General features: G+C 64.2%; 34 protein-coding genes and 1 pseudogene (1 of these 35 cut by a window edge). 15 read left to right on the top strand and 20 right to left on the bottom strand.

The annotated features are described in order from the left end of the window. On the top strand, positions 1–757 hold a 757-nt coding region (locus ARTB_RS04940; protein ID WP_243177963.1), incomplete at its 5' end, for a transposase. 384 nt (positions 758–1141) lie between these two features. On the opposite strand, the gene ARTB_RS04935 is transcribed toward ARTB_RS04940, so the two are convergent. The 3 genes from ARTB_RS04935 to ARTB_RS04925 are packed head-to-tail and all read right to left on the bottom strand — an operon-like array spanning position 1142 to position 3149. Then, complete coding sequence (locus ARTB_RS04935; protein ID WP_243177962.1) at positions 1142–1918, bottom strand: IclR family transcriptional regulator; 777 nt, start codon at positions 1916–1918, stop codon at positions 1142–1144. A gap of 32 nt (positions 1919–1950) precedes the next feature. Continuing rightward, positions 1951–2703, bottom strand: a complete 753-nt coding sequence (locus ARTB_RS04930; RefSeq protein ID WP_028275200.1) for a cyclase family protein — start codon at positions 2701–2703, stop codon at positions 1951–1953. After that, entirely contained in the window at positions 2700–3149 is a 450-nt protein-coding gene (locus ARTB_RS04925; protein ID WP_243177961.1) for a hypothetical protein, read from the bottom strand. Before ARTB_RS04925 ends, ARTB_RS04930 begins: the two co-directional genes overlap by 4 nt. A gap of 322 nt (positions 3150–3471) precedes the next feature. Here ARTB_RS04925 and mmuM point away from each other — a divergent pair, with 322 nt between their 5' ends. After that, positions 3472–4479 carry a homocysteine S-methyltransferase gene (mmuM, locus tag ARTB_RS04920; protein ID WP_243177960.1) on the top strand — a complete coding sequence of 336 codons (1008 nt, stop codon included), beginning with the start codon at positions 3472–3474 and terminating at the stop codon, positions 4477–4479. 196 nt (positions 4480–4675) lie between these two features. Here mmuM and ARTB_RS04915 read toward each other — a convergent pair whose 3' ends face one another. From ARTB_RS04915 to ARTB_RS04900, 4 genes are all read right to left on the bottom strand, one after another. Then, a complete protein-coding gene (locus ARTB_RS04915) occupies positions 4676–5635 on the bottom strand; it encodes a carbohydrate kinase family protein (RefSeq protein WP_243177959.1) in 960 nt (319 codons plus the stop codon). A gap of 120 nt (positions 5636–5755) precedes the next feature. Beyond that, a complete protein-coding gene (locus ARTB_RS04910) occupies positions 5756–6550 on the bottom strand; it encodes an ATP-binding cassette domain-containing protein (protein ID WP_028275203.1) in 795 nt (264 codons plus the stop codon). After that, positions 6547–7593, bottom strand: coding sequence for an ABC transporter permease (locus ARTB_RS04905; RefSeq protein ID WP_028275204.1), 1047 nt, complete (start codon positions 7591–7593; stop codon positions 6547–6549). Before ARTB_RS04905 ends, ARTB_RS04910 begins: the two co-directional genes overlap by 4 nt. Before the next feature lie 115 nt (positions 7594–7708). Next, the gene (locus ARTB_RS04900) at positions 7709–8827 is read right to left on the bottom strand and encodes a substrate-binding domain-containing protein (protein ID WP_243177958.1); all 1119 of its coding nucleotides are present in this window, start codon (positions 8825–8827) and stop codon (positions 7709–7711) included. 165 nt (positions 8828–8992) lie between these two features. Between ARTB_RS04900 and ARTB_RS04895 the strand changes: the two genes are divergently transcribed. From ARTB_RS04895 to ARTB_RS21900, 5 genes and pseudogenes are all read left to right on the top strand, one after another. Continuing rightward, positions 8993–9991: a LacI family DNA-binding transcriptional regulator gene (locus tag ARTB_RS04895; RefSeq protein ID WP_243177957.1), complete on the top strand. Its 999-nt coding sequence runs from the start codon at positions 8993–8995 to the stop codon at positions 9989–9991. 54 nt (positions 9992–10045) lie between these two features. Next, a complete protein-coding gene (locus tag ARTB_RS04890) occupies positions 10046–10339 on the top strand; it encodes a putative quinol monooxygenase (RefSeq protein WP_243178003.1) in 294 nt (97 codons plus the stop codon). 286 nt (positions 10340–10625) lie between these two features. Next, positions 10626–13250 (top strand): GH32 C-terminal domain-containing protein, encoded by a 2625-nt coding sequence (locus tag ARTB_RS04885; RefSeq protein ID WP_243177956.1) that lies wholly within the window; start codon positions 10626–10628, stop codon positions 13248–13250. A 1195-nt stretch (positions 13251–14445) separates the two neighbouring features. Next, a complete protein-coding gene (locus ARTB_RS21915) occupies positions 14446–14703 on the top strand; it encodes a glycogen debranching N-terminal domain-containing protein (protein ID WP_439954079.1) in 258 nt (85 codons plus the stop codon). Positions 14704–14856: 153 nt separating this feature from the next. Beyond that, positions 14857–15302: pseudogene (locus ARTB_RS21900) on the top strand (glycogen debranching N-terminal domain-containing protein); the annotation flags it as partial. A 210-nt stretch (positions 15303–15512) separates the two neighbouring features. Here ARTB_RS21900 and ARTB_RS04875 read toward each other — a convergent pair. Further along, positions 15513–16877, bottom strand: a complete 1365-nt coding sequence (locus ARTB_RS04875; protein WP_243177955.1) for an MFS transporter — start codon at positions 16875–16877, stop codon at positions 15513–15515. Between the two features lie 116 nt (positions 16878–16993). Further along, positions 16994–20860: a hydantoinase B/oxoprolinase family protein gene (locus tag ARTB_RS04870; protein ID WP_243177954.1), complete on the bottom strand. Its 3867-nt coding sequence runs from the start codon at positions 20858–20860 to the stop codon at positions 16994–16996. Positions 20861–21358: 498 nt separating this feature from the next. Here ARTB_RS04870 and ARTB_RS04865 point away from each other — a divergent pair, with 498 nt between their 5' ends. After that, positions 21359–21556, top strand: a complete 198-nt coding sequence (locus ARTB_RS04865; protein WP_243177953.1) for a hypothetical protein — start codon at positions 21359–21361, stop codon at positions 21554–21556. 20 nt (positions 21557–21576) lie between these two features. Next, the gene (locus ARTB_RS04860; protein WP_028278268.1) at positions 21577–22404 is read left to right on the top strand and encodes an IclR family transcriptional regulator; all 828 of its coding nucleotides are present in this window, start codon (positions 21577–21579) and stop codon (positions 22402–22404) included. A gap of 214 nt (positions 22405–22618) precedes the next feature. Here the strand turns inward: ARTB_RS04860 and ARTB_RS04855 are convergent, their stop codons facing one another. Further along, entirely contained in the window at positions 22619–23365 is a 747-nt protein-coding gene (locus tag ARTB_RS04855; RefSeq protein WP_243177952.1) for an IclR family transcriptional regulator, read from the bottom strand. A 680-nt stretch (positions 23366–24045) separates the two neighbouring features. Here ARTB_RS04855 and ARTB_RS04850 point away from each other — a divergent pair. Continuing rightward, positions 24046–24825 carry an N-carbamoylsarcosine amidohydrolase gene (locus ARTB_RS04850; protein WP_243177951.1) on the top strand — a complete coding sequence of 260 codons (780 nt, stop codon included), beginning with the start codon at positions 24046–24048 and terminating at the stop codon, positions 24823–24825. Between the two features lie 428 nt (positions 24826–25253). Here the strand turns inward: ARTB_RS04850 and ARTB_RS04845 are convergent, their stop codons facing one another. Further along, complete coding sequence (locus ARTB_RS04845; RefSeq protein ID WP_243177950.1) at positions 25254–25946, bottom strand: DUF4386 family protein; 693 nt, start codon at positions 25944–25946, stop codon at positions 25254–25256. A gap of 948 nt (positions 25947–26894) precedes the next feature. Between ARTB_RS04845 and ARTB_RS04840 the strand changes: the two genes are divergently transcribed. Next, entirely contained in the window at positions 26895–29309 is a 2415-nt protein-coding gene (locus ARTB_RS04840) for an HAD-IC family P-type ATPase (protein WP_439954078.1), read from the top strand. 789 nt (positions 29310–30098) lie between these two features. Here ARTB_RS04840 and ARTB_RS04830 read toward each other — a convergent pair. The 9 genes from ARTB_RS04830 to ARTB_RS04795 all read right to left on the bottom strand — a co-directional run bounded on the left by ARTB_RS04830 (position 30099) and on the right by ARTB_RS04795 (position 41667). Further along, positions 30099–31505, bottom strand: coding sequence for an FAD-binding oxidoreductase (locus ARTB_RS04830; protein ID WP_243177948.1), 1407 nt, complete (start codon positions 31503–31505; stop codon positions 30099–30101). Between the two features lie 75 nt (positions 31506–31580). Then, on the bottom strand, positions 31581–34847 hold the full coding sequence (locus ARTB_RS04825; protein WP_243177947.1) for a BTAD domain-containing putative transcriptional regulator: 3267 nt from the start codon (positions 34845–34847) through the stop codon (positions 31581–31583). Between the two features lie 219 nt (positions 34848–35066). After that, positions 35067–35555, bottom strand: a complete 489-nt coding sequence (locus ARTB_RS04820; protein ID WP_439954077.1) for a DUF1003 domain-containing protein — start codon at positions 35553–35555, stop codon at positions 35067–35069. 201 nt (positions 35556–35756) lie between these two features. Next, entirely contained in the window at positions 35757–36020 is a 264-nt protein-coding gene (locus ARTB_RS21840) for a winged helix-turn-helix domain-containing protein (protein ID WP_368859391.1), read from the bottom strand. A 101-nt stretch (positions 36021–36121) separates the two neighbouring features. After that, complete coding sequence (locus tag ARTB_RS04815; RefSeq protein WP_243177946.1) at positions 36122–37423, bottom strand: dicarboxylate/amino acid:cation symporter; 1302 nt, start codon at positions 37421–37423, stop codon at positions 36122–36124. A gap of 207 nt (positions 37424–37630) precedes the next feature. Beyond that, positions 37631–39046, bottom strand: coding sequence for an aspartate ammonia-lyase (locus tag ARTB_RS04810; RefSeq protein ID WP_243177945.1), 1416 nt, complete (start codon positions 39044–39046; stop codon positions 37631–37633). Between the two features lie 173 nt (positions 39047–39219). Beyond that, positions 39220–39948 (bottom strand): FadR/GntR family transcriptional regulator, encoded by a 729-nt coding sequence (locus tag ARTB_RS04805; protein ID WP_243177944.1) that lies wholly within the window; start codon positions 39946–39948, stop codon positions 39220–39222. 311 nt (positions 39949–40259) lie between these two features. After that, entirely contained in the window at positions 40260–40445 is a 186-nt protein-coding gene (locus ARTB_RS04800; RefSeq protein WP_243177943.1) for a hypothetical protein, read from the bottom strand. Between the two features lie 16 nt (positions 40446–40461). Beyond that, positions 40462–41667 (bottom strand): glutamate--cysteine ligase, encoded by a 1206-nt coding sequence (locus ARTB_RS04795; RefSeq protein WP_243177942.1) that lies wholly within the window; start codon positions 41665–41667, stop codon positions 40462–40464. Positions 41668–42105: 438 nt separating this feature from the next. Here ARTB_RS04795 and ARTB_RS04790 point away from each other — a divergent pair, with 438 nt between their 5' ends. From ARTB_RS04790 to ARTB_RS04775, 4 genes are all read left to right on the top strand, one after another. Further along, complete coding sequence (locus tag ARTB_RS04790; RefSeq protein WP_243177941.1) at positions 42106–42552, top strand: hypothetical protein; 447 nt, start codon at positions 42106–42108, stop codon at positions 42550–42552. 96 nt (positions 42553–42648) lie between these two features. Further along, entirely contained in the window at positions 42649–43035 is a 387-nt protein-coding gene (locus ARTB_RS04785) for an SHOCT domain-containing protein (RefSeq protein WP_243177940.1), read from the top strand. Positions 43036–43558: 523 nt separating this feature from the next. After that, complete coding sequence (locus ARTB_RS04780) at positions 43559–44011, top strand: SRPBCC domain-containing protein (protein ID WP_243177939.1); 453 nt, start codon at positions 43559–43561, stop codon at positions 44009–44011. A gap of 286 nt (positions 44012–44297) precedes the next feature. Beyond that, a protein-coding gene (locus tag ARTB_RS04775) for a response regulator (RefSeq protein WP_243177938.1) crosses the window boundary here: on the top strand, positions 44298–45182 show its 5' portion. It continues 9 nt past the right edge of the window; only the first 885 of its 894 coding nucleotides appear in the window; the start codon lies at positions 44298–44300; its stop codon lies off the right edge, out of view.

The raw sequence follows: 45182 nt of genomic DNA, 5'->3' as shown, positions 1-45182 counted from the left end.
GGTCCAGGCGCGGACCGCGACGAAGAACCAGCTGCTGGGCCAGCTGGACCGGGCCTTCCCCGGGCTGACGCTGGTCCTGCCGGACGTGCTCGGCACCAAAGTGGGAAGGCTCATCGCTGCTGAATTCGCCGACCCGAAGCGGCTCGCCGCGCTGGGCACCGCCCGGTTCATCCGGTTCGCCGCCGTCCGCGGCCTCCACGTTCGGCAGCCGCTGGCCGAACGGCTCGTGGATGCCGCCCGCGACGCGCTGACCACGGCGGACGCAGCCGTGGCCCGGCAGGTGCTGGCCGCCGATCTGGACCTGCTGACCGAGCTCACCGCGCAGATCGACGCATCCGAGGCAGAGTTCGCCCGGTTGCTTCCGTTGAGCCCGTACGCGACGCTCACCACGACCCCGGGCTGGGGTGTGGTCCGCGCCGGCAACTACGGCGGCGCCCTGGGCGACCCGCACCGCTGGCCCGGGCCGTCACAGATCTACCGGGCATCGGGTCTGTCCCCCACCCAGTACGAATCGGCAGGCAAACGACGCGACGGATCCATCAGCAGGGAAGGCAACGTGGCCCTACGCCGGGCCCTGATCGATCTCGGCATGGGGCTCTGGTTCAACGACGCGCCCAGCCGGACCTACGCCGCGGCGCTCAGGACCAGAGGCAAGCACGGCGGCGTCATCGCCTGCGCGATGGCGCACCGCGCATCACGGATCGCCTACGCCATGGTCCGGGACCAGACCACCTACGACCCCGGCCGCTGGAAGTGACAAGCCGCGGCACACCATGATGCCAGCCGGAAATCCCCCTCACGGAACCCACGGAGGTGCCCGCAGGATCCCTTCACAACCCAGGCCGGCGGTGAGACGCTGGAACCGACGAAGGGCCGGACCAGACGCCGATACAGCTATGGCGGACGCCTCCCGCGTTACGCCGCACCTAGCTTGGCGCCCGGCCCTTCGCCCTTGGGCAGCCCGAACGACGCCAGATGACCCGGCAACCGCCGAGGTCGAATAAGTCAGCGTGGGCGCCCTTGGAATCACGCCGGGCCAGCCAACCAAACCGCCACCCCACAGACACGTCAGAACGCCCGGCCAAACATGCGGCGCGCACTGTCATGCCCGGAGCATGCACTTGACACGACCTATAGCCAGCTAGGGCCGGTTCTGCGGCGCCGCGTGACCCAACGCTGACTCAAGCCACTTTCCCCAGGACACGAGAGCCGTGGCGCATAGCTCCAGGCGCGGCTCCAAGCGTGTCTTGGCGCCGACGACCTGAAGCGCTGCCACCACATCGCCCTTGAAGTCGCGAATCGGAACGGCCAGGGAGTAAAGTCCTGGTTCGGCTTCCTCGTCGACAACGGAGTACCCCCGTGCCCGCGCCCCGCGCAGTCGTGACAGGAAGTCCTCGACGTCAAGCGGTGTATTGGGGCCATGGCGCACGAAGGGAACGCCGGAGAAAATGGTTCGGACCTGGGCGTCCGAGGCTTCCCACAGCAGGGCCTGGCCGGCATCGCTACAATACGCCGGGTAGGGACGGCCCAGCCACGAACCGACCATGTTGCTACTTGCCGGAACACGCTCACCGATGGTGACAGTACTGTTTCCGCTCATAACTCCAAGGAAGCATCCTTCGTTTGTTTCACCGGCCAAGCCTTCCAGGGCGGTTACGCCGTCGGTCTGCAGCCGTTGCTCTGTCAACAGCTGTGCGTCTGTCAGGAGCGACCAGTTCATTGTGTAGGACCGGTGGTCTCCGCGTGCCAGAAACCCCTCCTGCTCGGCGGTCCGCAGGCTGCGCGAAACCTGGCTGCGGTCCCTGCCCAGATCGGCTGCTATATCAGCGACCGTTCCGCCAGACAGGCCTTCTGCGTTGCGGGAGCCCACCGCGAGGACAGCCATGATTCCCCGGCCCATGCTGGACGTCTTAGACATGGATCCGATTCTAGTCACTGCACCAACGTGTCTTAGTGGATGGCGAAGACACGGGCTGGAAAGCCGCTGCCGTGCAGGGGTTTCGGCCAGCTTGCAATGAGGATCGCGCCGGCTTCTGGAAGTCCGTCCAGGTTCGCCATCAGCTCGATCTGCCACCGGTTCCGCGCCAGGACATAGGTCTCCAAGCTGAAATCCTGGCGGGACGTAGCCAGTCCCGGGTCTGTGTCCGTCTGCTCATGGCCGACGGCAGTTACCGACCGCTCCTCGATCAGGAAGGAGAGGACTTCCTGGGACCAGCCAGGTGTGTGGCTGGCCCCCTTATCGTCCCTGTTTGCCATGGCGTCGGTGTCGGGCCAACGATGGCTCCACCCTGTCCGCAACGCCACAAAGGACCCCGGTGCGATGGCACCGTTGCGACGCTCCCATGCCTGGACGTCCTCCATCGTGGGAGTGGCGTCCGCATTTGCGGTGACCCGCGCGGTGATGTCGAGGATGGCCAGTGGAAGGACCATGTCCTCCACAGGAATCTGGTCCAAGGTCCGTCCCCCGCGGATGAAATGCGAGGGAGGGTCAACGTGCGTACCCCATTGGCCGATGATCGAATAGCGGTGAGCGGTGAAACCGTCGCCTTTCTCCAGGTCGAAGACCGCCTCCCTGATTTCGTCGGGGAAGGCCGGGAAATGCGGCTGGCCGGGGTGGAAGGCGTGCGTCAGATCGGTGAATGACCTGCCCGCCAGCAACGCCTGCAGACCGTCCCAAAGTCCGGCCGTGGTGGCTTCAATCATGATGCGGCCTCGCTCTCAAAGAGTGCGGGAAGGGCTGTGCTGGAGACGCTGACCGGGCCTGTCAGTTCGATGACCGGTACCTCCCAGGGATGGATATCCACGATGTGCTGCAGGAAGCGTTCAACGGCGGCATCAGGGAGCGCCGCATCGAAATACGTCGTGAAGACCAAGGTAGGCGAAATTGTCCGCTGCCCCACCTGCCCCAACGTAGGGTTAGCGCCTTCAGTGCAGGTGAAACCCTCGAAGCCCAGGCCGGATTCAAATACGTGCCTGTAGTTGCCAAAATCCCCTAAGTCAGGGGATTCCGACGAAGCCTGGAGCAGGGCCGCGATGCCGGCCTCATCTTTGAACGCTTCTGCGTCGCCCCTGGCGAGCCGCGAGAAAGTTTCCGAAGCTATGGGCCAATGCACGCGCAGCTTGCGGACTGATTTCATTGCAATTTTCAAGGGAGGCCTCTTCCTGGGCAGTTCGCAAATGGTGTCTGAAGGCTATGGTGGCATAGAGTGATGTGCATTACAAGCATGAACAAATGCTTATTACGCACACCATTGGAGGGGGCGCGTTCTCTCGGCACATCCGCCAGACTCTGGGCGTGACTGAGCCGCGGAACACCGGTCAGCGCTAGCGGCTGCTGACCGTCATCTGCAAGCCACGGGCTGCACTGCGCCTTTTGGCAATGCACGCTGTGCTACCTTGCATTGCCGGGCCGCGAGGCGCCGCAACTGCCCGGCAGGAAAGAACAAACCGAAATGCTTGGAGCCGTGAACGATGCCCAGTAACACCTTGCTTTCCCGCACTCTCGACGCCGGAGCGAACCTGACCGTGGACGGTGCACTCGCCACCGAGCTTGAAGCGCACGGCTGCGATCTGGAAGACCCTTTGTGGTCGGCTAAAGTCCTTCTGGAGCAACCGGAACTGGTCAAGCGCGTACACCACGATTACTTCCGCGCCGGAGCCACTGTCGCCATCACGGCTAGCTATCAAGCCACACCCCTGGGATTTGCGCGCCGCGGCATCGGCGAGGAAGCGGCCTTGGAACGGGTGGCATTGAGTGTGCGCCTGGCCGACGAGGCACGCCGCGAGTACCTGACGGAAAAACCGGATGCGGGCCCCCTGCTGGTTGCAGGATCGGTCGGGCCCTACGGCGCGTACCTTGCCGATGGATCGGAATACCGAGGCGACTATGTCCTCAGCCAAAACGAGTTTTTGGAGTTCCACCGGCCTCGAATCGCAGCGCTGGTGGCGGCCGGAGCGGACTTTCTTGCCTGTGAGACGCTGCCTTCATTGCCGGAGGCCGAGGCCCTGCTGGCACTCATGAAAGAGTTTGACGTCGAAGCCTGGCTCTCCTTCACGTTACGGGATGGCGGCCACCTCAGCGACGGTACGCCGCTGGCTCAGGCGGCAAAGCTCTTTTCGGCGGAGCCGCTCGTGGCGGCTATCGGCGTGAACTGCGTGCCGCTGGAGCTGGTCTCCCCATCGCTGGAGGCCCTGGGCAGAGCCACTGATACGCCCCTGATCGCATATCCGAATTCGGGCGAAAGCTATGACGCAGTCACCAAAACGTGGGGTCCGGCCGCGGCGAGAACTTCAGGCCCCGATACCAAACAGCCCGCAAGCCTTGCGGAGGGAACGCCAATCTGGCGTGAACTTGGTGCACGGCTCGTGGGTGGGTGCTGTCGAACGACCCCACAGGATATTGCCGCCGTGACGGCGCTGTCAGAAACTCACAAACCTGGATATCGACCGGTTGGTGCTGCTGGCGCAAAAAACCTCTGACGCGTCACGGACTTGGCCTATACGCAGTTAACCTAAGTGGCAATGTCCCCTATTGAGTAGCGATATATCGGGATCTGCGCAGCAGCACCGCCGTTCGCGGACACGGATCACGAAACGCGGCGGGCCGCCTCAGATAGGCGGCGACCATCTTATTTCGTGAACGGTCTTGTGTGACACCGTCATTTGATTAGGTGGTTCAGGAACCCCCGTATTGGGCGCCGGAATGGGCTTCGATTGCGATGTTGAGTTCTTCCAGGGTCGGGGGGTTTGCTCCCGGGCGCTGCACGGTGATGGCCGCGGCTGCAGCTGCGGTGTGTCCAAGCTGCTCCAAGACAGCTGGGGCGAAGCCTTCGGTTCCTCGGGTGAGAAAGCCCAGGATCAGGGCGGACATGTAGGAGTCCCCGGCGCCGATGGTGTCGGCAACTTTGGACTTCACGGCGGGAATGCTGATGTTAGCGGCGGCGGTGGTGAATTGTGAGCCGTCGGCGCCTTTGGTGATGACGGTAAGTCCGGCGCCCAGACCGAGGATGTGTGCTGCGGTTTCGTCCAGGCTTTTTTGGGGGTACAGCCAGCGGGCGTCTTCGTCGCTGAGTTTGACGACGTCGGTTAGGGGCACGAGCTCTTCGAAGGTGGCCAAAGCTTCCCTGTGGCTGCCGAGCAGCGCTGGACGGATATTCGGGTCATAGGTGACCATGCAGTGTGTGCGGGCTTGTTCGAGCAGGGATTTCACGGCGCCAGCGCCGGGATTAAGGAAAGTGGCGATGGATCCGGTGTGCAGGATTTTTGGGAAGTAGGTGGGGGCTGTCGGGGCAAGGTCCCAGGAGATGTCGAAGTCGTACTTGGCGGAGCCGTCGGGTTCAAGGGTTGCTGTGGCCGATGCCGTTTTGGTGAGGGATTTTGATCCGGGCAGAAGTATGACGCCTGCGCTGCTGAGGTGGTTTTCGATGGAAATCCCACGCGCGTCCGGAGCTATGGCTGTGAGCAGACCTGTGGTGACGGCCAGGCGGCCAAGTCCGTAGGCGACGTTGGCCGGTGAGCCGCCGGGGTGTTCTACCGTGTCGTGCGACGTGGTGACCACGTCGATCAGCGCTTCGCCTATGACCATGACGTCGAGCATCTGGTGAGCGTCGTTCCGGGCTGTTGTGAGGTAATCCATGGTCTGTCTCTCGTGGGATGGTGATGATGGGAACTCCCGGTATGGATCCGCCCGCGGACCTGGGGGAGGTCCGCGGGCGGAGAAGGGGCTCCGGTAGAGCGGGAGGGTACTAGCCGGACCTCAGGCGGTGGCTGCGCCGGTCATGATCGCCACTGCGTCGGTCATGGTGTGTGATTGCGGAGTGATGGTGGCAGCGCACTTGCCCAGGCGCTGGATGTGGATCCTGTCCGCTACGTCAAAGACGTGGGGCATGTTGTGGCTGATCAAGATGACCGGCAGGCCGCGGTCGCGAAGGTCCCGGACCAGCTGGAGCACCTGGTTCGATTCCCGGACGCCAAGTGCCGCCGTCGGTTCATCCAGCACAACGACCTTTGAACCGAACGCTGCGGCGCGGGCCACGGCGACAGCCTGGCGCTGGCCGCCCGAGAGGTTCTCCACCGGCACTGTCACGTCCTGCAGGGTGGAGATGCCCAACCGGGTCAGCTCTTCCTTGGCCTTGGTGCGCATGCCTTTGGTGTCGAGCATCCGGAACACGCTTCCGAGGAGCCCCGCGCGCCTTTCCTCACGGCCCAGGAACAGGTTGGAGGCGACGTCCAGCGCCGGTGAGACCGCCAGGTTCTGGTACACGGTTTCGATGCCGTGGACCCTGGCGTCCTGCGGCCGCTTGAAGTGCACCTGCTGTCCCGATACAAAGAGTTCTCCTGTGTCGGGAACTTCGGCGCCGGTGAGGCACTTGATCAGGGTTGATTTGCCTGCACCGTTGTCGCCAATGATCGCCAGGACTTCGCCCGGGTACAGGTCCAGGCTGACGCCGTCCAGTCCCACGACACGGCCGAAAGTCTTGACGAGGTTCCGGGCCTGCAGGATGGGCTCGCGCGTGGCGACGTGGGAGGCTTCAAATTCAGTCATGGTCATGACTTGACCTTTCGGATCCACTGATCGACGGACACAGCAACAATGATGAGGACGCCCACGGCGAGCGTCTGGTAGAGCACGTCCAGCCCGGCGAGCGAGAGGCCGTTGCGGAAGACCCCGACGATCAGGGCGCCGAGGAGGGTTCCCCAGACGGAGCCGCGGCCGCCGAAGAGGCTGGTTCCGCCGATGACGACGGCTGTGATGGAGTCCAGGTTCAGGTCCACGCCGCCGTTGGGGCTGGCTGCGTTGGTGCGTCCGATCTGGATCCAGGCGCCGACGGCCAGGACGGCGCCGGCTGCGAGGTAGACGCTCATGAGGACACGGTTTACCGGGATGCCGGCCAGGCGGGCGGCTTCCTTGTCATCTCCGACGGCGTAGACGTGCCGGCCCCAGGCCGTCTTGCCCAGGATGAAGGCGACCGCGATGTAGAGCAGGAGCATCATGACGACGCCCGTGGAGATCCTGACCGGGCCCACCGGGAAGGTGGTTCCTGTCCAGGTCAGCAGGGGCGGCATGGCCGAGCCGCGCACTGTCGCTCCGTTGGAGTAGAGCAGTGTCAGGGCGATGAAGATGTTCAGCGTGCCCAGGGTGACGATGAACGGCGGGAGCCGGAACCTGGTGACCAGGAATCCGTTCAGGGCTCCGGCGGCGAGTCCGACCACCAGGCCTGCGAGCAGGGCGAGAGGCGCGGGTATTCCGTTGTTGACGGCGAGCTGGGCCATGACCATGGACGACAGGATCATCACGGCCCCGACGGAAAGGTCGATGCCTGCCGTAAGGATGATGAGGGTCTGGGCGATGGCCAGGGTGCCGACGACGGAGACCTGCTGGGTAATCAGGGAGAGGTTTTCAACCCGCAGGAACCTCTCATTGAGGAGGCTGAACACCACCACCGCGATGAGAAGCACGAGGGCGGGGCTGACGGCGGGGTAACGGTGGAGGATATTGCGTATCCGGCTAAGCGGTGTCTGGCGGTCGAGGAATTCCTCGGCCAGGTCGGCCTGCCCGGCGCTGGGCGGTCCGGCGGTCTGTTGCTGGGTCACGATTGGTCCTGATCTTCGGTGATGGTTGCTAGGGCGGAGCTAGCTCGGTAGATGAAGTGCGGGGAGGCCGATAGCGGACTCCGGCCTCCCCGTCCCCTTAGTGAAGCTGGGTGGGTTACTTTCCCCAGCAGATGTCGGAGGCCTCGGTGGTGGTGATGCTCTTGACGCCGTCGACCGGCTTGTCCGTGACAAGCTCGACGCCGGTGTTGTAGAAGTCAAGCCCCGGTGAGTTGGCCGGCTTCTGGCCGGTCTTGGCAAGCTCAACGATGGCCTTCACTCCCAGTTCGGCCATCTTGACCGGGTACTGCTGGGCCGTGGCACCGATGACTCCGGACTTGACGTTGTTGACGCCGGGGCATCCACCGTCCACCGAAACGACCAGGACGTCCTTTTCCTTGCCGGCAGACTTCAGGGCCTCGAAAGCGCCGGCCGCGGCGGGTTCGTTGATCGTGTAGACGACGTTGATGTTCGGGTTCTTGGACAGGAGGGTTTCCATGGCGGTGCGGCCGCCGTCTTCGGCGCCCTGCGAGGCCTGGCTGCCGACGATCTCGTATTCGCCGCCCTTGCCGCCGGTGTACTTTCCGGTCTTGGCCTCGTCACCGTTCTTCTTCTTGTCCGCGGTGTCGATGCCGAGTCCCGTGAGGAAGCCCTGGTCCCGGTTGTAGTCCACGGAGACAACCTTGTCGTCAAAAAGATCGACGAGGGCAATGGTCGCTTTCTTCCCCTCCAGCTGGGCTGCGGTCCACTTGCCGATCAGCTCACCCGCGGCGAAGTTGTCGGTCGCGAACGTGATGTCGGCGGCGTCGGCCGGGTCCGGAGGTGTGTCCAGGGCGATGACGAACAGGCCGGCATCCTTGGCCTTCTTCAGGGCATCCACTACAGACGGGCCGTTGGGGGTGATCAGGATGCCCTTGTCGCCCTTGGAGATCGCGTTCTCGATGGCCTGGATCTGGGTGTCCTCGTCGCCGTCAGCCTTGCCGGCAGCCAGCTTCAGGTCCACGCCCTCGGCCGCGGCGGCCTTCTTCGCCCCGTCTTCCATGGCGACGAAGAACGGGTTGGTCGTGGTCTTAACGATCAGCGAGACGCCGACCTTTTCACCGGACGCGGTTCCCGTTGATGAGGCGGACGGGGAACTTCCACCACAGGCTGAAAGACTGAGCGCTCCCAGAGTCAGGACTGCTCCTGCAGCGAAGAGGCGGGTGGCCGTTGAACGGGGTGCTTTGGAACTCAACATTGAATCTCCTGATGTTTGAGGCCCTCACTGGCCTCGACAACGATGTCATGTACGATGTAATCAGCATCACACCAGAGAGTCAATAGATGCAACTTAGAAGGAGCGATATATTTGACAACGATGTCCGATCGTAGCCAGCCGACACTTTCCGCCAGTCGTCCGACAATGCGCCACGTGGCTGCCCTTGCCGGCGTCGGAATAAAGACCGTCTCCCGCGTGATCAACGACGAACCTGGCGTGTCGGACGCCACCAGGGAAAAGGTGCTCAGCGCTTCACGGCAACTCAACTACCAGCTGGACATGGCCGCCGGCAGCCTGCGCCGCGCGGGCAGAAGGACGCTCTCGGTCGGGCTGTTGCTGCCGAGTGTTTCCAACCCGTTCAGCGGCGAGATCAACCGGGCCATAGAAGATGCTCTTGGGGCCAGGGGAATCGCGGTCTTTGCGGCGAGCCTGGATGATGACCCCCAGCGGGAGCAGGACATCGTGGCGGCATTTCTTGGGCGGCGTGTCGACGGGCTCATCCTCACGCCCATCGCCAGGAGCCAGGCGTATGTGATCCCGGAGCATTCCCGTGACCTGCCTTTGGTCTTCATTGACCGTGAACCGGTAGGAGTGGAAGCAGATGCCGTCGTGACCGACAACGCCGCAGGCTCCGCGAGGGCAGCTGCTCACCTGATCAGCCGCGGCCACACCAGGCTCGCCTATCTGGGGGACCGCACCGACATCCAGACCGCCCGGGAACGCCGGCGGGGGTTCATTGAGGAGATCGGCCGGCAGGGAATTCCCACTTCCATGATTCCCGTCCGTGAAAACCTGCACGATGAGGAATCGGCCAGATTGGCCGTGTTGGAACTTCTCACCGCTGCCGAACCACCGACGGCGATTTTCTCCAGCCAGAACCTCATCACTTTCGGCGCCATGCGCGCTCTGAGAGAGCTCGGGCTGAGCAAACGCGTGGCCTTAATCGGATTCGATGACTTCACGCTTGCCGACATGATGGATCCCGGCGTGACAGTCATCGCCCAGCACCCCGAGCGAATCGGGAAGCTGGCAGCAGAGCGGCTCCTGGCCAGGATCGATGGCGACCAGCAGCCCCCGCATACCTATGTTGTCCCGTCTGAGCTCATACAACGAGGTTCCGGTGAGCTGCGCCCTCCGGCCTGACAGGGGTGGCCTCCTGAACTATATTTCGAACCCATCGACCTGAAAGGGATCATGATGACCAAGACCCTGTATGCCGAGTTCACCGTCAAGCCCGGCAGCGAAGTCCGCGTTGCTGAAATGATGCTCGAACTGACCCGGCATGTGCGCCGTGAACCGGGCAACGAGCTGTTCCTTCCCTGCACCCGAGAAGAGAACCCCCGGGAGTACTTTGTCTTTGAGGTCTACCGCGATGAAGCCGCGTTCCAGGAACACATCGGCGCCGATTACGGCGCCAGATTCAACGAGGAACTGGCCCGCCATATCGAAGGCGACGCCTCGGAACTGACCTGGCTTCTGCCGCTGGAATAGCCCTCAGCCAAATCCAGCCGGTCCACGGTCGGCGGGAGCTGCTGCGTCCAGGACCCACGGAGACGGCTGAACGGAGCCGCCTGCCGGAAATAACCCTTCCAGCCCTACCGCTGGGAGGGAATTTTCTGCTGCCCGCCCATCGCCTCGCCCGGCTCAGCCGCGCGGCGGGCGGCCTCATTCCCGCGCCGCCAAAACCGTTGACTTGTCTGACGGACATCACTTAGTGTCCTTCGCACTGACAACGTTGTCTACCGACGACGCGCGCAACGAAGGGCGAATCGAACTAATGAAGAACACGACCACCCGCAGGACGCATGCCGTTTCTGCACTGACGCTCGCGGGACTGACGCTGGCCGCGGCACTGGCAGGTTCCCTGCCGGCGTCGGCCGCGACGGGCCCCGGGGACGAACCCTACCGCCCGGCCATTCACTACACGCCGGCAAAGAACTGGATGAACGACCCCAACGGGCTCGTCTTCTACAAGGGCGTCTACCACATGTACTACCAGCACAACCCTTCCGGTAACACCTGGGGGAACATGTCCTGGGGCCACGCCACATCGAAGGACCTTGTTCACTGGCAGGAGCAGCCGCTGGCGATCTCCACCGATGCAGAGCAGGACATCTTCTCCGGCAGCGTCGTTGTGGACAAGGACAACACGACCGGTTTCGGTACGAAAGAGAACCCACCGCTGATCGCGATCTTCACCAGCGCCTACAAGGACGCCTCGCCCCACCGCGGCCTGCAGGCGCAGTCCCTGGCCTACAGCCTCGATGACGGACAGACCTGGACCAAGTACTCCGGCAATCCTGTACTGAACCGAAACTCCGCCAACTTCCGTGACCCGAAGGTCTCCTGGTACAACAAACCCGGCGGCGGAGGCTACTGGCTCATGACCGCGGTCGAAGCCCAGGATCACAAGGTCGTCCTCTACAAGTCCGCCAATCTCAAGGACTGGACCGCCCTGAGTGAATTCGGACCAGCCAATGCCACCGGCGGGCAGTGGGAATGCCCCGACCTGTTTCCCCTCGCCGTGGACGGCGACCCGAAGAACGTCAAGTGGGTCATGGTGGTCAACATCAATCCCGGCGGCGTGGCCGGCGGCTCCGCCGGCCAGTACTTCGTGGGGAACTTCGACGGCACCACCTTCACCTCCGAAACCACCAAACCCGTGGCCACGCCCCCTCCCGGCACGGTCCTGGCCGGATTCAACGACGGAACTTACAACGGCTGGACCGTCAACAACGAGCCAGGAAACTGGAAGAACGGCCCATTCGGCAGCACTCCGGCAAACGGAGCCCTTCCCGGCCAGAGCCCCGTGACCGGCTTTGACGGCAGTGGCCTGATCAACTCCTTCAACGACGGCGACTGGCCGCTCGGGTCCATGCAGTCACCTAACTTCACCGTGACCGACGACTACCTGAACTTCCTCGTGGGCGGTGGCAAGCACCCCCGCGTCTCCGACAAGCTGGACAACACCCCGCCCGAAGGGGAACTCAAGTTTGACGGCTTCGAGGTTCCCGCCGGGACATCGCTGGCCGACGCCGGCTGGACCGGGACCGGCGACCTCACCCCCAACTTCCAGCCCTCCACCAGCGGCGGGGACTTCTACCTCGGGGCCAAACGGATCAACACCTTCGAGACCGGCACCGCACCGGGCGATGACCGGCAGGGCACCCTGACATCACCGGAATTCCCCATCACCAAGAATTTCATGAGCATGCTGGTCGGCGGCGGCAACCGCTCCGCGGACTCCGGACAGATCCTGGCCGCCCAGTTGCTCGTCAACGGCAAGGTGGTCCGCTCCCTCGCAGGAGACAATTCCGGAATCCTGAACTGGAAAGGCTGGGATGTCGCCGAGTTCGCGGGACAGAATGCACAGTTGCGTGTAGTTGACCAGGCCACCGGCGGGTGGGGACACCTGACCCTTGACCACGTCATGCTGACTGACGGCCCGGCCGTTCCCCGGTCTGACGAGGAATCGGTAAACCTCGTGGTCAACGGACAAGTGGTCCGCACGGCCACCGGAAACGACAGTGAAAAGCTCGACTGGGCATCATGGAATGTCAAAGAATTCGTTGGCCAACAAGCACATATCAAAGTGGTCGACAATAACCGATTCGGTTGGGGCCACATTCTCGCGGACGAGTTCATGCTCTCCTCGAAACCGGCACAGTCGGCCCTGGAGACCTATGACTGGCTGGACTACGGACGCGACTACTACGCCTCCGTGTCCTTCGCCAACATGCCCGAAAACAAACGGGTCATGCTGGGCTGGATGAACAACTGGGACTACGCCAACAACATCCCCACCAACCCGTGGCGCAGCGCCATGGCCCTGCCGCGCGAAGTGAAATTGACCCAGACCCCGGAAGGGCCCCGGCTCACCCAAAGCGCCGTCAAGCAGGTCGACAAGCTGGCCCAAGAGCCAAGCTACTCAACCCCGAAGGGCATCCCGATCGAGGAGGGAACAACCCCGCTGCCCGCGGCCGCCTCCGGTCAGGTCCAACGAGTCGACATCACCTTCGCGCCGGGCACGGCCAAGAAATCCGGCATCACCGTGCTGGGCGATGGAGCCGCATCCACCGTCATCGGCTACGACGCCACGACCGGGAAGCTCTTCGTTGACCGCACTAACTCCGGCAACACCGCGTTCCACCCGGCCTTCGCTTCCATCGAGGACGCCCCCGTCACCCTGGACAAGAAGGGCTACGTCACCCTTCGGGTCTTCCTCGACCGCTCCTCAGTTGAGGTGTTCGCCCAGGATGGTCTGCGGACCATCACCGACCAGGTATTCCCCAACGCCGGAGCCGACAAGATGGCCCTCTTCGCAGAAGGCGGTACCGCCCAGCTCAAATCACTCACCGTGACACCGCTTGAAAAGGCAATGTTCCTGGCTGAAAAGAAGTGACCCAACCCGCCGCCTGACGGGCTCCCCAAGGAGCCGGAACTGAAGGGATTGCGCCCCATATTGCACCGGGCTCAATCCCTTCAGTTCGTCCATACCCCGGCGGCCGAAACATCTCAGTGCTGACCTGGCTCCAGCCGGTCAGCTGACACAACAGAAGGCTGGGGGGCGCCAGTCCTCCCCGTAGGAGACCAATCCCCGAAGAATCTACGCGTGGTTTCTGGTAGCACGGCTACCGAAAGATTGCCGAGCGCCGCTGCAACTGCTGCCGTCAACATCTGAGGTTCGACTGGTGATGCGAGACGGTCGCGGAACTGCTGTGGCTGGCGAGGCATCGGCTGGTTCATGGTCATAACAATGCTGGGGCGCCTTGCGGGTTGCTATAGCTGAGAAGTGTTTCGCTGAGCGCCTGATCCAGGGGAGGGGCGGTGACGCCGAGCCTTTTCGTGATTTGCTGCTGTCGACGAGGAGTGGAGGGTGTGAGATTCCGGCCGCAAGAGCACAACGGAGGACGGCGGGAGGTCCCGCCGTCCTCCGCAAAATGTGGCAGTCAGCGCCGTCCGGTTAGGACTCCGCACCCGTTTTTCCAGGGGCGAGACCGTAGAAGGGCGTGAACCGACCTCTGGCTCCGGGGGAAATGTTGGAAAGGACGACCGAAGCGCTCTCCGGTGCTGCCAAATGGTATCTGTTGGATTGCGGATGTTTCCGGGGGAGTCCAGTGTTTGCAGGGGTTGGAATGCAGTTCGAGTCCCACCTCGGGCACAGCAAACCCCCTCGTCAGAGGGGGTTTTGCTTTAACGTGTCAACATTGACCCTGTTCGGGTCCCTCTGACGTTTGTCGCGGCCTGTTGCTGGCCGCCGCGATGGCCTATGAAGTTATGTGGGTGGCGGGTTCAAGGTCCTGGCTGGTGGGCCCTCCGCCTGCCGGGATGTGGGGTCATGTTGGTCTCCTTTCCGGCTTGGCCTGGCAGCCGTGGTTGGTCCAGTACCTATTCATGCGGTGGGGTTGTGGTGACGATATGACCTGCGCGAAATTTCTTCGAGGTTCTTGCCTCGATTCGCTGCTTCTTGGGGCCTGGGGGAGAAGCTGGTGGCTGTTTATCCGGCCAAAGGGGGTGTGTACAGTGGCCACACCGGTGTCTAGATGACGCCGTGGCTCATCGGTGACCCTCTCGTTTCCTATTTCTACTGACACGAGGTGGAAGGTTCCTCCTTCTGCATCTCGCTGCCGAATGGTGACATCCAACCCGAACTCCCGCACGGGGTCTTCTTCCAGGACACGCGCATCCTGTCCCGCTGGAACCTCACCGTCAACGGCCAGCTGCTGGAGCCGTTGGCGGCGGAAACGAAGGAACTCTACCGGGCGTTGTTCGCCGGCCGTGTTGCCCGGCCCGGCTGCACCGTTTGTTCGTCCCGCACCGGGAGATTTGTCTCCGCAGCACCGGCGCCGGATTGAGTCGGTGGCGAGGATTCCGGTGCTGCAGATGGGCCACGGTTCCATCGAACGGACCTGCAGCGCAGCTACGACGATCTGGGCGCGCTCAGGATCGAAGACCCCGACCATCCGGACCGGCTGGTGGTCGCCGCCGGAGCGCCCTGGTTCATGACTGCGGCCGGTCTGGTGCGCTACGGTTTCGTGAAAGAAGCGCAGCAGATCGCTACGGCACTGCTTGAGGCTGCCCAGTACTCGGACGGCCGGTTGCCCGAGCTCCTCTGCGGCTTCGACCGGGAACGGTTCACCCAGCCCGTGCCGTACCCGACGGCGTGTTCGCCCCAGGCCTGGGCCGCGACCGCGCCGATTCCGCTGGTGACAAGCCTGATGCGCTACGACGCGCATGTATCCCGGGGTGGTCTGTGGCTGGACCCGGTACTGCCGGAGGCCTACGGCGACCTGCACATCACCAATGCCCCATGGCCGGCGGCCGGATTACCATCGACATTCCCGGTTCCACCACCTACGTCCAAGGGCTACCCGACGGCATGGCGCTGCACCGGGGGCACCGGCCCTGGATGACCGAACCGGTGGAACAGGCCAGGCTGCGCAAAGAACCTTAGCGGGACGAGCAGGCCCGACAGCCTTATGGCCAACTCGGCATGTCACCTCCTGCTCACCTCAGGCGGGGAGGTGGGCAGCAGCAACTGGGCCTTGCCGTCGCGGTCCACTCGATAAGGGCTACGGATTAATGTCATCTGCACGGCGGGAACTCCCTGGTCCCATAGAGTTCCCGCCGTGCGGATGGTGTTTGTGGTGCGGGTTCGTCCCTGTCAGTCCTGGCGGACCTTGCTGGGGTCGACGTTCCGGGCGGCGAAGATGAGCAGGCCGGAAGCCAGGATGGGGAGGACGCCCCACCACAGGGTGGCGTTGATCCAGCCGGCGCCGGCGGCGAGGGTGGCGGTGATCAGGAGGCCGCCGATGATCGCTCCGACCTGGCCGGACGCGTTGATGATGGAGCTTCCCGTTGCCCGGGTGTGGACGGGGAAGCTTTCGCCGGTGAAGAACAGCAGGGCGGAGAAGGGGCCGATGAGGAAGAACAGCCCGGCGCTGTACAGCCCGATGATGAGCGGGAAGTTCCCGTTCGGTGCCTGGAGCATGGTGAAGAAGGAGACGGCACACAGGATCCAGCCGATCCCGATCGCGTTGCGGCGCCCGATCCGGTCGCCGAGCCAGCCGTGGAACAGGTAGCCGGCGAAGGCCGTGGCATTGGAGATGATGAGTACCAGCAGCGCGTTGTCGAACTCGATGTTCTTACCGTCCGGTGCGGTAAGCAGCGACGTGCCGAGGATCGCGAATGCAAGGACGCCGAGCCAGTTCAGGAGGAAGGCTCCGCCGATCGTCAGGGTGGACCGCAGCGACTCCCCACGGAAGACCGAGACGAGCGGACTGGCCTTCTCCGAGACGTCGATTCCGTATTTCTCCCCGAGCTGCTGCGCCTCTTCCACCCTGCCGTCCTTGATCATCTTGTCGATCTGGTGACGGTGGGCGAATTGGGGGCTCTCCTTGAGCCAGCGTCCGGCGATGACGATGAAGACGGCGGGGATGGCGGCCACGGCGAAGCAGAGCGCCCACCCGCCGATGGGGAACAGCAGGTAGACGGACCCGGCAGCCAGGACGGAGCCGACCGGCCAGCCGGACTGGACGAGTGAGTAGATGAGACCGCGGCGGCGGGCCTTGGCGGGATCGCTGTTGTGGGCAAACATCTCGTTGAGGTAGGCCGCGTTGATGGCCTGTTCGGCGTAGCCGAGGCCGGCCAGTGAACGCACGAGGACCAAGAAGACGAGTCCCAGGCCGGCCGCGATGCCCACAACCCAGCCGACAGTGGCGGTCAGCAGTGAGGCGACGGCGGCACCGACGACGGCGATCAGGATGCCCTTGCGGCGGCCGATCCGGTCGACGATCGGGCCGATCCCGAAGGCCACGAGTGCAGTGCCGGCGGTCACCCAGGTATTGATCCCCGTGGACTGGGCCGCGCTCAAGCCGAGGTCTGCGGCCAGCACCGGCAGGAGGTTGCCGAACAGGACGAAGTCATAGACGGCGAAGGTCCAGGCGAAGAAGCAAATCCAGGTGGCCAGCCGGACGTCCTTGGGCGTGACATCAGACTCGACAAATTGAAAGGTTGGGGCAGTGGTCATAACGGTTCCTAATTCACGGGGATGGTGGGATGTGATCAGTAGGGAACGAAGGGGGCGGCCTGGAGACCAGCGTCAATAGCTGGCTCCAGGCCGCCCCTTTTACTGCGTTTACTGGCTTAGGTTGCGGAACTGAGCTCGGCGACCAAAACCTCGCGGCGTTCGGCGGTTGACCTCAGATCGACCGTGAGTTGGCCGTTGACCTCCTTGATGACCACACCGTAGTCACGGGCGGCCGCCTCGGCGGTCGTGAAGCCGTCCAGCACGTCCTCGAGGACCTTCAGCGGGTCCCGCTTGTGCGGGTCGCCGAAGCCACCACCGCTGGGCACGGTGATCTGCAGGGAGTCACCGGCCAGCAGTTGACGTCCGGTGACCTTGGACGGCCAGGACTCCTCGCCCGCCCGGCCGACGTTCTTCACGAGCGAGCCGTTGAGGCCGTCATGGCCGCCGAAGGCTCCCCATGGGACGTCCGACTCGTGGCGTTCACCCTCGCAGGTGATCGCGGTGTCGGTCAGGAAGGTGTTCTCCCGGACGATGCCGATGCCGCCGCGGAATTCACCGGCGGCCGCCGGCTCGGAGCGCAGTTCGTAGCGGTCGGTGCGCATCGGGAACCGCCACTCGAGCTCCTCGATCGGGTTGTTGCGGGTGTTGGCGATGAGGTTGTCTACGGAGTCCGGCCCGTCGCTGGTTGCGCGGGCGCCGTAGGAGCCCTCGTTGACCTCGAGGTAGACCCAGTACTCGCCCTGTTTCTCGTCCCATCCCGAGTAGGAGATGAAGTGGATGTGGGCGGAGTTGCCGGCGGTGACGCGCTCGGGGATGACGGGGGCCAGGGCCCGCAGGGCCAGGTCGACGGCCCGCTGTACCTGGGAGAACCGCGAGAAGGTTGCGGCCGGGTACGTGGGGTTGAAGATGGTGCCCTCCGGGGCGATGACCTTCAGCGGCTTGAGCATGCCCTCGTTTTGGGGCACGAACACCGGGAAGGCGACCTCGTCCAGGAATATCATCCGGGTGATGAACGTGAATGCCGAGACCGTCGTACCCTCGAATGCGCAGTTGTAGGCTGTGGGCACCTGTTCGGAGGATCCGGTGAGGTCGTAAGTGATCTCGTCACCCTCGATGATCACCTTCACGACGATCGGTAGCTTCTTGCCGTAGTTGCGGCCGTCGTCGTCCAGGTAGCCGACCTCGGTCTCGTAGACGCCGTCGGGGATCTTGGCGATCTCCTGGCGCAGCATCCGCTCCGAGTAGTCGATCCAGCTCTGGCCGGCTTCGCGGACCGCGCCGAAGCCGTACCGCTCGATGAGGGCGATGTAGCGGGACTTGGCCAGCTCGCAGGCGGCGATCATCGCCTGGAAGTCGCCCTCGTTGGAGGTGGGTGTCCGGGTGTTGTTGAGGATGTGCCGGATCAGCGATTCCTGGCGGACGCCCTTCTCGGAAATCTTCACCGCCCGGAAGATGGTGCCTTCGGACTGGATGTCCTGGATGTCCACCATCAGTCCGGAGTACGCACCGCCGTTGTCGATCAGCTGGCCCGAGGCGCCGGCGAAGCCGACGAGTTCCCCGTCGTGGAAGATCGGTTCGATGATCGCGACGTCGGGGGAGTGCGTGGCGCCGAGGTACGGATCGTTGTGCAGGATGATGTCACCGTCGTGGATGTCGTCGCCGAGGACCGAGATCACACCCTTGACGATCTTGGGCATCGAGCCCATGAACATTGGCGTGGAGTCGGACTCGGCCAGCACGTTGCCGTCCTTGTCGAAGAGCCCTGCACCGAGGTCCTCGGACTCACGGATGATCGAGGAGTAGGCCATGCGGAAGAGCACCGATGCCATTTCCTTGGCTGCGGAGTTCAGGGCGCCGCCGATCACGCGCATCAGGATCGGGGTGGCCAGTTTCTCGGCGCTCTGGGTGGCGGCCGGGCAGTCGATGACGAGGTTGCCGGCTGCATCCACCGCTCCGGAGAATCCCGGAGGAATAACTGTGGTGGAGTCGTACTGCTCGATGATGGCGGGGCCGGTGAAGGTGATTCCCACGCCCATCCTGTCGCGGTCGTAGAAGCCGGTGTCCAGGGTGACCGGCTTGCCATCCTGTTCGAAGGTCACCGGGCGGGTTTCCACCAGGGCGTCATCGAGGGAACCGGACTTGATCGCTTCCGGCGTGGGCAGGTCATCCATCAGGGCGCTGGCCTCCACGCGGATGTTGATGACTTCCACGGTGCCGTTCTTGAAGCGGTGCCCGTACTCCTCGAAGTGGGCGTCGTGGAAGGCTGCCTCGGCCATTTCCAGCCAGGCCTGGTTAACCGGTCCGGCGGGCGCAGTGAAGCGGATCTCGTACCCCTGGCCCTCGTAGCGCGCGTCGGCGAGCCATTCGAGCTTGCGGCGTCCGGCTGGCACATCCTCGGCATCGAGTTGGGCGTTGGCCTCGCGCTCCAGTTGCTCATAGGAGCCCTGGATGGCGGCGGGGTCTGCGCTGGCGAACGTGAACCGCTTGGTGGCGACGAACTCATACTTCTCGTCGGTAGCCAGCAGGCCGGTCGCAGCCATGATGCCCGGGTGGGCCGGGATCAGCACCTTCGGGACCTCCAGCTCCGCGGCGATCTCGCAGGCGAACAGTGCGCCGGCGCCGCCTGCCGCGACGAGGGTGAAGTCACGTGGATCGTAGCCGCGGCGGACGGAGTTCTGCTCGATCGCCTGGGTCATGCCGAACTTCTGGATCTGCAGCGCGCCAAGGGCGGCCTGGTCCACGGACATGTTGAGTTTTTCCGCCAGACCTTCCATGGCCTTTCGGGCGCCATCGAGATCCAGATCCATGCCTGAGCCTGCCAGGACGCGGTCAGGGCGCATACGCCCCAGCAGCATCTGGGCGTCAGTTGATGTCGGCTCCGTCCCGCCGCGGCCGTAGCAGACCGGGCCCGGGACGGCGCCGGCAGACTGCGGACCGACGCGGAAGACCCCGCCGGCGTCGACGTAGGCGATGGAGCCGCCGCCTGCGCCGATGGTGTCGATGTCCACCATTGGGACCATGGCCTGGTGGTCGCCGATCTTGGTGTCCAGCAGGTGGCGCATGCGCAGTTCACCCTGGTAGGCCACACCGATGTCCGCTGAGGTCCCCCCAATGTCCAGAGTGACCACGTTCTCGAAGCCGGACTGACGGCCGGCCCACATGCCGCCGATCAGGCCGCCGACCGGTCCGGACATCATCAGTGTGACGGGCCGCTTCGCGGCCTCCTTGATCGGGACCATACCGCCGGAGGACTGCATCAGCAGGATCTCCCGCTTGTAACCCAATCCTTCTGCCTGCTCCTGCAGGCGGTAGAGGTAACGGGAGACCCGGGGCCCGACATAGGCATTCAGCGCCGTGGTGGAAAACCGCTCATACTCCCGGTACAGGGGCACGATGTCACTGGAAAGGGACAGGTAGGCTTCGGGGAACTCCTCCGCGACAATCTCCCCGATCCGCTGCTCATGGGCGGGATTCAGATAGGAGTGCAGCAGGCAGACGGCGATGGCCTCGACGCCGGCCGCCTTCAGCTCGCGTACGCGCTCACGGACCTCGCCCTCGTCCAGGGGAACCAAAACGTCGCCGTTCGGTGCGGTGATGCGCTCCTTGACCGTGAGCCGGTGACGGCGCTTGATCAGAGGCTTTGTCTGCCAGGGCAGATCCTGCTGAAGGGAGAAGTTATGCGGCTTCTTGTGCCGGGCGATGTGCAGGATGTCCCGGAAACCCTCGGTGGTGATCATCCCGACCTCCGCACCGGTGTGCGTCAGCGCGGTATTCGTGGCGACCGTGGTGCCGTGCACCAGCTGGTCGATCTCCGAAAGCGAGACCCCGGCCTTTTCGCAGAGCTTTATGATGCCGTTGATCACGGCCTCAGACGGGTCGTGCGGGGTGGAGGGAACCTTTTCCACAACGGCGATGCGCTGGTCGTCGTCCGAGAAATACAAGTCGGTGAATGTACCGCCGACGTCTACTCCGATGCGCTTCATAAGGGGGTCCTTTCGAAAGTTTGGTTCAGGACTGGGTTGAAGGGAAAGACGGGGGGCCTTTCGGCCGGGCCCGAATTCACCCGGGATTGGAGCTAGTCCGCTGGGCCGGGGGTCCGGTCCCGCAATCCGATGTGCCGTAGCTCACATCGTTGCTTAGAAAGCAATTTAGTTCCTTTGCGAACAACACGCAATGTTTTTGACGTTCATTTCTTGGGACTTCCCCTTTTGCGTCAGGGGACGTGCGCCTCCCTACGAGTTGGAGAGCAGCTTGCGGAAGGATTCGGCAAGGCTCTGCCAAGCAGGGTGGGGAGGGGGCGCGGTCGGTTTTTGGACTGCTGAGAAAAAAGGGTTGCATGTTGCAGAACTATCGGCTACGGCACCCGGCCGGCCGTCATCCACATCGACATGGCCAACGCCTCGACCCGCCCGGGCCGCCAGTTCTCCTCCTCGATGTGAACCTGCCGTCCGACATGGGCGTGTGGTCCCAAAAGATCCCGGTTGAGACCCTGGACGATCGCCAAGGGCTTCCGCCCGATCATCGTCAAGGAGGCCGTGGGCGACCGCGTGCCAGGAGTCGCGGCGTGGAACCTGTTCGATATGGACTCCAAGTTCGGCGACGTGGAGCCACTGGAGACTTGTCCTCCGACGAGAGGTTGGATGGGCACGCCGTACGATGGCTACGGTGACTGCGCGTAGCGCCTGGAGAGGGAGAACCCATGCTTGACCCACAAACAACCACTGACAAACCGCAAGGGGCGGCAGCATCGCTGCTCAACGGTCTTACCGTGCTCGAAGCCTTCTCCGTCGCCAAGCGTTCCCTCCTGGGCGTCACGGAGATCTCCGAGCTCGTTGGGCTGCACAAGAGCACGGTCTCCCGGATGCTTAGCGGCCTGGACGAAGCCGGCTACGTGCAGCGCGACGAGGAAACAGGGCGATACCGCCTCGGGCTCGGGATGATCGGCCTGGCCGGACCACTGCTGGCCGAGCTTAGCGTCCGCCGTGCCGCCCTGCCCCACCTCGAAGAACTCACACAGGCCACCGGCGAGACGGCCGCGATCGCCGTTTGGAACGGCAGCAACGCGATTGTCGTGGAACAAACGGCTTCCACTCACCAGGTCAAGCACAGCGCGGCGATCGGCACGCGCTACAACAAGTTCGCCAGTTCCTCAGTCCGCGTGTTCCTCGCCGAACTGCCGCCCGAGGAGACCGATCGTCTGCTTGCCGACCGTACGGTCCTGCGGGAGGGCTACCTCGGTCTCGAAGACCCGGCCCACGAACAGCTCGTCGGAGTGCGTGACGACGGCTTCGCCGTCAACGACGGCGAGACCACTTACGAGGAATACGGCGTGTCCGCTCCTGTGCGGGACTACCGGGGCGAAGTCGTCGGCTGCATCACAGCCAGCGCGCCCCGATCCCGAGTGCAGTACATGCAGAGTCAGTCGATCCTGCGCGAAGCCGTGCTAGAGGCCGCGGCGCGGGTGTCTACACGGTTGGGCCACCTGCCGGGGAAACAGATCCAGGTCGCTGACGGCGCTGTTGGCTGATCCGAGCAGGAGCCGATGGGCCTGCGAGCCGTGATCCTCGGTGGTTTGCCAGAGCAGGGACCGACGGAGCCTCAAGCAGGGCCACCCCCTCGAAGTTGGCAGCTGCTCCCTCTCGGATGACCCTTTCCGAGTGCGACAGCGCGGTCAAGCGTCTCGATCTGAATGCGGTCGAAGACACGATGTTGCTGACGTTTCGCCTAGCCGCGTGGATGAATCACCCCGGAAGCGGGGCCGCCCAGCCCAAGCGGGTGGATACTTCCGAAGCAGCCTGTTGTACGGCTTGAACCAGAGCATCCTTGGTGGCGTGCTTTTGCACGCGGGAACGGGGGGCGGATGCAGTGATGCACCCAACCACCTTGCCCCGGTAATCCCGAACCGGAGCAGAGACCCCAAACTCCTCCTCCGTAGTCGAACCGTCGTTAATGGCGTATGCCTGACGGGCGACTTCCTGCAGGTGGGCGGTGTGGTCCAACGGCAAACCATCTCCGGCCGTGCGTAGTATCTGCCCGGATCCGATCAGTTCCGTCGCGAGAGCCGGCGCCAGGTCCGCCAGGAAAACCCGCACTGAAGAGCTCTCGAATTTGTTGTACCGGGTTCCGATGGTGGCAGTGTGTTTGACCAGATTCGGGCTGGCAACCTGCTCCACGACGATGGCCTCGTGACCATTCCAGACCGAGATAGCGCTGGTCTCTTGGGTGCTTTCGGTTAACTTCTCCAAATACGGAACCGCAGCACGGCGGACATCCAGATCCGCCAGCAAAGGGGCGGACAACGCGAGGAGGCCCAGCCCGAGCCGATACCGTCCCGTCTCCTCATCCCGCTGGACATATCCAGCTTCTGTTAGACCGCTAAGAATGCGTGAGACCGTGCTCTTGTGGAGGCCAACACGCTGAGCAACCTCAGTCACGCCAAGAACCGGACTTTGAACGGAAAAGGCTTCCAGGACAGCAAGACCGTTCAACAGTGACGCCGCAGCTCCTTGGACCTGCCCGTTGTCATGCCTCGGCCTGCCTGCCACCTTCATCCTTTCGCGCTACGTGACTATCCCGCCACTCTTTGGGGCCATCATATGCCGCAATCTGTACCCGCCTCACTGAGGTTGTCAGTTCCACACTGCGGACGTGAGATTAACGAACAGTAGGCCCGCCTTGGCGGGCGTTCAAAGTGTTCCGCTCAAACTACATCCGAGCTTCGGCAGGCTTCCCTGCTTTTGCCTTGTCCCGAAGGGATCGGCTGCTTTGCTAGCAACATAGTCACAACAGGAGCAACGCACGTAGGCCTACTTTGCGCTCTATCCACCCGGCATACCTGACCTGGCGGGCCGACGATGTTGCTCGTGGAGCAATGCGAGCCTCAATAGAGAAACCGGCGGATAGTGTCATCGCGTGGCTCGAATGTTTCCGCCGGGAAAACTGCGGCCGCCTCAGCCCGTGTTGCTGGGGTGGGCGGGCCGCGAGCCGGACCCTCGCCGGGCTGCCGGAGTGACGCACTCGCCGATGCTTGCCCTATCGAGAAGTTGGTCCGGTGGAGATGCAGACTCCGGGCACCTCTGGTGGTGCGCCGGTTCGTGCGCTACAGTATCCAGTACAGCAACCTCGTTGCTATCTTAGAAACACAAAAGCCGAGAGAGTGGAGAGAACCATGACAACAGAGACAGCGACGTCCAACGACATCGAAGCCCGTCTTGCAGCAGTGCTGGAGGAGGCGTTCGAAGCAGGCACGGGCATCTACAACGAGCGAGGCTTCAAGCGTCGGATCGGCTACGGCAACCGCCCCGCCGTCATCCACATCGACCTCGCGAACGCTTGGACCCGTCCGGGTCACCCGTTCAGCTGCCCGGGCATGGAGGAGATCATCCCGAACGTCCAGCGGATCAACGAGGCCGCGCGCGCCAAGGGCGTCCCGGTCTTCTACACCACGAACGTGTATCGCAACCGCGATGCCACCTCCGGGACGAACGACATGGGTCTGTGGTACTCGAAGATCCCCACGGAGACCCTTCCGGCGGATTCCTACTGGGCGCAGATCGACGACCGCATTGCGCCCGCGCCCGGCGAGGTCGTGATCGAGAAGAATCGCGCCTCGGCGTTCCCGGGGACGAACCTCGAGCTCTTCCTGACCTCCAACCGCATCGACACCCTGATCGTGACCGGTGCGACCGCGGCCGGGTGCGTGCGCCACACCGTCGAGGACGCGATCGCCAAGGGCTTCCGCCCGATCATCCCCCGGGAGACCATCGGCGACCGCGTCCCGGGCGTCGTGCAGTGGAACCTCTACGACATCGACAACAAGTTCGGTGACGTGGAGTCCACGGATTCGGTGGTGGATTACCTGAACCGCCTCCCGCAGTTCGAGGACACGGTCCCGAAGACCCTCTCGGATCCCCAGCCCGAGGTGGCGACCCCCGCGGATCCGGCCTGAGCCGCACCGCACTCTCGGAGCCCCGCGGCCCGGCATCCCCAGGCCGACCCGACGACAGCCGGCACCCCTCAGCGGGTGCCGGCTGTCGTCAGGTCGGGCTGAAAGGTGTGAGCGCACGTGCTGGGGTTGCTGAACGTTAGCGGGCGGGCATCTTCGGGGCCCGAGGCGGACCTCACCGGTGAGGTCGGCGCGGCTGAAGGCGGGTCAGCCGATCCGCTGGGCCAGGGGCACGATAATCCCACCGGACCGCGCACATGGGTGATACGCCATCGGTGATACCGAGATAATCGCAACGTCGTAGATGCGGCGTGAGGTCATTCTCCGGTGTTCATCGTCTCGATCCATCCGGACGGATGGAGCCGACGCGGATTCTCAACACAATCACCTGGACCGCTTGGGCAAGTCCGGCCTCCACGAACCTTAAACCGTCAGCGCGTGCCGGCCGCATGGACGGCCGCGGCTGGCTGGCCCTGCCGTGACTGGCTCCACGCCATCCAGCCACCCGATGCGGCCATGAGCAAGGCACCGGCCGGTTGCGTCGGAAGGCTGCTGCCCGTGGTCGCCTGCCCCAGCACGACGCCGAGGAGGTAGAACAGTACGGCGCCGGCAATCCATAGGGCCCCGGCCCAGCGGGGGAGCGTCCGGGACTGCCAGACCGCGACTCCAAGCAAGACGTTGCCAAGGAACGCGAGCACGATCCCGAGCAGGAACGAGACCGTCATGGCGGATGGAAACTCCAGAAGCATGACGTCCCGGTTCCTTTCCAGATACGCCTTCCCGATCGCGGGAGTGGCGAAAGTGGAGAGGACGGCGGGGACCATTAGCAAGGCAGTTCCCGCGACGGTGATGACTGTTGCTGCCAGTGCCAGGCGGCCGACGCGGCTGTTGGCCAGGCAGCAGCCCAGCGCGAACACCCCGAAGATCGCGAGGATGGTGCCTCCGTAGCTGCCGAGCAAGTGGCTTGACTGATACGAGCCCGAGCTGACGAACCGCGCCCAGGCGTCTGGATCCTTTTGCTGGTCCGGCTGAGGCTCAAGCGTGGCCCAGGCGGTGATCAGGCCGTAAAGAGGTAACGTCCACAACCCCGCCCGGATCCAGTGGGTGATGTTCTGTGCGTTCATGGACCGCTTCCTTCCTCGACCATGAGCCCGCCGCCTGCCCGGAAACGGGGCGACGCCTGCCCCAGCGTAGTTCCGGGGCCGCGTCCCGGGCTAGGGTGCGTTGATTCACGGGAAGGTCCGCGGAACTGCAAAGCTGCGGTGCATCCCGGTCTGGGCGCGCACTGAGCCGAGAGCAGATGGCCGACTGGCGGGGACTCTACCCACTCCTTCGAATCGGGCAGCGAATCGTGCCTGCACGGTATCTTCGCGCGCTCCGTTGACCGTAGGCTCCATCCGTGTAGATCGCGCCCCGACTTCCTAGTCGTTTAGATCGAAGTCGAGGTCAAGGTCCCGTGGTGTTCTAAGTCGCCGCCAGATTGAAGCGACTCGGGCGGTGGGCAGGGTTGATGCAATGGGCATCCGTTCCACGGCGGTCAGTTGTTTCAGGGCGAGCCCGGTCAGCACCGCGATGTCTCTGATGGGTACCTGGAATGTTCGGAACGGACCCAGTGGGGGAGCCTGTCGAGTGCACCGGGCGGGGTACATCCGGGAGGTCCGCCAGCTGGGGTGTCTGGTCCACGACTTCCCATAAGCGCCTTTCGCTGTCAGGTTCACTTCGTTGGACCCCGGACGTAATCGATGATCTCCCGGAACAGCGGTCCAACTGTCGCGATTGTCCAACCTGTACGGGGCAGTTTTTCGGACGGGGTATGCGCGATTCCAGGGTTCCCGTATCTGTATTGGATTTCTCGCAGCGCCAGTGCGGGCGGATGTTGCCGCGGCGGGAGACCGGCTGATGCGTCGCAGTGCGTCACATTGTGGCGCTACGGCGGATACCATCGGAGGGTGAAGGCATACCGCCGGCGCAAGAGACGAGCCTTTCTGCATCGGCGTGCGTCCCCGGCAGCCAAACGCCGGAAGGCCGCCGCCAGGCGCCAGCCGGCCGCCAAGGGGCTGTCGCAGGGGGAGGTGGCTACGCGGGTCGAGCGCGGGCTTACCAACCGCGTGCCGGACACCACTAGCCGGAGCCTGTGGCAGATATTCCGGGCCAACGTCTTCACGCTCTTCAACGCAATCGTCGGCACGAGCTTCCTGCTGCTGTTGTTCCTGGGGCAATGGCGGGATGCCCTGTTCGGCCTCGCCGCGGTCAGCAATGCCGTGATCGGCGTCGTCGAGGAATACAGGGCGAAAAAGTCCTTGGACCGGCTGGCTGTCCTCAACGCCCCCCTCGCGCGGGTAATGCGCGAGGGTCAGATCCACGACATCGCCACGGCCGACGTCGTAAAAGATGACCTCCTGGTGTTGCGGGCCGGGGATCAGGTCACTGCCGACGCTGCCGTACTGGAGTCGTCCGGCCTCGAGGTGGACGAATCGCTTCTCACGGGCGAAGCAGACCCGGTGGGTAAGGATGCTGGGACGGAAGTACTCTCCGGATCGATCGTCGTGGCCGGCCACGGCAACGCCCAGGTTGTCCGGGTCGGAGCGGCGTCGTTCGCGAGCCGGCTGACGGCAGATGCGCGACGCTTCTCACTGGTGAACTCCGAGATCCGCAACAGCCTCAACCGTGTAATGCGCTGGATCGCCTGGATCCTGCTGCCCGTTGCCCTCATCGTGCTCAGCGGCGAGATCCAGGCGCGCGGCGGCTGGCAGACCGCCATTTCCACCGGTGCCTGGACCCCCGCTCTCGTGGGACTTATTGCCAGCATGATCGCGATCGTCCCGCTGGGACTAGTGCTGCTGACGAGCGTGGCCTTCGCCGTGGGCGGACTCCGGCTGGCTAAACACAACGTACTGATCCAGGAACTCGCCGCTGTCGAGGGACTGGCACGCGTAGACGTACTGTGCATGGACAAGACCGGAACCCTCACAGAAGGAGGACTGGTCTTCGACTCGGTTCACCCGCTGGCGCCGCAACCGGGATGGGAACAGGCCCTCGCATGGTTTGGCGCCGAACCCGAGGCAAACGCCACGGCACGCTGCCTGAGCACGGCCTTTGAGGATGATGGCGGCCTTCAACCCGTCCGGACCGTGCCGTTCTCCTCCGCCCGGAAGTGGAGCGGAGTCAGCTTCAACGGGAGCGCCCGCGGTGCGCGCACCTGGATTCTCGGAGCACCGGAAATGATGCTTGTGCAGGGCGACGACGCAGCCGCACGTCTGAAGCCGTCGATCTCGGCGCCCGACGGCGTAGTACCGCGCCAGAGCGACGTCTTGCGCCAGGCTGGCGAACTGGCCGCATCAGGGCTGCGGACCCTGCTCCTGGCCGGCGCGGATCAGTTGCCAGCCAATGGGAAGGTGGAGCAGTTGCCGGGGTCGCTCCACCCTGTGGCGCTGCTGACCTTCCGGGAACAGCCGCGCTCCGATGCCCGGGAGACCCTCAAGTTCTTCCGGACCGAAGGGGTCGGGTTGAAGATCATTTCCGGCGACGATCCCCGCACCGTTGCCGCCATTGCCCGCAGGGTTGGCCTGGAGGTCACGGAGGGCTTCGACGCACGCTCACTGCCGGAGGACCCGCTGCATCTGGAGGAGGTGATGGAATCAAACATGGTGTTTGGCCGAGTGACGCCGGCCCAGAAGAGGGCAATGGTCGAGGCGCTCCAGCGCCGGGGACATACTGTGGCCATGACCGGCGACGGCGTCAACGACGCCCTCGCGCTCAAGACGGCCGACCTTGGCATCGCGATGGACTCCGCGGCGCCCGCCACCAAGGCAGTCGCGCGCCTGGTATTGCTCGACGGCCGCTTCGACCGGCTTCCCGGAGTCCTCGCTGAGGGCCGGCAGGTCATCGCCAATATTGAGCGGGTCTCCAGCCTCTTCCTGAGCAAAACGGTCTATGCGACCGCCATCGCGGTGACCTTCGGGCTCCTGCAGTGGACGTTTCCGTTTCTTCCCCGCCAGCTATCCTTCACGGACGGCCTGACGATCGGAATCCCGGCCTTCTTCTTGGCGCTCATGCCGAACCCGCGCCGCTATCAGCCCGGATTCCTGCGCCGGTCCCTATGGTTCTCCGTCCCTGCCGGACTGATCGTCACGGCTTCCCTGCTCACACTGAACGCATTCGCGCCGCTGGCCGGCACGGCCACGTCCGAACAAGTCAGCAGCGCCTCTGTGCTGACGCTGTCCATGGTCGGACTGTGGATACTATCGGCTGTGTCGCGCCCCCTCAACGCGGCGCGCCTGGCCGTGGTGTTGGCCATGAGCGCCTCCCTGCTGGTCTCGCTCAACCTCCCGCTCGTGCAGGAATTCTTCCTGCTTTCCCGGCCACCCGGCGGGTTGTTGCTCGCGGCCGTGGCGTGCGGGGCCGCCGGGGGCCTCGGAGTCGAGGTCCTGGCGCGGGTCCACGCCCGGGCCTTCCCGCAACAAGGTCCGGTGGTGAAGAGCGGTTAAATGGGCTCATCAATTATTAGCGTTTTGTCCTCAACCGAAGGGGCTGGAAGCCCTGCAAACGTAGGTGTGGTCCAGACATCTTTTGCTGGGGAACCATGGGAGCCCCAGCGACCCAGACTGGCCTGTTCAATCCGGACACTTGGAGGGCCTATATTTCCGGGGTTAAGGGGGAATTGGGCGCCGCGTTCACAGGCGGGGGCGGTGGTGCAGGAGGGTTGCACACAGCACCGATGAGAGGAATATCTCAGGAGGCATTCCTCGGCCAGGGCTTCGGGGTGATCTCTGAAATCGATGTCCGCTCAACCTTCGAGACCAAGCTCGGGGAGGAGAACGGACAGGCCTTGGGCGGCTACCTCATCCTGGGCGTCTGCAATCCCGCCCTGGCCCAACGCGCGCTTGGGGAGGGCTCGTTCCCGTTTGTCCGGCCAAGAGGGGTGTGCACGTTGTCCACACCGGAGTGCGTTTCCTGCCGTTGCTGCCTTGTGGCTCGCACCTTGCCTGCTTCCCACGAGACGGGCAGGAAGACCCCTCCGGAAACCCGGGGATCTTCCTGCCTCAAGTCACGCAACTTCAGGTTAGGGGTTTGCTGGGTGCAGCGGGCCCATCCGCGGCGTCAATGTTGGTGAAATTGGCCCCTTTTGATGATTGAGAAATTGAGCGGTCGCAAGACCGCGGCAACTGACCGGCGTTGCCGGTCAGTTGCCGGGGGAACGGGGTGCCTCTGGCGCCGGCTGTCAGGTTGCTTCCCGATGCTCAGTCGATCAACCACTTCTCACGCAGGCAGTGGTGTCACACCGTGGGGGCGATGTTCTGGTTCAACCGGAATAGATTGGTGGGGTCGTATTCGTTTTTCAGTTCCACGAGCCGCCGGTATGTATCCGCCGGGTACGACGCCCGGACGAGCGCCGTATTCGCTTCACCTGTGAAATTCACGTAGGCCGTCACATCCGGACCGAGCGCGGACGTCACGCCCCGGGCCCATTCGACGACATCCGCGAAGCCTTCCGCCGTCGGCGTGCGCGCAACAACATTGACAATGAATTCCTGGTCGCGGAGTGCGAAGGCCGTTGCTTCGGCAGGAACCCGGCCGACCGCGCCGCCAAGGTGGTGCAGGTGAATCTGCGTCATGGCGCTGGGCAATGCCGCAAACGAGTCCAGCAGCACGCGTACGGACGCGTCGTCGGCGGCGCGCAGAAATGCCGAGCGGAAATAGTTGTGCACGCCCCGCGGGTACAGCGGATCGAGCGCCTGCTGCCACCCCGCGTACGGGTTGGCCGCGAACACATCGGCGATGACCGTGCCCAATGACCGGAAGGGCGCGGTGGCGGCCTCGCCGGCATCGAGATCGCCGGACCAGCACCCTCCCACAGCGATGACCGGCTTGCCGTGCACTGATTCTGGCAGGAACGGGACCGGTGGCGCCATGGTCATGTTGACCAGCGTGGTCAGCTCATCGGGGGCCGCCGCGCAGGCCGCCCGATAGCCGCGCAACACCTGCTCCGCCTCTTCTGCGGGGTAGAAAACCAGGCCGGAAAGGACGATGGGCCCCACTTCGTGCAATTGATACTCGAAGGACGTCACCACACCGAAATTGCCGCCGCCGCCGCGCAGCCCCCAGAACAAATCGGGGTGCTCATCGGCACTGGCGTGAATAAACTGCCCGTCAGCAGTGACGACGTCGGCGCCGACCAGGTTGTCGCTGGCCAGCCCGTGCTTGCGCACGAGCCAGCCGATGCCGCCGCCGGTGGTGAAGCCGGCTATGCCGGTTGAGGACACCAGGCCACCGGTCACGGCTAGCCCGAATTGCTGGGTCTCTGCATCCACGTCCTTCCAGGTACACCCTGCCTGTGCGGCCACGCGGCGGCGGGCAGGGTCCACCTGGACCCCCTTCATCAGCGAAAGGTCCAGCACGATACCGTCGTCGACGGTGGAAAATCCGGGGATCGAATGGCCACCGCCGCGAACCGACAACGGCAACCCCTCGCTGCGCGCGAGATCGACCGTGCGGATCACATCTGCCACACCCGCACAGCGTGCGATGAGCGTCGGGCGCCGGTCGTGGGCCCCGTTCCAGATGCTGCGTTCGTGGTCGTAGTCAGCGTCCCCTGGCCGGACGACCGTGCCGCGCAGGCCGGCGGCGAACTCGGCGATGGTGGCCTCGCCGATGCGGGTCGGCCTAGTCTGCGTCGTTGTCACGATGCGTTCCTCCTGATTGCTGTTGGTTTGTCAGATCCATTTGTCAGATCCAGGAATCACGCTAGTGAACCGTACTCAACGAGCACTCAACTCCGTCTCAACATCATCATCCGAATCCCGCCTACGCAGTGCGGCCAGCCGCTGACCGGCGATGAGGCATCTCGTCCGGTCGAAAATCGCCCCAGCCCTGTCAATTTCGCGGGCCGCCCGATGCGGGTCGCCGAGCTCGTTGGAAAGCTCTGCCACCATCAACCGTTGCCAGCCAGTGTGTCGCCGCCAGGGGGCGACCTTTTCCGCTGCCTGCCTGTACATTTCCCGCGCTGCCCGGACCTCCCCGGAGATCAGTTCGGCGGCACCGAGAATGGTCAGCGTGGCGCCCATCCCCACTTGATCTCCCGCGGACTCGAACCCTGAAAGGCAACGCCGAGCGTCCGTCAGGCCGCGGTCGATATCACCACCCATGGCGCGGAGCAGGGCGATATTAATCTCGGTCAGCAGCTCGCCGCGTCGGTCGCCCAAGCCGAGCCGAAGCTCCCGCGCCAAGGAAAGTGCCTCATCGGCCGCGCCGTGGTCGCCACAGTCGCGCAGAATGCAGCCAAGTTGGTGAAGTGTTTGCGCCCTGGCCAGGTCATCTCCTAACTCGGCGAAATGTTCGGCTGCATCCGTGATGACGGATATCGCAGACTGCGTGTCTCTCGAAAGCCTGGCCGCGTAGCCGATCGCGGACAGCACGTAGCCTTTGGCTTGGATAACGCCAACCCGCCGGCCCAACAGCAGGGTCTCCTCGACGCAGGGGACCAACCGACCGGCGACCGGGACCAGTTGCAGGCTGGGAGTGATCACCGGCAGGAAGGGTGGGGTGCTGGTCTCAGACTGTGCGAGTTCGCTCAGGCAGGTGTTTAGGTGACGGGCGGCGAGTGGTCCGTCCTCCCGGGACAACGCGCACTGGCCGAGCAGCCAACTGCTGGCAGCGCAATGTTCGGGTCTGTCACCCTCGAATGCCTCGGTGTGCACGTCCGCTGCCAGCTGTTCGGCCTCGTCCAAGTCGAAAGTGCTCCAGGCGAGCGAGGTCTCAATGAGCCGGGCCATCGCCACCTCGTCGGGGTTGCCGATCTCCCTCATGATTGCCAGGGCCTCCGCGCCGAGCGCCCGATGCCGGTCGCCGCGGCCCTGCCGGCTGTCCAGCCCGGTCAGGCCGATCAGAGCAGCCGCGCGAGGCCGGGTCGAGTCGGGAGCCACCGCCAAGGCACGCTCCACCCAACGTGCTCCCTCGACCGCGTGTCCGCGGAGGAACCAGAACCGCCACAGGCTGGCCGCGAGCCGGAGCGCGGTCTCGGGCTCGTGGGCGCACGACCAGCGCAACGCAGCGCGCAGGTTGTCGTGCTCACGGTCGAGCAACTTCGGCTGTTCGATGACCACCCCGGTGGCCCGTTCGGGATTGTGGGATTCGGCGACGGCAAGGAAGTAGGCGCAATGCGCAGCCGCCAGTTGAGCCGCCTCACCTGCATGATGGAGATTCTCTTGGCCAAACTGGCGGACCGTCTCCAATTGCCGGTATCGGGTCCCGGCGCCCCTCCTTTCGGTGACCACCAAAGACTTGTCCACCAGCTTGGCCAACAGGTCGAGCAGTTCGATCTGCTGGAGGGACGCGTCAGCGCAGACTGCTGCCACAGCGTCGAGGGTGAAACCACCCGCGAACACAGACAGCCGGCGCAGCAGAACCTGCTCCGGTTTGGTGAGCAGTTCGTGGCTCCATTCCAAGGTGCCACGCAGCGTCTGGTGCCGCGTGACGCCGCTGGTTCCGCCGCCGAGCATGGACAAAGCATCGCCCAATCCCTGGACGATCTCGGCGGGTTCGAGTACGGCGGTTCTGGCCGCGGCCAATTCCAGGGCCAGCGGCATCCCGTCGAGCCGTCGGCACAACTCTGTCACCCCCTGCGCATTGTCGGCGTCGAGCGCGAAACCCGGCCGGACCTGCGCTGCCCGCTCGACGAAAAGCCGGACAGAGGGCAGACGGCCCAGCACGGCCAGGTCGGGAGCGTCGGTCCGCAGGGGCGAGGGCAGGGGCAATGACGGCACCCGGTAGGTGTACTCCCCGTCGGCATGGAGTGGCTCCCGGCTGGTGGCGAGCACTCTAACCCCAGGGGATCCGTCCAGTAGCGCGACGACGAGATGCGCACATGCCGCGAGCAGGTGTTCGCAGTTGTCCAGCACGAGAAGCAGCGAGCGTCGCCGAAGTTGGTCGACCAGCGCTTGCACGCGGCTTGGTGCCGCGCCGGAATCCAACCCGAGGACCTCGGCTACGGCATCGGCCACCAGCAGCGACTCCCCAACGGCCGCGAGGTCGACGAACCAGACTCCGTCCACGTACTCAGGACGAACTCGCTTCGCGGCCTCCAATGCCAGTCTGGTTTTGCCGCTGCCGCCAGCCCCGGTGAGGGTGAGCAGGCGAGCATGGCCCATCAGCCGCTCGACGTCAACGAGTTCACGCTCGCGCCCGATGAAGCTTGTCAACGGGGATGGCAGATAACCGATGGCATCGTCTTTGCCGGTCACGCCGGCGGGCCGGTGGAGGCGCTCTTCGGGCGGCGAGCCGGTCAACAGCTCGCGAAACAGTCCCGTCGTCCGGGTGTCCGGGTCGGTCCCGAACGCGTCGAGGAGTTCGTCGACCAGCCGCTCATATCGTGCCAATGCTTCCGACCGCCGGCCCATCCCAGCCAGCACCACCATCTGCGCGCGCACGGCCCCCTCGTGGATGGGACCGGATTCGAGCGCATGGGTGAGGATGACCAACGCTTCCTCCGGTGCACGCTGCGCTACCGTGGACGCCAGTTTCACCAGTACCTCGAGATGGATTTCCCGGAGCTCATCGCGGCGTGCCGTCAGCCAATCCGCATCCGGCAGCTCCGGCAGAAGATCACCACTGTACAAGTCGGCCGCATCGCGCAGGCTTGCCTCGACGCCTGCAGCCAACGCTGCCACGGCCGAACGCTTGAACTGCAGGACATCGACATCGACCGGGCCAGTGTCATCCAGCACGACCACTTCACCGCGGATGACGAGGAGCCCGTCGCTGCCGGCTCCAGCGCTAGCGAGCGCACGGCGAGCGACGTACAGGGTCTGATGCAGATTCCGTGCGGCGGCCACCGGCTCCATGTCAGGCCACAGACGGTCCAGTACCTGCTCGCGACGGCCACGCTGACCACGCGCCAGCGCCAGCATTGCCACCACGGCCTTTGCCTTCTGCAGCCGCCAGTGGTTGTTCTCGACGGCGTTCCCGTTGACGTACACGATGAACGAGCCGAGAAGCTGGATGCGCAACCCGCTTTGGGTAGGCTTCATGGTTCTTCAGTATCCGCTCGCCAACCGGCGTTGTCGAACAACGAAATTTCCCACACGCGCCCTGCCTTGGCTCACTCTGTGAGCGGCCCATCAGTAGCAAGCAAACCACCAGAACCACAGCAGCCAATCGCCCCCGTCCGGCTCGATTCCGACAACCACCGCCGCCGGCACACTGCCGTGGGAAGTCGCCAAAAACCTCGGCGTCTCTGTACCTACCCTCTACCGGTGCGTCCCGGCAACGGATGCGGGCAAGGTTCTGAGTTGCTGAAGTTCGCGGAGAATCTCCAACTGCTGGCAGTTAATGTCCATCAGGAGATCGATCTCTTCCTTGGACTTCAGGTTCGTAGTGTAGTCATGCTGGGCCATGGCCCCGGCGATGGCATCCTGGCGTTTGGCGGCGATGAGCAGAATTGCTCCTTGCAGACCGGCCAGCATGGACAGAAAGAGGTTAAGAAGTATGTAGGGGTACGGATCCCAGGCATGGGTCGCCAGCGCCCAGGTGTTTATGGCGGCCCAGACCAGCATGAAGGCGATGAAACCTCCCACGAAAGGCCAGCTCCCCATCCCGTTTCGCATGAGGTCCGCGGCCTGCTGCCCGCGGGTGAGGGAAGCCTTGTGCTTGTCGTGCCAGGTGTTCGGTTCTCCGGTCATCCTCCACCCTAACCAGACCTGGCGGCTGGGACGTGCTTCTCCGTTGGTCTGCGCCATGAGTCCTAACCCTCCGGTGCCTTCGGATCTCCCGGCACCTGCCTGGCGCCGCGATTGCGGCACCGTGATCTAAGCCCGGCATGCTGCACGATCTTTCGGTCCTGAAACTGCGAGCTTGGTTAGGGGAGAGGACATGAGATTCCGGCCTTAAAGACACGGCGGACGACGGCGGGAGGTCCCGCCGTCGTCAGCGCTGTCCGGCTAGGAGGCGGGGTCCGTTTTTCCAGGGGCGAGACCGTAGAAGGGCGTGAAACGACCCCTGGCTCCGGGGGAAATGTTGGAACGGACGATCGAAGCGCTCTCCAGCGCTGCCAAATGGTATCTGACTGCGCCTCGCGAGGACGCGATACCGTCGCTGATGTCAGCTACTTTGCTTGCCCCATGGTTTGCCAGGTAGTCGATGATTTGTGATTTGATCGGTGCGTTTCTCGCTCTTTTCGTCCGCTCAATGCGGTGCGCGTCCATCGGGCTCTGGACTTCAAAGTCGGCTGTCATTGGCGATGGCCTTTCATCCGGTGTGAGGGTAGGTTCGCTGGTTGAAAATTGGTTAGCCGAGCGGGATCCGGTCAGTGCCTCGAAACGAGCTCAGGCTCCCTGCTGTCTTCAGTGACTTCCGCGTCTTGGGAGGCTTCCGCGCGTGACGCTTCGAGGAGGGACGTGGACTTGTCGTGGTTCCGGCCGATCACCGCCGTGGCGATGGCATTTCCCAGGATGTTGGTGGCGGTGCGCCCCATGTCCAGGAGCTGGTCGATCACCAGCAGGACACCAATTCCGGCGGCGGGGATGCCGAAGGCAGGGACCACGGCGGCTACGACGACGAGTGACCCGCGTGGCACGCCGGCCATGCCCTTGCTGCTGAGCAGGAGCATTGCGGTCATCGCGATCTGCTGGCCAAGGTCCATGTCGATGCCGTAGGCGTTGATCAGGAAGACCGACGCGAAGGTCATGTACATCATGGAACCGTCCACGTTGAACGAGTAACCCAGGGGCAGCACGAAACCGGTGGTGCGCTTTTCGATGCCGAACTTGGTCAGGCCTTCAATGAGCTTGGGCAGGGCGGCTTCACTGCTGGAGGTGGCGAACGCGATGACCATGGGTTCGCGCACTATCCGGACCAGGCGGAAGGCGGCCCGTCCGAGGAAGGCGACGGCGACGCCGACCATGATGACCCACAGGGCCGAGAGAGACACATAGAACCCGCCGATGAACGACGCGTAGGTGGCAAACGCATCGAGACCTTGGGAGGTGAAGGCCGCTGCGATGCCGGCGAAAACGCCGACGGGCGCCGCCAGCATCACATACCCGGTGACCTTCAGCATGACGCCCATCAGTTCGTCGATGGCATCGGCGATGGAGGAGCGGCCCTTCTTCCGAAGATTCAGCAGGGCGATGCCGAAGAGGGCGCCGAATACGAGGATCTGAAGGGGGTTGTTTTCGGTCAGGGCGGCGAAGACGCTCGTGGGGATGATGTGGGTGATGAACGCCTGGTAATCGAGGGGCTTCGTTTCCATCCCCGCGTCGCCTCCTGGCATCAGGTGGAGCCCGTTACCGACGTTGAGTACATGGGCCGTGATGAAGCCAAACGCGCCCACCAGGACGGAGGCGGACAGGAACCAGATCATTGAGCGGCCAAAGAGCTTGCCCACGCCGGCGGATTTGGCCGCTCCTGCGATGCCGGAGACGAGGGTGGCGAAGATCAGCGGGGCAATGATCATTTTGATGAGGTTCAGGAACATGTGCGTCACGGTGTCGAGGACCGCCACGACGGATTCGCGTGTGTCCACCGGCAGCAGCCCGTGGAAGAGCAGACCGCTGAGGATTCCGAACAGGAGCGCTGCCAGGATCCACATCGTTGATTTGTTTTTCATAGTCAGTCCTTGGGTAGAGGCCGGGTTGGTGGCCCGGTGCTGGAACGGTCCTCGTCATCGAGTTCCGTTTTCTCTGTAGTCGATCGGGTTTTTGGGCACGACGGCGTGCCCCTTGCTCCCTGGTCGGGCGGGGTCGTCGGTCTGGGGGTGGGCCCACTACCGCAGGGTTCCCTAACCGAGCTTGCGAGGTTAGGGAGCGGTTGGGGATTATTTGGTGAGGTTGGCCAGGCGGTGCGGGCTGAGGAGTTCGGTGAGCTGCTCGTCGGTGAGCAGGCCGTGTTCGAGCACGAGTTCCGCGACGCCCTTGCCGGTGGCGAGGGCTTCCTGGGCGATGGCCGTGGCTGTGGCGTAGCCCAGTTGCGGGTTCAGGGCGGTGACGAGGCCGATGGATTGTTCGACGGTGAGGCGGAGGTGTTCGGTGTTGGCGGTGATGCCCCGGATGCAGCGGGCCGTGAGGGTGCGGCAGGCGGCTTCGAGGTGGGAGATGCTCTTGTGGAGGCTGTGGACGATGATGGGTTCGAAGGCGTTGAGCTGGAGCTGGCCGGCCTCGGCGGCCATGGTGATGGTGACGTCGTTGCCGATCACCTCGTAGGCGACCTGGCTGACCACTTCCGGGATGACCGGGTTGATCTTGCCGGGCATGATCGAGGAGCCGGACTGCACCGCGGGGAGGTTGATCTCGCCGAAGCCGGCGCGCGGGCCCGAGGAGAGCAGCCGGAGGTCGTTGCAGATTTTGGAGAGTTTCACGGCGACCCGCTTGAGCACCCCGGAGAGGTGCACGAAGGCGCCGACGTCCTGGGTGGCCTCGATCAGGTCCACGGCCGTGATCAGCGGCAGGCCGGTGATTTCGGCCAGGTGCCGGCAGGCGGCCTCGGCGTACCCGGCGGGGGCGTTCAGGCCGGTGCCGATCGCGGTGGCGCCGAGGTTGATTTCGTGGATCAGCAGGTCGGCTTCGGCCAGGCGGAGCCGGTCCTCGCCGATCGTGACGGCGTAGGTGCCGAATTCCTGGCCGAGGGTCATGGGGACGGCGTCCTGGAGCTGGGTGCGGCCCATCTTGACCACGGTGCGGAACTCGAGGGCCTTTGCGGCGAAGGCGTCTTCGAGCTCGGTGAGGGCCTGGAGCAGTTCCCGGGCCGCGAAGATCGTGCCGAGCTTGACCGCGGTGGGGTAGACGTCGTTGGTGGACTGGCTGAGGTTGACGTGGTCGTTGGGGTGCAGCCGGGAGTAGTCGCCCTTCGGGTGCCCGAGGATTTCCAGGGCCCGGTTGGCGATGACCTCGTTGGCGTTCATGTTCGAGGAGGTCCCGGCGCCGCCCTGGATGACGTCGACGACGAATTGCTCGCTGAGTTTGCCGTTCATGACCTCGGTGCAGGCGTCCCCGATGGCGGCGGCACGCCCGGCGTCGAGCAGTCCGAGCTCGTGGTTGGTGCGGGCGGCGGCGAGCTTCACGGCGGCCAGCCCGCGGACCAGGTGCATGTTCGAGGACAGCGGCTGGCCCGTGATGGGGAAGTTCTCCACGGCCCGGAGGGTGTGGACGCCCCAGTAGGCGCCGGCGGGAACGTCCCGGTCACCCAGGAGATCGTGTTCGGAGCGGGTGTCCGGGGCGGTATGTGCGGTGGTCATGGGGTCCTCACAGGGCTTCGTTGACGGGTTTGGACGGTAAAAATCTGGGGTCGGGGCAGGACTGAGTGACGCCGCAGCCGGCACGGTGGGCATGGTTGTTCCAGGGCAAAGACGCCGCGCGCGGCTTGCGGCGATTGCAGCAGGGAGGGTGGGTGAAATCCGGGGTTTAGGATTTAGCGCGTATGGCCGGCCCTGGAGTTTCCACTTCCGGGGACGATGGTGCCCAGGGCGCATTCGACCCCGTGCAAATGCAGCCTCATGGCCTGGGATGCTTCCTCGGCTGATCCCTTCTCGATGGCAGCGAAAATGCGGGCGTGTTCCTGACCCGATTCCTTGCGCCGGTCAGCCACGAGGTTAAGGGTGTTTGATTGGTTGGCCATGGCGTCGCAGATGTCTGACAGGAATGATTCGAACACGCCATTGCCGCTGCACCGGGCGATGGTCACGTGGAACTCGGTGTTCAAAAGCACCCACTGCTGGAGATCATCTTCCTCGGACATTTCCCGGAGGATTTCCCGAAGGGCCTCCAGGTCTTCGCTGCTGCGGCGTTGGGCGGCTAGGCCCGCGGCCGGCACTTCCACATGGGGGCGGGCTTCCACGAGGGCGCTGGCCGAATATTTGCCGAGTTTGAGGTCCTGGGCCACCTTGTCAGCGATGACGAACGTGCCCTTACCCGTGTGGGTGGCCGTGAGTCCCAATGCGGTGCAGGAACGCAGCGCCTCCCTGACCATCGTGCGGCTCACGCCGTACTGTTTGGCCAGCGATGCCTCCGAGTCCAGGCGGGTGCCGACAGGAATCTTGCCGCCTTCGATTGCGCTGCGGAGGGATGCGAAGACCGCTTCGGCCGCGCCGACGCGCACCACTCGATCTTGTGCAGCTGTCCAGCTGTCCAACAGGTCCATATGAAGACTATGGCACCTGTCACACGGACCGTCAAGGAAGTTCCGAATATGTCGTGAGGGTAAGGGCCTCAGGTGCTCTCGCCAAGGGTTGCGGATGCCGCCCCTGATGCTAGCCCGCGAGAATCGTGCTCGAAGTCGAGTTCGGAGTGGAATTCCAACGCCACGACGACGGATCCAAACCGAGAATGCCCGACCTTCTATCTCGGGACGTGAACCACGTGGCGGAAGTGATCACGACCACTCAGTGTGCCGAAATTTTGGTCGTGCAGAATGGGACCGACACAGCCAAAAGACCGTGGCCATAGCCCCGTTCAGCCCAGCGATAAACACATCGCCAGCGGCTGCCTGCCGATGGCCAGGTCAACGCCGACCAGCACCAGTGAACCCGCGGCGACCGCGGAAGAGATCACGGCCAGCACCAGCAGAACCATCCAAGGGAGGACCGCGGCTCGGGCCTGTGCCCGGGCGCTGGCAGGAGCCGGCTCCGCGTTACCCATATCCTCAACCGAGTCATCAGGAACGTGATCTGGGAATATCCGTCAGGTAGCTTGCAGGCGCCGGGACCGCCTGGGCTGGGCCGTGGTGTTCGAGGCCGTGGGTGTGTCCCACGGCCTCGAGCACCACGGCGGCCAGGCTCTGTGTGCTCATCATGATCTCGCGCTGCCGGCGTGCACCTGTGCCGGCGCTCAGGATCCGGGCCGCTTCCGCGGTTACTTGCTCCTCGTCCCCGCTGTCGGCCAGGGCTGGCCGGATATGGGAGAGGAGGACCTGGACCGCTTCTCCAGCCGGGCATGGAATGTTCAGCAGGGGGTGCAGGAGGGTGTCGTCGACGCCTGATTGACTTGCCTTCCACGCCGCCAGGCGCAGTTGCCCGGCGGACAGCCGGGGCTCAGAAATCCCGGAGCGCCATTCCTGGGCGGCCCGTTCAACGAGTCCCCGCACCAGCGCGGCAATCGCGGCCGCGTGTGAGGCCTCCATGCAGACGTCGGCAATGCGTACCTCCACAGTCGGGTGATTCCGGGAAAGGCGCGCGTCGAAGTACACCATGCCTTCATCGAGGAGTACGCCCGTAGTCAGCAGGGATTGCACGTACCGGTGGTATTCCCGTTCTGATCCGAACCTTTCGCAGGGCCCGGCGGTCGGCCAGCGGCTCCAAGCCTGGTAACGGAAGCTTGCGTATCCGGTGTCGGCACCCTGCCAGAAAGGGGAGTTCGCGCTCAGCGCCAGCAGCACGGGCAACCAACGCCGGATCCGGTCCAGGACTGCCACCCCTTCCTCACCGTCGGTGACACCGACATGAACATGGAAGCCGCAGGTGAGTTGCTCCCGGAGCGTCACCCCGAACCGCGTTGCCATGTTCAGGAAACGGGGCTGCTCTACGAGGGTAGGAGTGGCCGGCATGGGACTGGTAGCCACGGCGACAGCTCGTGCGCCCACCGAACGGGCCGCCTCGTCGGCAAGCCGCCGGCCCTCGCGGATGCCCGCAATTACTTCCTGCAGCGTGGAACAGACAGGGCCAACGGCCTCGAGCTGCTCTTGCTGGACCTCCAAAGCCAAGGATGGGCCGCCACTGGTTTCAGTGCGCTGAGGGGCCTTGGCCAAGCACGCTTCCGCGGCGGGTACGGGCTGCCCCGTCGTGGCATCAACGAGCAGGAATTCCTCCTCGACGCCGAACGTCCTTGGAACCTCGCCGCCAGAACGGTTGGGTGGTCTTGTCATTGAAGAATTCAAGGCAGCTCCTAACAGGAAGGCCTCCAGCCCTGCCACTGCAAGGCGGCTGCCAATGAAGCTATACAGCCCTCCTCCACAAGCCATGATCACCGGCCCGCTCGCGCTGCTGATCCCCAGAATATCCCCAACAACAGCATGCCGGAAGGAAAAGCCCCTAAGACAGTCATCCAGACGCACCTGGCACCATCGCCCATACCTTCCGGGAACGGGACGCGTAACGACGGCCGGGATCTGCTGCTGCCCAATGTGGGTAGGAGATCCCGCGGTCGGCGCCCGGTTGGTGGCGGGGCGCCGAGGGATTCCGAGTGCTAGCACTACGTATCACCTTCCCCGGATGAGGCCCACGCCCGTGTTTCGGGCAGACAATGGTCGGACTTACGTGCGGCAGGGTTCCCTGCCGCATTCCATTTCGGAAAGGGGCCTCCAGTGTCCAGACCACACCCGATCCTTGCCGGATCGATCGCAGCCGGGGCAGCCATCGCACTGCTCACGGGCTGCGGTACGTCCAGCCCCGGCACCAGTGTCAGCAGCGCCAGGGCGGAGAAGAACGTTTCGCAGGCATGCGCTGCTGCCAGTGCCTTCGCCGGATCCCTGACAAATTTCAAACAGACACTCAAACCCGGTGCCACGATAGAACAGATAAAATCGGCACGGGAACAGGTCGCGAAGACCTACGACGACCTGGTCAAGGCCAGCCAGGACGTAGCCAAGGACGAAATGGACGCAGTTAAGACGGCCGAAAACAAGTTCGACGCAGCCGTCAGAGCCGTCCCGGATGATGCCACCCTTACTCAGGCGGCCGCCTCCCTGCGGGACGACGCCGCCAACGTCCAGGCCGCGGTCAGTGACCTCCAGGCGGCGACTAAATGCTGACCTCAAGGCCCCTCCGGGCAGGTCTGCAGCTAGCCTCAGTCCTGCCCGGCTGCATTCCCGCCCCACACCGCTCCTACAGAAAGCAGGGAAGTTGACATGAGTTTCTGGGAAAACTTTTGGGATATTTTCTGGTGGTTCTTCCTCGTATACGCGTTCATCGCCTTCCTCTGGGCGTTGTTCGCCGTCATCGGCGACTTGTTCCGCGACGACACGCTGAGCGGCTGGTGGAAAGCCGTCTGGATCCTCTTCCTGGTCTTCGTGCCCTTGTTGGGTGTGCTGGTCTACGTGATTGCCCGCGGTAAGGGCATGACGGAGCGGTCCATGGCACGGGCCCGGGAGAACCGGGAGGCCTCGGATGCTTACATCCGCAGCGTCGCTGCACCGAGTCCGAGCGACGAGATCTCCAAAGCCACGGCTCTTCGGGACTCCGGAACAATCAGCGCTGATGAATTCGAAAGAATCAAGACCAAGGCTCTGGTCTGAGAGCGCCATCGACCCGCTACCGCTTGGCAGCAGATGCAATGGACGAGGTGGTGTCTTAGTCCTCGACCAGGGTGCGGTGTCCTTCTGCGCAACCGCCAGACTGTCGCTCCATGCCATTGGGCGGCACGGTGGCCGGTTGCCAGCCGTCGAGGGCGTTCCCGCAGGCGGTTCGGACCGGCCGAGGCTGCGAGGAATAACCCGATCAGTGGACTCTCTGGCTGCCCACAGGAAGCCGGGCTACTATCCGGCTGTCACTCCGTTTAGAAAAGGAGAACCCCTTGTCTGAAGAATCAGTAGGGAGCGTCGTGCTGGTGATGCACGGTCTGCCGGCCGCGGAGGGCTGCGGTGTCATGGCCGTCCAGAACGCGGCGCTGTCCCTTGCCGGCGCTATCGGCCGTGGAGCCTGCCGATGCCTGGCTGGTCGCGTCGGCGGTCCGGTCCCGCGGCCAATGCCTTGGGTTGCGGGCTGATGTCTACAGACCAGGTGCCCGCAACCCGGCGCCCTCTCGGGCAGGGTCACAGCATGGCCAGGCACTCGGTCGGGGCCGAGACACTGATCAAAGCCCGAAGCTCCACCGTCTGGGACGTCATCACCGATGCACGGAACTTCACCGTCTGGGAATCCGGCATTACGCACATCAGGGGCGAGTTGCGCAACGGTGGCACCATCAGAATCCGAACCCACACCGGAGGGGAGCGCACCTTCCGGCTGCGTGTCCAGCAGATGCCCGGCGAGGTGATGACCTGGACCCAGGGCCTGCCTCTGGGCCTGCTCACCGGGGTGCGCACCTTCACGCTTGAACCGGTGGGCGGCATGACGCACCTGCTCGTAAGAGAAGAGTTCACTGGCCCGCTTTGCGGGCTGCTGCTCCGGGAGTTTGCGTCCGACACGCAGCAGGCTTTCACCGATTACGTTAGCGCGGTCAGGAAACGGGCCGAAATCCTCGGCCGACACGTTCGAACTACGGAGGCATGAGCGCCATCGGAGAAGCGCGCAGTGTCCAGGAGCGCCCGACGCCGCCCGAGCGTGCTCTGGGCCATACTCCCCGACGGAGCTCTAGTGGCGGTCTGAGGTTACGACACCGGTTGTCTGCGGAACACGTTCAGAAAAGTCACGGATCCACCCCCGCGGGCCCTTGTTGGGTCGGCACTATCGGTTTAGCGTGGGGCCTGTCGTGCAGTGTGCGCATGGATGCACGCTGGATGGGGACCGGACGGGATCATCCAGCACGCCTTCGGTGCCTTAAAAGCGAAGGAACGTAATGGCGATGATGGCTGAACCGGAAATCCACCCGCCGCCCCCTTTGGCCGGCCGGGGCGTCTATCTGCTGGATGACCACGAGGTCGTGAGACGGGGCCTGCGCCATCTCTTGGAGTCCGATGGTCTCAGCATCGCCGGAGAATCAGGATCCGCGCACCGGGCGTTCCGGCGAATCCCTGCCCTCCGCCCGGAGTTGGTCATCCTGGACGATGATCTCCCTGACGGTTCAGGTGCCGACGTGTGCCGGGCCATCGCTGCGGCGGACCCGACCATCCGGTGCCTCCTGATGACCGGAGATGCCAACGAAGCCGTGCTGATCGACTCGATTCTGGCCGGCGCATGGGGGTGCCTGTCCAAACAGGACGGCAGCTGCGAGCAGCTCAGGCTCATCCGCCGTGCCCTGGCCGGGCACACCGCGTACAGCGGCCGGTTCCGGACCGCGCTCGTTACCCCGCTCGTCGGGCCCGCAACCCAGTCCCTGGATAGGAGACTCCTGACGCTTACGAGACAGGAAATGAATACCGCCATCCGACTGGGGAGAGGGCTGACCAACCGCCAGATCAGCCAGGAGATGTCGCTGGCGGACAAGACCGTGAAGAATCTGACCTCAACCATTCTGAGGAAACTCGGCATGGCGAGCAGGACGCAGGCCGCCGTGTTCATCACCAGGGCGCTGAATTCTTCTGACGACCCTGCCGACGGCGGATACCGGTTTAGCCCATCCCCGGCTCTGATCGCGGAGGTCACGGCAGCGCTGCTGGCCTGCACCAGCGAGTCCTGCACCGTGCCGCCCACAGACGAAGTGCGGGCAAGGGGCGTCCGGCGGCTTACCGACGCACTCATGGCGATCCGGACCGATCGGATGGGACCCCACCTGCTGCCCGGC

Origin of the sequence: Arthrobacter humicola (assembly GCF_022803015.1) — a bacterium.
GTDB lineage: Bacteria > Actinomycetota > Actinomycetes > Actinomycetales > Micrococcaceae > Arthrobacter > Arthrobacter humicola_A.
Note: the sequence above shows the minus strand (reverse complement) of the source record. Positions and strands in the feature narration are given on the sequence as shown.

Excerpts from the sequence above, each read along its gene's own strand:
- ARTB_RS04900 (WP_243177958.1), bottom strand. The coding sequence starts at position 8,827 with ATGTTGAGTTCCAAAGCACCCCGTTCAACGGCCACCCGCCTCTTCGCT.
- ARTB_RS04935 (WP_243177962.1), bottom strand. The coding sequence starts at position 1,918 with ATGTCTAAGACGTCCAGCATGGGCCGGGGAATCATGGCTGTCCTCGCG.
- ARTB_RS04860 (WP_028278268.1), top strand. The coding sequence starts at position 21,577 with ATGCTTGACCCACAAACAACCACTGACAAACCGCAAGGGGCGGCAGCA.
- ARTB_RS04780 (WP_243177939.1), top strand. The coding sequence starts at position 43,559 with ATGGCCAGGCACTCGGTCGGGGCCGAGACACTGATCAAAGCCCGAAGC.
- ARTB_RS04785 (WP_243177940.1), top strand. The coding sequence starts at position 42,649 with ATGAGTTTCTGGGAAAACTTTTGGGATATTTTCTGGTGGTTCTTCCTC.
- ARTB_RS04895 (WP_243177957.1), top strand. The coding sequence starts at position 8,993 with ATGCGCCACGTGGCTGCCCTTGCCGGCGTCGGAATAAAGACCGTCTCC.
- ARTB_RS04845 (WP_243177950.1), bottom strand. The coding sequence starts at position 25,946 with ATGAACGCACAGAACATCACCCACTGGATCCGGGCGGGGTTGTGGACG.
- ARTB_RS21840 (WP_368859391.1), bottom strand. The coding sequence starts at position 36,020 with ATGGACGCGCACCGCATTGAGCGGACGAAAAGAGCGAGAAACGCACCG.
- ARTB_RS04870 (WP_243177954.1), bottom strand. The coding sequence starts at position 20,860 with ATGAAGCGCATCGGAGTAGACGTCGGCGGTACATTCACCGACTTGTAT.
- ARTB_RS04815 (WP_243177946.1), bottom strand. The coding sequence starts at position 37,423 with ATGAAAAACAAATCAACGATGTGGATCCTGGCAGCGCTCCTGTTCGGA.
- ARTB_RS04820 (WP_439954077.1), bottom strand. The coding sequence starts at position 35,555 with ATGGCGCAGACCAACGGAGAAGCACGTCCCAGCCGCCAGGTCTGGTTA.
- ARTB_RS04810 (WP_243177945.1), bottom strand. The coding sequence starts at position 39,046 with ATGACCACCGCACATACCGCCCCGGACACCCGCTCCGAACACGATCTC.
- ARTB_RS04800 (WP_243177943.1), bottom strand. The coding sequence starts at position 40,445 with ATGGGTAACGCGGAGCCGGCTCCTGCCAGCGCCCGGGCACAGGCCCGA.
- ARTB_RS04915 (WP_243177959.1), bottom strand. The coding sequence starts at position 5,635 with ATGGATTACCTCACAACAGCCCGGAACGACGCTCACCAGATGCTCGAC.
- mmuM (WP_243177960.1), top strand. The coding sequence starts at position 3,472 with ATGCCCAGTAACACCTTGCTTTCCCGCACTCTCGACGCCGGAGCGAAC.
- ARTB_RS04930 (WP_028275200.1), bottom strand. The coding sequence starts at position 2,703 with ATGATTGAAGCCACCACGGCCGGACTTTGGGACGGTCTGCAGGCGTTG.
- ARTB_RS04825 (WP_243177947.1), bottom strand. The coding sequence starts at position 34,847 with ATGAAGCCTACCCAAAGCGGGTTGCGCATCCAGCTTCTCGGCTCGTTC.
- ARTB_RS04885 (WP_243177956.1), top strand. The coding sequence starts at position 10,626 with ATGAAGAACACGACCACCCGCAGGACGCATGCCGTTTCTGCACTGACG.
- ARTB_RS04910 (WP_028275203.1), bottom strand. The coding sequence starts at position 6,550 with ATGACCATGACTGAATTTGAAGCCTCCCACGTCGCCACGCGCGAGCCC.
- ARTB_RS04875 (WP_243177955.1), bottom strand. The coding sequence starts at position 16,877 with ATGACCACTGCCCCAACCTTTCAATTTGTCGAGTCTGATGTCACGCCC.
- ARTB_RS04795 (WP_243177942.1), bottom strand. The coding sequence starts at position 41,667 with ATGACAAGACCACCCAACCGTTCTGGCGGCGAGGTTCCAAGGACGTTC.
- ARTB_RS04890 (WP_243178003.1), top strand. The coding sequence starts at position 10,046 with ATGACCAAGACCCTGTATGCCGAGTTCACCGTCAAGCCCGGCAGCGAA.
- ARTB_RS04850 (WP_243177951.1), top strand. The coding sequence starts at position 24,046 with ATGACAACAGAGACAGCGACGTCCAACGACATCGAAGCCCGTCTTGCA.
- ARTB_RS04805 (WP_243177944.1), bottom strand. The coding sequence starts at position 39,948 with ATGGACCTGTTGGACAGCTGGACAGCTGCACAAGATCGAGTGGTGCGC.